The sequence below is a fragment of the Streptomyces sp. NPDC002911 genome, assembly GCF_053591835.1.
The window spans coordinates 56,573-114,243 of record NZ_JBSFUO010000018.1 but is presented as its reverse complement, the minus strand read 5'-3'; the positions used below and the strand labels follow the sequence as shown (position 1 = coordinate 114,243).

The 57,671-nt window shown below is 71.1% G+C and carries 43 protein-coding genes and 4 pseudogenes (2 of these 47 running past the window's edge); 15 read left to right on the top strand and 32 right to left on the bottom strand.

Annotation, left to right across the window (positions count from 1 at the left end; translation table 11 throughout):
* The 7 genes from cobA to ACWD04_RS24500 all read right to left on the bottom strand — a co-directional run.
* Positions 1–462, bottom strand: partial view of a uroporphyrinogen-III C-methyltransferase gene (gene cobA / locus ACWD04_RS24530; protein WP_451135285.1) — the beginning only. Its footprint begins 792 nt before the window's first position; the window shows 462 of its 1,254 coding nt (coding positions 1–462); its start codon is at positions 460–462; its stop codon lies beyond the left edge, outside the window.
* A 266-nt stretch (positions 463–728) separates the two neighbouring features.
* Positions 729–4,205: a nicotinate-nucleotide--dimethylbenzimidazole phosphoribosyltransferase gene (cobT, locus tag ACWD04_RS24525; RefSeq protein WP_451135283.1), complete on the bottom strand. Its 3,477-nt coding sequence runs from the start codon at positions 4,203–4,205 to the stop codon at positions 729–731.
* 332 nt (positions 4,206–4,537) lie between these two features.
* The gene (gene cbiE / locus ACWD04_RS24520) at positions 4,538–5,761 is read right to left on the bottom strand and encodes a precorrin-6y C5,15-methyltransferase (decarboxylating) subunit CbiE (protein ID WP_451135281.1); all 1,224 of its coding nucleotides are present in this window, start codon (positions 5,759–5,761) and stop codon (positions 4,538–4,540) included.
* Between the two features lie 122 nt (positions 5,762–5,883).
* Positions 5,884–6,522: a GNAT family N-acetyltransferase gene (locus tag ACWD04_RS24515; protein WP_451135279.1), complete on the bottom strand. Its 639-nt coding sequence runs from the start codon at positions 6,520–6,522 to the stop codon at positions 5,884–5,886.
* Positions 6,523–6,663: 141 nt separating this feature from the next.
* Positions 6,664–7,530 (bottom strand): MetQ/NlpA family ABC transporter substrate-binding protein, encoded by an 867-nt coding sequence (locus ACWD04_RS24510; protein WP_451135277.1) that lies wholly within the window; start codon positions 7,528–7,530, stop codon positions 6,664–6,666.
* 72 nt (positions 7,531–7,602) lie between these two features.
* Positions 7,603–8,274, bottom strand: coding sequence for a methionine ABC transporter permease (locus ACWD04_RS24505; protein ID WP_451135275.1), 672 nt, complete (start codon positions 8,272–8,274; stop codon positions 7,603–7,605).
* Positions 8,271–9,341, bottom strand: coding sequence for a methionine ABC transporter ATP-binding protein (locus ACWD04_RS24500; protein ID WP_451135273.1), 1,071 nt, complete (start codon positions 9,339–9,341; stop codon positions 8,271–8,273). Before ACWD04_RS24500 ends, ACWD04_RS24505 begins: the two co-directional genes overlap by 4 nt.
* A gap of 563 nt (positions 9,342–9,904) precedes the next feature.
* On the opposite strand from ACWD04_RS24500, the gene ACWD04_RS24495 reads away from it, so the two are divergent.
* Together ACWD04_RS24495 and ACWD04_RS24490 are read left to right on the top strand one after the other, a co-directional pair.
* The gene (locus ACWD04_RS24495; protein ID WP_451135271.1) at positions 9,905–10,264 is read left to right on the top strand and encodes a hypothetical protein; all 360 of its coding nucleotides are present in this window, start codon (positions 9,905–9,907) and stop codon (positions 10,262–10,264) included.
* Between the two features lie 2 nt (positions 10,265–10,266).
* On the top strand, positions 10,267–10,728 hold the full coding sequence (locus ACWD04_RS24490) for a hypothetical protein (RefSeq protein ID WP_451135269.1): 462 nt from the start codon (positions 10,267–10,269) through the stop codon (positions 10,726–10,728).
* Positions 10,729–10,750: 22 nt separating this feature from the next.
* On the opposite strand, the gene ACWD04_RS24485 is transcribed toward ACWD04_RS24490, so the two are convergent.
* The 3 genes from ACWD04_RS24485 to ACWD04_RS24475 form a co-directional block, all read right to left on the bottom strand.
* On the bottom strand, positions 10,751–11,254 hold the full coding sequence (locus tag ACWD04_RS24485; protein WP_451135267.1) for a GNAT family N-acetyltransferase: 504 nt from the start codon (positions 11,252–11,254) through the stop codon (positions 10,751–10,753).
* 37 nt (positions 11,255–11,291) lie between these two features.
* On the bottom strand, positions 11,292–11,861 hold the full coding sequence (locus ACWD04_RS24480) for a sigma-70 family RNA polymerase sigma factor (protein ID WP_451135265.1): 570 nt from the start codon (positions 11,859–11,861) through the stop codon (positions 11,292–11,294).
* Between the two features lie 105 nt (positions 11,862–11,966).
* Positions 11,967–13,127, bottom strand: coding sequence for a glycerophosphodiester phosphodiesterase (locus ACWD04_RS24475; RefSeq protein ID WP_451135263.1), 1,161 nt, complete (start codon positions 13,125–13,127; stop codon positions 11,967–11,969).
* Positions 13,128–13,358: 231 nt separating this feature from the next.
* Between ACWD04_RS24475 and ACWD04_RS24470 the strand changes: the two genes are divergently transcribed.
* A complete protein-coding gene (locus ACWD04_RS24470) occupies positions 13,359–14,030 on the top strand; it encodes a lysophospholipid acyltransferase family protein (protein ID WP_099176793.1) in 672 nt (223 codons plus the stop codon).
* A 47-nt stretch (positions 14,031–14,077) separates the two neighbouring features.
* Here ACWD04_RS24470 and ACWD04_RS24465 read toward each other — a convergent pair whose 3' ends face one another.
* Positions 14,078–15,625, bottom strand: coding sequence for an MFS transporter (locus ACWD04_RS24465; RefSeq protein WP_451135261.1), 1,548 nt, complete (start codon positions 15,623–15,625; stop codon positions 14,078–14,080).
* A pseudogene (locus ACWD04_RS24460) lies at positions 15,622–16,171 on the bottom strand (TetR/AcrR family transcriptional regulator). The gene ACWD04_RS24465 and the pseudogene ACWD04_RS24460 overlap by 4 nt, the downstream one beginning before the upstream one ends.
* Before the next feature lie 72 nt (positions 16,172–16,243).
* Here ACWD04_RS24460 and ACWD04_RS24455 point away from each other — a divergent pair.
* Positions 16,244–16,768, top strand: a complete 525-nt coding sequence (locus tag ACWD04_RS24455) for a hypothetical protein (RefSeq protein WP_451135259.1) — start codon at positions 16,244–16,246, stop codon at positions 16,766–16,768.
* Here ACWD04_RS24455 and ACWD04_RS24450 read toward each other — a convergent pair.
* Positions 16,751–17,722 carry an aldo/keto reductase gene (locus ACWD04_RS24450; protein ID WP_451135257.1) on the bottom strand — a complete coding sequence of 324 codons (972 nt, stop codon included), beginning with the start codon at positions 17,720–17,722 and terminating at the stop codon, positions 16,751–16,753. The two genes, ACWD04_RS24455 and ACWD04_RS24450, sit on opposite strands and share 18 nt — an antisense overlap.
* 63 nt (positions 17,723–17,785) lie before the next feature.
* Positions 17,786–19,219 (bottom strand): argininosuccinate lyase, encoded by a 1,434-nt coding sequence (gene argH / locus ACWD04_RS24445; RefSeq protein ID WP_451135255.1) that lies wholly within the window; start codon positions 19,217–19,219, stop codon positions 17,786–17,788.
* Between the two features lie 167 nt (positions 19,220–19,386).
* Here argH and ACWD04_RS24440 point away from each other — a divergent pair, with 167 nt between their 5' ends.
* Together ACWD04_RS24440 and ACWD04_RS24435 are read left to right on the top strand one after the other, a co-directional pair.
* The gene (locus tag ACWD04_RS24440) at positions 19,387–19,986 is read left to right on the top strand and encodes a pyridoxamine 5'-phosphate oxidase family protein (protein WP_451135253.1); all 600 of its coding nucleotides are present in this window, start codon (positions 19,387–19,389) and stop codon (positions 19,984–19,986) included.
* A 64-nt stretch (positions 19,987–20,050) separates the two neighbouring features.
* Positions 20,051–20,752 carry a L,D-transpeptidase family protein gene (locus ACWD04_RS24435; protein ID WP_451135251.1) on the top strand — a complete coding sequence of 234 codons (702 nt, stop codon included), beginning with the start codon at positions 20,051–20,053 and terminating at the stop codon, positions 20,750–20,752.
* An 8-nt stretch (positions 20,753–20,760) separates the two neighbouring features.
* On the opposite strand, the gene ACWD04_RS24430 is transcribed toward ACWD04_RS24435, so the two are convergent.
* From ACWD04_RS24430 to ACWD04_RS24405, 6 genes are all read right to left on the bottom strand, one after another.
* Positions 20,761–21,297, bottom strand: a complete 537-nt coding sequence (locus ACWD04_RS24430) for an arginine repressor (RefSeq protein ID WP_451135249.1) — start codon at positions 21,295–21,297, stop codon at positions 20,761–20,763.
* Positions 21,298–21,322: 25 nt separating this feature from the next.
* Positions 21,323–22,519: an acetylornithine transaminase gene (locus ACWD04_RS24425; RefSeq protein ID WP_451135247.1), complete on the bottom strand. Its 1,197-nt coding sequence runs from the start codon at positions 22,517–22,519 to the stop codon at positions 21,323–21,325.
* A complete protein-coding gene (gene argB / locus ACWD04_RS24420; RefSeq protein ID WP_451135245.1) occupies positions 22,516–23,442 on the bottom strand; it encodes an acetylglutamate kinase in 927 nt (308 codons plus the stop codon). The genes ACWD04_RS24425 and argB overlap by 4 nt, the downstream gene beginning before the upstream one ends.
* Positions 23,439–24,593 carry a bifunctional glutamate N-acetyltransferase/amino-acid acetyltransferase ArgJ gene (gene argJ, locus ACWD04_RS24415; RefSeq protein WP_451135243.1) on the bottom strand — a complete coding sequence of 385 codons (1,155 nt, stop codon included), beginning with the start codon at positions 24,591–24,593 and terminating at the stop codon, positions 23,439–23,441. Before argJ ends, argB begins: the two co-directional genes overlap by 4 nt.
* Positions 24,594–24,687: 94 nt before the next feature.
* Positions 24,688–25,716, bottom strand: coding sequence for an N-acetyl-gamma-glutamyl-phosphate reductase (argC, locus tag ACWD04_RS24410; protein ID WP_451135241.1), 1,029 nt, complete (start codon positions 25,714–25,716; stop codon positions 24,688–24,690).
* A 110-nt stretch (positions 25,717–25,826) separates the two neighbouring features.
* A complete protein-coding gene (locus ACWD04_RS24405; RefSeq protein WP_451135239.1) occupies positions 25,827–28,610 on the bottom strand; it encodes an AAA family ATPase in 2,784 nt (927 codons plus the stop codon).
* Positions 28,611–28,798: 188 nt separating this feature from the next.
* On the opposite strand from ACWD04_RS24405, the gene ACWD04_RS24400 reads away from it, so the two are divergent.
* From ACWD04_RS24400 to ACWD04_RS24390, 3 genes are all read left to right on the top strand, one after another.
* Entirely contained in the window at positions 28,799–29,713 is a 915-nt protein-coding gene (locus ACWD04_RS24400; protein WP_451135237.1) for an MBL fold metallo-hydrolase, read from the top strand.
* Positions 29,714–29,756: 43 nt separating this feature from the next.
* Positions 29,757–31,247 (top strand): carboxylesterase/lipase family protein, encoded by a 1,491-nt coding sequence (locus tag ACWD04_RS24395; protein ID WP_451135235.1) that lies wholly within the window; start codon positions 29,757–29,759, stop codon positions 31,245–31,247.
* 200 nt (positions 31,248–31,447) lie between these two features.
* Positions 31,448–32,080, top strand: coding sequence for an SRPBCC family protein (locus tag ACWD04_RS24390; protein ID WP_451135233.1), 633 nt, complete (start codon positions 31,448–31,450; stop codon positions 32,078–32,080).
* 29 nt (positions 32,081–32,109) lie between these two features.
* On the opposite strand, the gene ACWD04_RS24385 is transcribed toward ACWD04_RS24390, so the two are convergent.
* The gene (locus ACWD04_RS24385; RefSeq protein ID WP_451135231.1) at positions 32,110–32,529 is read right to left on the bottom strand and encodes a DUF5997 family protein; all 420 of its coding nucleotides are present in this window, start codon (positions 32,527–32,529) and stop codon (positions 32,110–32,112) included.
* A gap of 37 nt (positions 32,530–32,566) precedes the next feature.
* Between ACWD04_RS24385 and ACWD04_RS24380 the strand changes: the two genes are divergently transcribed.
* Both ACWD04_RS24380 and ACWD04_RS24375 read left to right on the top strand, forming a co-directional pair.
* Complete coding sequence (locus ACWD04_RS24380; RefSeq protein WP_451135229.1) at positions 32,567–33,331, top strand: LysR family substrate-binding domain-containing protein; 765 nt, start codon at positions 32,567–32,569, stop codon at positions 33,329–33,331.
* 3 nt (positions 33,332–33,334) lie between these two features.
* A pseudogene (locus ACWD04_RS24375) lies at positions 33,335–33,796 on the top strand (LuxR C-terminal-related transcriptional regulator); the annotation flags it as partial.
* Between the two features lie 7 nt (positions 33,797–33,803).
* Here ACWD04_RS24375 and ACWD04_RS24370 read toward each other — a convergent pair.
* From ACWD04_RS24370 to ACWD04_RS24355, 4 genes and pseudogenes are all read right to left on the bottom strand, one after another.
* On the bottom strand, positions 33,804–34,955 hold the full coding sequence (locus ACWD04_RS24370; protein WP_451135227.1) for a serine hydrolase domain-containing protein: 1,152 nt from the start codon (positions 34,953–34,955) through the stop codon (positions 33,804–33,806).
* 96 nt (positions 34,956–35,051) lie between these two features.
* Positions 35,052–35,516: pseudogene (locus ACWD04_RS24365) on the bottom strand (histidine phosphatase family protein).
* A gap of 69 nt (positions 35,517–35,585) precedes the next feature.
* Positions 35,586–35,954: pseudogene (locus tag ACWD04_RS24360) on the bottom strand (GNAT family N-acetyltransferase); the annotation flags it as partial.
* Entirely contained in the window at positions 35,882–37,408 is a 1,527-nt protein-coding gene (locus ACWD04_RS24355) for an aminotransferase-like domain-containing protein (protein WP_451135225.1), read from the bottom strand. The gene ACWD04_RS24355 and the pseudogene ACWD04_RS24360, both read right to left, overlap by 73 nt.
* Here ACWD04_RS24355 and ACWD04_RS24350 point away from each other — a divergent pair.
* Positions 37,407–38,381 carry a DMT family transporter gene (locus ACWD04_RS24350; protein WP_451135223.1) on the top strand — a complete coding sequence of 325 codons (975 nt, stop codon included), beginning with the start codon at positions 37,407–37,409 and terminating at the stop codon, positions 38,379–38,381. The two genes, ACWD04_RS24355 and ACWD04_RS24350, sit on opposite strands and share 2 nt — an antisense overlap.
* Before the next feature lie 42 nt (positions 38,382–38,423).
* Positions 38,424–38,633, top strand: a complete 210-nt coding sequence (locus ACWD04_RS24345; RefSeq protein ID WP_451135221.1) for a DUF1918 domain-containing protein — start codon at positions 38,424–38,426, stop codon at positions 38,631–38,633.
* A gap of 72 nt (positions 38,634–38,705) precedes the next feature.
* Here ACWD04_RS24345 and ACWD04_RS24340 read toward each other — a convergent pair whose 3' ends face one another.
* On the bottom strand, positions 38,706–39,968 hold the full coding sequence (locus ACWD04_RS24340; RefSeq protein ID WP_451135219.1) for a glycoside hydrolase family 10 protein: 1,263 nt from the start codon (positions 39,966–39,968) through the stop codon (positions 38,706–38,708).
* Between the two features lie 195 nt (positions 39,969–40,163).
* Between ACWD04_RS24340 and ACWD04_RS24335 the strand changes: the two genes are divergently transcribed.
* Positions 40,164–41,024, top strand: coding sequence for a 3-hydroxybutyryl-CoA dehydrogenase (locus ACWD04_RS24335; protein WP_451135217.1), 861 nt, complete (start codon positions 40,164–40,166; stop codon positions 41,022–41,024).
* Between the two features lie 528 nt (positions 41,025–41,552).
* Positions 41,553–41,882 carry a hypothetical protein gene (locus ACWD04_RS24330; protein WP_451135215.1) on the top strand — a complete coding sequence of 110 codons (330 nt, stop codon included), beginning with the start codon at positions 41,553–41,555 and terminating at the stop codon, positions 41,880–41,882.
* A 259-nt stretch (positions 41,883–42,141) separates the two neighbouring features.
* Here the strand turns inward: ACWD04_RS24330 and ACWD04_RS24325 are convergent, their stop codons facing one another.
* The 6 genes from ACWD04_RS24325 to ACWD04_RS24300 all read right to left on the bottom strand — a co-directional run.
* Complete coding sequence (locus ACWD04_RS24325) at positions 42,142–43,296, bottom strand: cytochrome P450 (RefSeq protein WP_451135303.1); 1,155 nt, start codon at positions 43,294–43,296, stop codon at positions 42,142–42,144.
* 120 nt (positions 43,297–43,416) lie between these two features.
* Positions 43,417–44,472, bottom strand: coding sequence for an MDR family NADP-dependent oxidoreductase (locus ACWD04_RS24320; RefSeq protein ID WP_451135213.1), 1,056 nt, complete (start codon positions 44,470–44,472; stop codon positions 43,417–43,419).
* The gene (locus ACWD04_RS24315) at positions 44,469–46,247 is read right to left on the bottom strand and encodes a phytoene desaturase family protein (RefSeq protein ID WP_451135211.1); all 1,779 of its coding nucleotides are present in this window, start codon (positions 46,245–46,247) and stop codon (positions 44,469–44,471) included. Before ACWD04_RS24315 ends, ACWD04_RS24320 begins: the two co-directional genes overlap by 4 nt.
* Positions 46,244–47,959: a phytoene desaturase family protein gene (locus ACWD04_RS24310; protein WP_451135209.1), complete on the bottom strand. Its 1,716-nt coding sequence runs from the start codon at positions 47,957–47,959 to the stop codon at positions 46,244–46,246. Before ACWD04_RS24310 ends, ACWD04_RS24315 begins: the two co-directional genes overlap by 4 nt.
* Positions 47,949–57,461 (bottom strand): amino acid adenylation domain-containing protein, encoded by a 9,513-nt coding sequence (locus ACWD04_RS24305; protein ID WP_451135207.1) that lies wholly within the window; start codon positions 57,459–57,461, stop codon positions 47,949–47,951. The genes ACWD04_RS24310 and ACWD04_RS24305 overlap by 11 nt, the downstream gene beginning before the upstream one ends.
* A 207-nt stretch (positions 57,462–57,668) precedes the next feature.
* Positions 57,669–57,671, bottom strand: partial view of a sterol desaturase family protein gene (locus ACWD04_RS24300; protein ID WP_451135205.1) — the 3' end only. 984 nt of this gene lie beyond the right edge of the window; 3 of the gene's 987 nt are visible here — the last part of the coding sequence; its start codon lies beyond the right edge, outside the window; its stop codon occupies positions 57,669–57,671.

The following is a 57,671-nucleotide window of genomic DNA, read 5'->3' as shown; positions in this document are numbered from 1 at the left end:
TTCCACGATCGCGTCGCGGACCGCGGCGGAGTGCCGGGGGTCGCGGCCCTGCGAGGTGGTGGTGAGGACGGCGACCGTGATGCCTTCGCTGCGGCCGGTGGCCGGTGTCCAGGCGGTGGCCGCCTCGGCGTCGTCGCTCCGGACGCACCAGGTGCGGCTGCGCTCGGCCTCGGCGGACGCGGCGTCGTTGGCAGCGGCGTCGGACGACGCGACGAGGGCGTACCAGGTGTCGGCGAGGTCGCCGTCCTGGTACCTGCGGCGCTCCCAGCGGATCTCACCGGTGTCGGCCATCGCCTCGACGGACGCGGTCGCCGACGGGGAGACCAGGGTGATGTCGGCCCCGGCCGCGATGAGGGCGGGCAGTCGGCGCTGCGCGACCTGGCCGCCGCCGACGACGACGACGCGGCGCCCGTTCAGGCGCAGTCCGACGGGGTAGGCAGGGTGATCGTCATGCTCGGCCATGGTCGTGCGGGCTCCTCGTGCAGGGTGCGGTGTGCTGCGGGCCGCTGCGGCGGTGGAGCGGCGGTGACGTGGGCGGGGTGAGGCGGTGACGCCGGGGACCACGATACGGGGTGGCGGGTTCCGGGCCCTGGGCGGTGCGGCGGGCTCGCGGCCGTCCGCGGCGTTCCTCGCCGCCCCGTCCCGCCCCCGTTCCCCGGCCGCCCCGTCCCAGGCACACCGGGTGGTGCCCGGACGGGCCGGCCTGGCTCGTCCGGGCACAGCGCCGGCTACTTCTCCGTGACACCTGCGGAGTCGAACGTCGCCACCTCGTGCATCGCGCGGGCGGCGCTCTGCACGATGGGGAGCGCGAGCAGCGCGCCCGTGCCCTCGCCGAGGCGGAGGTCCAGGTCGACCAGCGGGCGCAGGCCCAGCTTGTTGAGGGCGGCGACGTGGCCGGGTTCCGCGCTGCGGTGGCCCGCGATGCAGGCGGCGAGCGCCTCGGGGGCGATCGCCCTGGCAACCAGTGCGGCCGCGCCGGCACTCACGCCGTCCAGGATGACCGGCGTACGCAGTGAGGCGCCGCCCAGCAGGAACCCCGCCATGGCGGCGTGCTCCAGGCCGCCGACCGCTGCCAGGACCCCGATCGGGTCGGCCGGGTCGGGCTGGTGCAGGTCCAGGGCGCGGCGGACCACATCGACCTTACGGGCGTGCATCTCGTCGTTGATCCCTGTACCGCGGCCGGTTACCTCCGCCGGGTCCTTGCCCGTGTAGACACAGATCAGCGCCGCCGAAGCGGTGGTGTTGGCGATGCCCATCTCACCGGTGAGCAGGCCCTTGTTGCCGGCCGCCACCAGGTCGCGGGCGGTCTCGATGCCGACCTCGATCGCTGCGAGCACCTCTTCGCGGGTGAGGGCGGGACCGGTGGTGAAGTCAGCCGTTCCGGGGCGGACCTTCCTGGGCAGCAGGCCGGGCGTCGCGGGGAGTTCCGCCGCGACCCCGACGTCGACGACGCAGACCTCGGCGCCGACCTGGGCGGCGAAGGCGTTGCAGACGGCGCCGCCACCGAGGAAGTTGGCGACCATCTGGCCGGTGACCTCCTGCGGCCACGCCGTGACGCCCTGGGCGTGCACCCCATGGTCGCCGGCGAAGATCGCGACGGCTGCGGGCTCCGGGATCGGCGGCGGGCAGAGCCGCGAGAGCCCGGACAGCTGCGCGGAGATGATCTCCAGCATGCCGAGCGCGCCGGCGGGCTTCGTCATCCGCTTCTGGCGTTCCCAGGCCTCGCCGAGCGCCTTGGCGTCCAGGGGGCGGATGCCGGAGATGGTCTCCTGGAGGAGGTTGTGCGGCTCCTCACCGGGCAGGGCGCGGCGGCCGTACGTCTCCTCGTGGACGACCCAGGACAGCGGGCGGCGCTTGGACCAGCCCGCCTGCATGAGCTCGGGTTCCTGGGGGAACTCGTCCACGTAACCGACGCAGAGGTAGGCGACGACTTCGAGGTGCTCGGGCAGGCCGAGCGCACGGACCATCTCCCGCTCGTCGAAGAAACTGACCCAGCCGACGCCCAGGCCCTCGGCGCGGGCGGCGAGCCACAGGTTCTCCACGGCGAGTGCCGAGGAGTACGGGGCCATCTGCGGCTGGGTGTGCCGGCCGAGGGTGTGGCGGCCGCCACGGGTGGGGTCGGCGGTGACGACGATGTTCACCGGAGTGTCGAGGATGGCCTCGATCTTCAGTTCCTTGAACTGCTTGGCCCGCGCCTTGGGCAGCGACTGGGCGTACGCCTCGCGCTGGCGCTGTGCCAGTTCGTGCATGGAGCGGCGTGTCTCCGCGGAACGGATGACGACGAAATCCCAGGGCTGCGAATGGCCGACGCTCGGTGCGGTGTGCGCGGCCTCCAGGACACGGAGGAGGACCTCGTGCGGGATGGGGTCGCTGCGGAAGCCGTTGCGGATGTCGCGCCGTTCACGCATCACGCGCAGGACGGCCTCGCGCTCGGCGTCGTCGTAACCGGGGGCGGGAGGGGAGACATGGGCTGCCTCGGACTCCGTTTCGGTTTCGGCGGGGGCCATCGCCTCAGCGGCTTCGGTCTCCTGCGTCGCCTCCACGAACGGGGCTTCCCCGGGAATGTTCCCGACAGGGGCCGGGGCCTCGGCTTCTGGGGCTTCCTCAGCCGGGACCTCGGCTGCTGGGGCTTCCTCAGCTGCTGGGGCTTCCTCAGCTTCTGGGGCTTCCTCAGCCGGGACCTCGGCTGCAGGGGCTTCCTCGGCTGCTGGGGCTTCCTCAGCTGCTGAGGCTTCCTCAGCTGCTGAGGCTTCCTCAGCTGCTGAGGCTTCCTCAGCTGCTGAGGCTTCCTCAGCCGGGACCTCGGCTGCAGGGGCTTCCTCAGCTGCTGAGGCTTCCTCAGCCGGGACCTCGGCTGCAGGGGCTTCCTCAGCTGCTGGGGCTTCCGCTACCAGGGGCTGAACCTCCGGAACCACGGCCCCCGGGACCGCTGCTTCCGCGGTCCCGGCTTCCGGAGTCTCGAGGATCTCAGGTCCGGCGCCGGGTTCCGGATCGGGAAGGGTCTGGGGCCCGGCCGACGGCACGGCAACGGCCTCGGAAGCCGATTCGGATTCCGCGGCGCGCTCGGACTGGGCAACGGGCTGCGGAACGACGACCGGCTCCAGTACCTCCGGGCCCTCGGGCTCCGCCGGCGCGGCCTCAGCCGCCACGGGTGGCTCGGGCTGCGGAACGGCGACCGGCTCCGGTACCTCCGGGCCCTCGGGCTCAACGGCCTGCCCAGGCTCGGCTGCGGGGGCAGCCGCCTCGTCCACGGGAGTCGGGGCGAGGTGCGGAGCCGTCGGTACGGAGCCCGCCACGGGCACGAACTGTCCCGCCGGCTCAGCCGGGGCGGCGGGCTCGACGACGGCAGCCTCGGCGGGCACCTCGGCGGGAGCCTCGACCGGTACGGCCTCCGGGACCTCGGCCAGAGGCTCCACGGGACGCTCCTCGACCCCCACCGCGAGCTCCGCCGGAGCCTCCGGCAGGACGGCGGCCTCCGGCTCCGGCTCCGGCTCCGGCTCCGGCTCCGGGGCGACCGTTTCTGCGGACGCGGCGGGCGTAACCGGCGTGACTTCCGCGGGTACGGCAGGCACGGAGGGCTCGACCGGTTCAGCCGGTTCGGCAGGCGCGGCGTCCTCCACGGGCGCGGCGGGTGCGACGGCTGCCTCAGCCGCCCCCGGCTCGGGCGTCACGGCCGGCTCCGCGACCGGTTCGGGCGGGCCCCACGCGGGAACGCCCTGGGGGGGAATCTCGCCCGGCTGCGGGCCCGGCGGCACGGCCGCGTCGTCAGTGGGGACGTCGAAGTACTCAGGAACCGTCGGCGGTCCGGCGTGCCGTACGGGCATCGGGTTCTGCGGACCGGCGGGCCCCCGGTCCGCGAGCGAGCGGACCACTCCTCCGGTCGGCGTCCCGCCGTAGGAAGGGGCCTCGGTGGACGCGGGGCCGCGGTGCAGCGGGCGCCGAGCCGGTGCGGCGGCGGCCGGGACCTGCACGGGCGAGTGCGCCGGGAACTGCACGGACGAGTGCGCCGGGAACTGCTCGGACGTGGCGGGAGCGTCGCTCCACGCGCCCTGTGAGGCGGGCATCAGAAGGAGATCGTCGTCCTCTGCTGTGTGCTCGGAGGGTTCGAGGTAGGTGTAGGCGTCCGGGGCGGGGACGCCCGGCTGCTCCACCATGCCTGCGTTCTCCGGCAGTCCCTCGCCCGGGATCTGGCCGGTGTCAGTCATGCGTACCCCTCGCCCATCGTCAGTGCTCCTTCGCCCTTCGCCCGGGATGCACGAACCACGGCACGCCGGTGCTCGTCAACAAGAACGAGCGGGCTCCCCGCGCGGCACGAAACGCGCGCGAAGGTGTACATTCTCGCGGCCGTTCGCCGCCGCGACAGACACTTCTGCCTCGGCTCGCTGTGGACTGCGCCACTTTGCGCGTCCCCCGGTGGTGCCGTACCACATCGCGGATCAATACGGTCCACTTTTCCGGACATTGACGAACGAACCGTCGAACAGCCGGGCGCGGTACAACAATCGGTCAGCCTACCTCGCGCCTCGGTGCGGGCGGCTCAGGGGGCGAGGTCCGAACGCACGGCGGAGAGCAGGAAAACGACGGAACGTTCGCGCTCCGCCCAGGCGGAGGTGTCCAGTTCCACGAACTGGAGCAGCGCGCACTCGACCGTGTATCCGTTCTCCGAGAGGGCCGCGCCCAGCGCCTCCGCCTCGTCCCGGTTCGAGGCATGGGTGACGATGCGTTCCGGCCGCCGGTCGGCCACCGCTGTGACCACGGGTACCCCGCCGCCGCCGATCCGTACGACATCGGGTTCGGGCAGGCGTTCCAGAACGTGCGGGGCGGTCCCCCGGACGACCTGGACTCCCACCCGGAAGGTGCGGGCAGCCGCCGCCGCACGCGTGCAGGCGTCGGGGTCGCTGTCGACGGCGAGCACCGCGGCGCCGAAGCGGGCCGCCTCCACTGCGAAGGCACCACCGCCCGAGCCGATGTCCCAGACCAGATCACCGGCTCGCGGCCCGAGGCGGGCCAGCTGCGCGGCGCGCAGGCCGGGCGATTCCCCTTCGCCGCTCTCCCCTGCGCCGCCGTACGACGTGGCGGGCAGGGCCCAGCCGCGGACGCCCTCGGGGTGGTCGGGGCGGCGGCCGGCTATCCATGCGCCGCTCGCGGTGGTCTCGGGTCCGCCGCCGATGACGATGACGACGTTGGGGTCGCGCCAGGTGTGATCGGCCGTCTTGTCGGAGGTGAGGACGGTGACGCGTTCGCGTGCGGTGCCGAGCTCCTCACAGATCACGAAGGTGCGGTGGACGCCTTCGAGCAGGAGTGCGAGCTCGGCGGGGCCCGCGCCGGGGGACGTGAGTACGGCCACCTTGTGGTGGGCGCGGATGATGTTGACGGCGCGGCGCAGGGTGCGTGGGTGGGCGACGACGATCTGCGCGTCGTCCCACGGCATTCCGGCACGGGCGAAGGCGGTGGCGACGGATGAGACGGCGGGGACGACCTCGACCTCGAGGCCGTGTTCGGGCTTGCGCAGGGTGCGTACGACGCCGAAGAAGCCGGGGTCGCCGTCGGCGAGGACCACGGCGCTCCCACGGTGGCCGGCGATCCTGCGGGCGGCCAGGTCGACGCTGCCGAGACGGATGCGCTCGGCGGACCCGGGGACTTCGGGGAGTGCCAGATGGTGCGCTGCACCGGCGACGAGCGTGGCGGCCGAGAGCGCGGCGGTGGCCGCCCTGGTCAGAGGCGAGCCGTCCCAGCCGATCACCGTGACCCGGTCGGCCATCGTCGTCAGCCTCCTGGGGTGCGAGCAGGTGGGGACGCCCCGCCGGGATGGGCGGCGCAAGGGTGAGCGTATCCGGTCCGTACCAACGCCCTGCCGGGGGCTCCCCAGGTGCGGGAGGGAGGTCAGTTCCAGTCGTTGTACGTGCCGTAGCCGCCCGCGTCGGCCAGCTGCTCGGCGACGCCCTCCAGGTCCTCGGGCAGGAGCCCCCACACGATGAGGTCGGTCCTGATGTCGGTCCAGCCCCCGTCCTCCGTCGCGGTCCTGGCTATGCGTGCGTTGCGCAGGACGCCTTCGCTGATGCAGCCCAGTTTCTGGGCGACCTGCTGGGACGCGGTGTTCCCGGCGGGGGTGCGCAGCTCGATCCGCTCGAAGCTCTGGTCGCGGAAGAGCCACTCGGCGAGGGCCAGCACGGACTCGGTGGCGTATCCCTCGCCGCGTGCCCAGGGGGCGGTGATGTAGCGGACCTCGGTGGCCAGGGTGCGCCGGTCGGTGTTCAGGAGCCGCACGGAGCCGACGAGGCGCTGGGTGAGGAATTCGGTGACGGCGAAGACGATGCCGTTGCCGTTGGAGCGTTCGGCGGGCGCGATCCTGCGGACCCACCGTTCGGCGTCGACCTGGGTGTAGGGGTGCGGTGCGTCGGTCCAGGTGGTGACCAGCTCGTCGTTCATCATCTCGATGTACGCCGGGACGTCCGCCATGTCGAAGGGGCGCAGCACCAACCTGTCCGTGCTGATGGAGATGGACGGGAAGGTGGTAGTCATGCGCAGCTCCATGCCGAAGACCCTGTAAAGGCACCAGCATGCAGCATCGGACCGTGAATGCGCATGGCCGGGTCCGCACGGCGGAGCCCCGCACACCCTGGTGCGGGTGTGCGGGGTTCGTGGGCAAGTGGCGCCTGGGGGTCAGGACTTGGCGGGCTCGCCGAAGGCGGGGACGATGGAGCCCTTGTAGGTGTCCTCGATGAACTTCTTGACCTCGTCGGAGTTCAGGAGCTTCGCGAGCTTCTGGACCCGGGGGTCGTCCTCGTTGCCGTCCTTGACCGCCAGGAAGTTGGCGTACGGGTTACCGTCGGCCTTCTCCAGCACCAGCGAGTCCTGGCCCGGCTCGAGGCCGGCCTCGATCGCGTAGTTGCCGTTGATGACGGCGGCGTCGACATCGTCGAGGGCGCGCGGCACGGTCGCGGCCTCGATCTCCTTGAACTCCAGGCCCTTCTTGTCCGTGATGTCGCTGAGCTTGGCGTTGGTGCCGACGCCGTCCTTGATGGTGATCAGGCCGTTCTCGGCGAGGAGCTGGAGCGCGCGGCCCTCGTTGGTGGTGTCGTTCGGGACGGCGATGGTCTGGCCGGCCTTGATGTCCTTGAGGTCCTCGGCCTTCTTGGAGTAGAGACCGAGGGGCTCGAGGTGGACGTCGACGACCGGGACGATGTGGGTCTTGTTCTTCTTGTTGAAGTCGTCCAGGTAGGGCTTGTGCTGGAAGAAGTTGGCGTCGACCTGGCCGTTCTCGGTGGCGGTGTTCGGCAGGACGTAGTCCGTGAACTCCTTGACCTCCAGCTTGAGGCCGGCCTCGTCCGCCAGGTTCTTCTTGACGTAGTTCAGGATGTCGGCGTGCGGCGTCGGCGACGCGGCGACGACGAGGGCCTTGGAGGTGTCCGCACCGGCGCCGGTCTCGCCCTTGGCGGCCGGGTCGGAGTCCGTGCCGCAGGCGCTGAGCCCGAAGGCCAGGGCGGCGGTGGCGGCTGCGGCAGCGGTGATCTTGATGTTCTTACGCACGAAGAGTGCCTCTTTCCGGTGGTGACGGTGATGCGCCCGGACAAGGAGTCCGGGCTTCGGAGGAGATGAGGTTCAGGAGGTGGTGCGGCCCCGGCGTGCCAGCAGGCGCCCGGCTCCGTCGCCGATCAGCTGGACCACGGTCACGATGACGATGAGCAGCGCGACGGTGATGAGCATGAACTGGTCGTCGAAGCGCTGGAATCCGTACGTGATGGCCTTGGAGCCGAGCCCTTCGCCGCCGACCGCACCGGCCATGGCGGAATAGCCGATGAGCACGATGACGGTGGTGGTGACGCCGGAGACGAGCGAGGGCAGCGCCTGTGGCAGCAGGACCTTGCGGACGATCGTCGGGATGGATCCCCCCATCGACTGGACGGCCTCGACGAGCCCGTGGTCGACCTCGCGCACCGCTGTCTCGACGAGCCGCGCGAAGAACGGAACGGCGCCGACGGCAAGCGGCACGATCATCGCGGACGGGCCGATGAAGGTGCCGACGACCCAGGTGGTGAAGGGGATCAGCGCGATCAGCAGAATGATGAAAGGCAGGGAGCGGCCGATGTTCACGATCACGCCGATGACCTTGTTCACCACGGTGTTCTGCAGGAGCCCGCCCTTGTCGGTGAGGACGAGCAGAATGCCGAGCGGCAGCCCGCCGACGACGGTGACGAGCGTGGACCAGAGCACCATGTAGAGGGTGTCGATGGTTCCCTGCGTGAGCAGTGGCTGCATTTCGGACCAGGTCACTTCGCCACCTCCTTGGTGAGCGCTACGGGGGTCTGGGCGGGGATGTCCGTGCTGTCGGAGGGTCCGTCGTCCACGACCTCGGCCTGGAGGCCCTGCTCGCGCAGGAAGCCGATGGGTACGACGTTTTCCTCGAAGCGGCCGGGCAGCTCGATGCGCATGCGGCCGATCTGCTTGCCACCGACGGTGTCCATCGCGGCACCCAGGATCGAGATGTCGATGTTGTACGTACGGGAGAGCTGCGAGATCACCGGCTGGGCCGCGGCCTCGCCGTGGAAGGTGACGTCGACGACGGTGGAGCCGGGGCCGGAGGCGGTGCCGCCTACGGGGAACAGCTCGTGGGCCAGCTCGGAGCCGGGGGTGGCCAGCAGGGAGCCGACGGTGCCCGACTCGACGATACGGCCCTTCTTCATCAGCGCGGCGGAGTCACAGACCGTCTTGACGACGTCCATCTCGTGCGTGATGAGCAGGACGGTGAGGCCGAGCTCCTGGTTGAGGTCGCGCAGCAGCTGCAGGATGGAGCGGGTGGTCTCGGGGTCCAGCGCGGACGTCGCCTCGTCGGAGAGGAGCACCTCCGGGTCGCCCGCGAGGGCGCGGGCGATGCCGACGCGCTGCTTCTGGCCTCCGGACAGCTGACCGGGGTAGGCCTTCGCCTTGTCGGCGAGACCGACGAGGTCGAGGAGTTCGAGCGCCTTGCGGGTGCGTGCCTGTCCGGAGAGCCCGAGGATCTCCAGGGGGAGCTCGACGTTGTCCCGGACGGTGCGCGAGTCCAGCAGGTTGAAGTGCTGGAAGACCATGCCGATGCGGCTGCGCGCCCGGCGGAGCTCCTTGCCGGCGCGGCGGCCGCGGCCCGCGAGGGCCGTGAGGTCCTGTCCGGCGACCGTCACGGTGCCCGAGGTGGGGCGTTCGAGGAGGTTGACGCAGCGGATGAGGGAGGACTTGCCGGCGCCGCTCTGTCCGATGACGCCGTAGACCTCACCCTCGCGGACATGCAGGTCCACGCCGTCCAGGGCGGTGACCTCACGGCCGCGTGACTGGTAGACCTTCGTGAGGCCCGAAGTGGTGATCACAGGGTTTCCGTCACTGTCGAGTGCACGGCGCGGTGTCCGCCGGGCACGGGGCATTCGTCTGGTGAGACCGTTCTCGGTGGTCGACCGGTGGGAGTCCCGGCACGGCCGGCCTCGGCGGGCGCCGTGCGGCTCGGGCATGCCCGGGCCGCTGGGTACGAACGGCGCGGTCCCGGTCTCGCTTCGGGGCGCGAGGCTCAGGCGGGGGCCCTCAGAGGGCGCGCATTCGACACGTACAACGAGCACCGGGCGTCGGGATCGCCTCGGTCGCAGGGCTGCGGTAGCTCGTCGTGGTCATGCGGCAAGTAAAACAGACGTAACGTTCCGGCTACCCACCGCGTCCGCATAGCGGACGGCCATGGGTGCGCGTCCCCCGCACCGGGATCGCCGATCACACCGCTTTGACCTGCGAAAACGTGAGCAGCTCCGACCATCGCGCCGGCAGCGGCGCGATCATGCTGCGGGCGCCCTGTGGCCAAGACCACGATTCCTGGAACACCGACGGCACCCACCCGTCGCCCGGGGCCGCACGCGGCGGCCGCCCCGGCCCGTAATACCCTCGCCTCATGCTTGACGCCCTGACGGTCGCGGTCGCCGTGACCGCGCTCGCCCTCGCCGCCTGGTGCGGATTCGCCGCCTACCGGGACCAGCCCACGAAGGACTGGCACTTCATCGGCATGGCGGTCGTCTCCGTGCTGGCGCTGGCGCAGCTGGTCGTGGGAATCGTGCAGCTGGCGCGCGGCGAGCGGCCCGGTCAGGGAATGACGATCTTCATCGCCTATCTGATCGGCGCCTTCGCGTCCGTGCCCGCCGCGGGTTTCCTGTCGCTGTCGGAGCGGACCCGCTGGGGTTCGGTGACGGTGGCGGCCGGCGCGGTCGTGCTCGCCGTCCTCGAAGTGCGGCTCTACGACATCTGGGGAAACTGACCATGCGCGACACCGACCGCACGGGGGCCTCCGCCTCCATCGCCCCGCAGCCGGACGCCCCGCGGGAGAAGCAGCGGTTCGAGCTCGGCACCGGGCCCGGGCGGGTCCTGGTCTGGTTCTACGGGGTGTTCACCGTGGCCGCCGCGTCCCGCTCGATCGTCGAGATGATCCTGGACTTCGGCAAGGCGCCACTCGCGTACGTCCTCTCGGCCGTCGCCGCCGTGGTGTACGGCTTCATCACGTACTCGCTGGTGCGGGGCGGGGAGAAGGCGCGCAGGGCGGCGCTGGTGTGCTGCGCCGCCGAGCTCGCGGGCGTACTGATCGTCGGGACCTGGACGCAGTTGGAGCCGTCCGCCTTCCCGGACAGCACGGTGTGGTCGGAATTCGGCATGGGCTACCTGTTCATCCCGGTGATCCTTCCGGTCACCGGGATGATCTGGCTGCGCCGCGCACGGAACGCCTGACACCGGGCGTCGCGGGAGTCGATCAGGCGCTGGTCACATAGGCCGGTGCGGTGGCGTCCTTCTCGAGCAGGACCATCCGGACGCCGTCACCTCCGGTGGCGTTGCCCACCAGGGCGTAACCCGCCTTGCGGTAGAGCCGCAGATTGCCTTCGCCGCGCTCCCCCGTGTGCAGGCGGAAGCGGGTGGCCGAACGCCCATCCGCCAGGCCGGATTCCGCGGCCCGCAGGAGACGGGTGCCGAGGCCGTGGTTACGGAGCCTGGGGTGGACGCAGAGCTTGCCGATCCGGCCGGTGCCGTCCGCGTCGGTGAAGCCGCGTACCGAACCGACGACTTCGTCTCCGAGCCGGGCCACGAACACCAGGTCCGCGGCGACTTCGTCCCGGACGGAGTCGAAGGTCTGGACGAGTGGTTCGATCCGGTAGTTGCCGTGGAGCTCCGCCTCGCTCTGGAAACAGAGGTACTGGAGTCTGAAGATCTGCTCGACGTCCTGTGCCGTCGCCGCCGAGATGGTCACACTCATGCCCATGTGTGCATGCCTCCCGCTCACCTGCTCCACCGGTTGTCTACCGCTCCTTTCCCCGCAGTTCAGGAGCTACAACCTCCGCCGCGAGCATTCTGCGCAGACATCCGAGGCATCGGGAACGCATAGGGCCCAAACTGCCCTGTGACATACCCAACTCCCCTGCGATCTCCCGGTACGTCGGATCGTGGGGAGCCAGCATCGCCTCGAGCAACCGCGGGCACCTTCCGGGCAGCCGGCGCACCGCGGTGCGCAGCGCGCGGCGTTCGTCGGCTCCCACCGCGATCCGTTCGGGGCAACCGGCCCAGTCGTCCGGGGGGTCACCGGCGGTGTAGGCGCGCTCGCGCCGGGTTCTGCGGCGGGCGACCCGTGCCTCCGCCCGCACGGCGGTGCGGACCCAGCGGGCGGGGTCGGCGGGCGCCCCTGGACCTGGCCACCGCTCCAGCAGCCGCAGCCACACCGCCTGTTCCAGGTCAGCGGCCTCGGTCCCGGCGGCCTGCGCCTCCGCTCCCGCCTCCGCGCGCACCAGCGCGTGCAGGGCGCGCACGACCGCTCGCCCGCGGTCGCCCGCCGCTTCGGACGAGGCCGCTGGAACATGATCAGGAAGAGTCATGCCCCCTCAACGGTCCCCGTGTGCGGCGAGTTGCAGCGCACGGGGAGCTCCACCCGACCGGGGCATGCGTGCCGGGCGGCTGACGCGCGGCCCGGTCTCCCGGCATCAGTCCTGGGCGAAGTCGGCGGCCGCGAGCAGTGCGGTGTCGGGGTTGTCGGAGAAGATCCCGTCGATGCCTGCCTCGAAGTACGCGCGCAGAGCGCCGAACACGTCACCGTACGCGTTCGGGTCGGTGCCGCGCCGGAAGTCCGCGGGCAGGAAGGTGTTCTCGCTGCGCATCGTGTATGGGTGCAGGATCAGGCCCCGCGCGTGCGCGTCCTGGACCAGGGCGGTGGGGGTGGTGAGCCGTCCGGCGCCGTCCCTGGGAATGACCAGGTCAAGTGTGGGGCCGATGCCCTGGGCGAAGGACGAGATCCACTTCAGCCCGGCGGGCTTCACCAGATCGGCCACGGTGCGGGGGTCACCGGCCTCCACGAAGTCCCAGGGACGCTCCTTCGGCCCTGACAGCAGGACGACACGCGGGGTGGCGACGAGCTTCGACAGCCGCTGCATCGAGCTCGGCTCGAAGGACTGGAGGATCAGTGCGGAGTTCGCCTTGTTCCGGCCGTGGCGGCGCAGCAGCCCGGCGAGCGGCTCCTCCAGGCCGAGCCCGAGGCCCCTGAAGTAGGAGGGGTGCTTGGTCTCCACGTAGAGCCAGACGGGCCTGCCGCGCCGTCGGCCCTCCTCGTCCGCCCAGCGCAGGACTTCTTCGAAGGCCGGGATCTCCCAGCGTCCGTCGTAGAGCGTGTTCTCCTGGCGGTTGCCGGGGATGCGCTCCTTGGCCCGGAGGGTCTTCAGCTCGGCGAGGGTGAAGTCCTCGGTGAACCAGCCGGTGAGCGACACCCCGTCGACCTGCTTGGTGGCCTTGCGGCTCGCGAACTCGGGGTGCTCGTCGACGTCCGTGGTGCCGGTGATGTCGTTCTCGTGGCGGCAGACCAGGTGGCCGTCCCTGGTGGGCACGAGGTCCTGCTCGACGATGTGCGCGCCCATGTCCAGGGCCAGCTGGTAGGAGCCGAGGGTGTGCTCGGGCCGGTAGCCGCTGGCGCCGCGGTGGCCGATGACGGTGGGCACGGGAAGGTCCCGGTAGGAGTTGTTGCCGTGGTCTCGTCCGTCCGGGCCCCGGCCGGCGGCGTACGCCGTACCGGACAGGCCGAGGGCCGCCGTGCCGAGAAAGGCGGCCCCCAGAAGGCTCCGCCGACCGGGTGCTGCCTGCGCGCGCTCTGTCATGAATGCTCCTCGCATGTGATGTCCGGCACCTTTGGGGAAGGCTTGATCGTAGGCAGCTACGCCATCGGCGGGGCAGCCCGTGGACGTACATGGCGGAAACACACGTCAACGCTGCGTATCGGCTCGGTGAACCCGATGTGCGGAGAGGCGGGACCCGCGAGTATCGTCCTCACCTGCACAGACCCTGCGAATTCCCGCCCGGCCGGCCCGGCCACGTCACCGGAGGATGCGTTGTCCCGACTCACGGTCATCAAGGCAGTGCTCGGACCGATCCTGCGCCTGCTCTTCCGGCCTCAGGTGGAAGGCGTCGAGAACATCCCGGGTGACGGGCCGGTGATCCTCGCGGGAAACCATCTGACGTTCATCGACTCGATGATCATGCCGATCTGTTGCGACCGGCCGGTGTTCTACATCGGCAAGGACGAGTACGTCACCGGCAAGGGCCTCAAGGGCCGGCTGATGGCCTGGTTCTTCACGGGCTGCGGCATGATCCCGGTGGACCGGGACGGCGGCCGCGGGGGTGTCGCGGCGCTGATGACGGGCCGCCGGGTGCTGGAGGAGGGCCATGCCTTCGCCATCTACCCCGAGGGCACCCGCTCTCCCGACGGCCGGCTCTACCGCGGCCGTACGGGTATCGCGCGGCTGACCCTGATGACCGGTGCGCCGGTCGTGCCGTTCGCGATGATCGGCACGGACAAGCTGCAGCCGGGCGGCGCCGGCCTGCCCCGCCCGGGCAAGGTCACGGTGCGCTTCGGCGAGCCGATGGAGTTCTCCCGCTACGAGGGCATGGACCGCGACCGCTACGTCCTGCGGGCGGTGACGGACTCGGTGATGGCCGAGGTGATGCGGCTGTCGGGCCAGGAGTACGTCGACATGTACGCCACGAAGGCCAAGGCCGCCTGAGCCGGACGGGTGCACTCCGGTGCCCGGCGCGAACCGCGCCGGGCCGCTCACTCGTCGGGGATGATCCCCTCCTCCAGCTTCTGATCGCGCAGCAGGAACCAGGCGGCGACAGCGGTCGCGAGCAGCACGACGGCACCGACCGCGGCTGACACCCGCAGCCCGTTGACGAAGGCCTCCTGGGCCGCGACGACGAGTTCGCTCCCCTGGTGCGCCGGGAGGCGCCCCGCCGTCTCCACGGCTCCGCCCAGCGACTCGTGGGCCGCCTTCGCTGCGGCGGCCGGGATGCCCTCGGGGGTTCCGAAGCCCTTGTAGACGCCCGTGACGATCGACCCGAGCAGCGCGATGCCGAGCGCGGCGCCCAGCTCGTACGCCGTCTCGGACACCGCTGACGCCGAGCCGGCCTGCTCCTTCGGGACACTGGAGAGGATGACGTCGGAGGTGACGGTGAAGGCGAATCCCGCGCCGACGCCCACCACCAGGAGCAGGACCCCGATCAGCGGATAGCCGGTCTCCTTGTGGATCACCGTGACCACGGCGAGCGACACGCCGATGGCCCCGAGCCCCACGGCGACGACGGAGCGCACGGAACAGCGGCGCGCGACCCTCCCCGCCAGCAGTCCGGCGGTCACCGCACCGACGGCCGCGGGCAGTTCGGCCAGCCCGGCCTCGAGCGGGCCACGCCCCTGGACCAGTTGCAGGAACTGGGAGAGGAAGAAGACGATCCCGGACAGTCCGAGGATGGTCAGCAGGTCGGCGAGGACCGCGCCGGAGAACCCTCTGTGGTGGAAGAGCCGCATGTCCAGCAGAGGGGCGGGGAGCTTCAGCTGGCGGCGTACGAACCAGGTGAGCGCCAGCGCGCCGCCGACGGCGGCCACACCGGCCTCCCAGCTCAGGCCGCGTGCGGCGGCATCCTTGATCGCGTACACGATGCCGATCATGCCGACCAGCGAGAGCCCCACACTGAGCAGGTCCCAGGGGCCCGGCGCGGGGTTCTTCGACTCGGGGATCATCTTGATGCCCACGGCGACGAGGACCGCCATCACGGGCAGGTTGATCAGGAAGACCGATCCCCACCAGAAGTGCTCCAGCAGGAGCCCGCCCACGACCGGCCCGACGGCGGCACCCGCCGCTGCCATCGCGCCCCAGATGCCGACGGCGAGACTGCGTTCGCGCGGGTCGTGGAAGAGATTGCGGATCAGGGCGAGCGTGGACGGCATCAGAGTGGCGCCCGCGGCACCGAGCACAGCCCTGGCCAGGATCATCATCTCGGGAGTCGACGCGTAGGCGTTGAGCACGGAGACCGCGCCGAAGGCTGTGGCACCTGTCAGCAGGAGCTTCTTCCGGCCGATGCGGTCACCGAGGCTGCCCATGGAGACCAGGAGTCCTGCGATGACGAAGGAGTAGACGTCGCCGATCCAGAGCAGCTGGGTGCCGGTCGGTTCGAGATCCTCGCTGAGGAACGGGGTGGCCAGGCCGAGGACGGTGGCGTCGACGGCGACCAGCAGCACGGCCAGGACGAGGACGGTGAGGGCGATCCACCGGCCCGGATGGTGCGGGTCGCCCGTGACTCCTGCCCTTGCGTAGGTGCTGCTCATTTCTCCACGCTCCGGCGTGCCCCGCCCAGGAGCAACTCGACGATCATGTGGGGGAGGTCCTGCGCGGCGACCGGGCCCACCGCACGGACCATGCGCAGCACCCGATCAGGCCGTACAGGGCCTCGGTCAGCCAGGCCGGGATCAGGTCGATCCGGAACTCGCCGCGCTCCCGGCCCCACCGGAGGAAGACCGAGACCCGGGCGTCGGGACGGCTCCATCCCTCGCAGACGTCGTCGCCCTCGACGAGCTGGTTCTCGCCGACGAGGAAGGGCAGCAGTCCCGCGCCGGGCTGAACGGCCACGATCAGCCGCCGCAGCCCGACCTCGGCGCTGCCCTCGTCCAGCCCGGCCGCGTCCGGAGCCGCCTCGGATTCATGGATACCGAGGTTTTCCAGCGCCCCGGCCAGGGCGTCCCGCCCGGCGAAGTGCCGGTGCGGGGTGGCGCGGCCGATCCGGCGGCCCGGGCGACCTCGTCCATGGTCGCCGTGGGCTTACGGGTCGGGAGGGCGGCGGCACTCCGCAGCACCTGCTCACGCTCAGAAGTCATGAGACGCGAGCAAGCAACATGAGACGCAGGTCACGTTCTGACATCGCGTCGTCCGCCGGGCACCATGACGCCATGAAGCCGCTGCTGCTGATCGACATCGACGGTCCGCTCAACCCCTACGCGGCTCTGTCCCGCCGCCAGGTCCCCCACGGCTACCGGCGGCACCTGATGCGGCCGACCGGGTGGACGGTGGGGTCGCCGCTGCCCGTCCTGCTCAGCCCGGACCACGGCGACGAGCTGCTGTCACTCACGGACCGGTACGAACTCGTCTGGGCCACCACCTGGAAGGACGAGGCGAACGAGTGGATCGCCCCGCATCTCGGGTTGCCGCCCCTGCCGTACATCGACTGGCCGGATATGCACGGCGTCACCGGGAACGGCACGTACTGGAAGACGCGCTACGTCGTCGACTACGCCGACGGCCGGCCGTTCGCCTGGGTCGACGACGAGATCTCCGAGCTCGACACGGCCTGGGTCGCCGCGCACCACCCAGGGCGAGCCCTGCTGCGGCGGATCGACCCCTGGGTGGGGCTGGTGCGGGCGGACTTCGACGCGCTCGCCCAGTGGCCGCGTGTCGGCTCAGCTCCAGCGCAGTGAGGCCCGGTGGCGCCAGTAGGCCTCAGGCTCCTCCACCAGGGCGGCCAGCCGGTCCAGCCGGTCCGGGTCCAGGTCGAGCAGCGGCGCGTGCAGATTGGCCGCGAGCTGGGTGGCGGTGACCGCGCCGGACAGGACGACTCCGGCCCACGGCTGGTGGAGCACGAGTGCCATGGCGACGGCGTCCGCGTCCAGTCCGGCTTCGGCACCGATCTCCTGGAGGACGGCGGGCGCTTCGGTCCCGGCGAGCCGGCCGTTGGCCATGGCCTCCTTGACGATCACGGTGAGCCCAGCGTCGTGCGCCTCGGCGAGTGCCGCGCCGGCGGAGTTCTCCAAGGCGTTGTAGGTGGCCTGGACGGTCCGGAAGAGGGGTTCGCCCTCCACGGTCACGGCGAGGGCGGCCCGGATGGCGTCGGCCTGGCCGGGGCCGCTCGCGGAGAAGCCGACCGTGGTACCTCCGGCGGCCAGGTCCGCGAGACGCGCGTGCAGGTCCTTGTCGCTCAGCGCCGGACTGTCGGCGGTCACCGAGTGGATCTGGTAGAGGTCGAGCCGGTCGCCGAGCAGTGCGGCCGACTCCGCGTGCTGGCGTTCGAAAGCGGCGAGTCCGTGGTCCTTCACCTCGTGCGCCTCGGCGTCCACGCGCCAGTCGGCGGTGTAGGTGTAGCCCCATTTGCTGCCGATGACCACGTCGGTCACATCGGGCCGGGCGGTCAGCCACTCGGCGAGGAACTCCTCGGCGCGACCGTAGGAGCGGGCGGCGTCGAAATAGCGCACGCCCTGGGCGTAGGCCGCGTCCAGGAGGTCATGGGTGCGGACGCGCAGTGCGTCCACGCCCCGGTCGCCGGGCAGATCACGGTCACGGTGGGGGGTGATGTAGCCGGGCCTGCCCACGGCGGCCAGGCCGAGCCCGATGTGGGAGGTCGGGGTAGTCGCTCGGTTCAGGCGGGCGAAGGGCATCGCGGGCTCCTCTGGGTCGGTTCCGAACGCCTTCCCGTCAACGTATCCCGCGATGCCTGTGAATCATCCGCGCGCGGTCGCCCAGGCGTGCTGCGTCACCAGGTCGGCCTTCACCTCGGCCAGCTGTGCGGCGACGGCCGAGGGGGCCGTCCCGCCGCGCCCGTCGCGGGAGGCGAGCGCGCCGGGCACGTTCAGGACGGTGCGCACCTCCGGGGTGAGGTGCTCGGAGATCTTCGCGAACTGCTCGTCCGTCAGTTCGTCGAGCTCGACGCCCTCGTGTTCGCACACCTTCACGCACTCGCCCGCGACCTCGTGCGCCACCCGGAAGGGGACGCCCTGCTTGACCAGCCATTCGGCGATGTCCGTGGCGAGCGAGAAGCCGGCCGGGGCCAGCTCCTCCATGCGCTCCCGGTGGACGGTGAGCGTCGCCATCATGCCGGTGAAGGCGGGGAGCAGGACCTCGAGCTGGTCGCAGGAGTCGAAGACCGGCTCCTTGTCCTCCTGGAGGTCGCGGTTGTACGCGAGCGGGAGGGCCTTCAGGGTCGCCATCAGTCCGGTCAGGTTGCCGATGAGGCGGCCGGACTTGCCGCGGGCCAGCTCGGCGATGTCCGGGTTCTTCTTCTGCGGCATGATCGAGGAGCCGGTGGAGAAGGCGTCGTGGAGGGTGACGAAGGAGAACTCCTTCGTGTTCCAGATGATGATCTCTTCAGCGACGCGGGAGAGATTGACGCCGATCATCGCGGTGATGAAGGCGAACTCGGCGACGAAGTCACGGGACGCGGTGCCGTCGATGGAGTTGCCGACGGAGCCGCGCTCGAAGCCGAGGTCCGCGGCGACCGCCTCCGGGTCCAGCCCGAGGGACGACCCCGCCAGTGCGCCGGAGCCGTACGGCGACACGGCGGTCCGCTCGTCCCACTGGCGCAGCCGTTCGGCGTCGCGGGACAGGGGCTGCACATGGGCCAGGACGTGGTGGGCGAAGAGGACGGGCTGGGCGTGCTGGAGGTGCGTACGACCGGGCATGGCCACGTCGGGGTGCGCCTCCGCCAGTCCGACCAGGGCGTCCTGGAGCTCGGCGATCAGCCCGCCGATGATCCGCGCGTGGTCACGCAGGTACATCCGGAAGAGCGTGGCGACCTGGTCGTTGCGGGACCGGCCGGCCCGCAGCTTGCCGCCGAGGTCCGGGCCGAGGCGCTCCAGGAGGCCGCGCTCCAGCGCGGTGTGGACGTCCTCGTCGGCGATGGTGCCGGTGAACGACCCGTCGGCGACGGCGGCTTCGAGCGAGTCCAGGCCCTCGATCATGCGGGCCAGCTCCTCGCCGCTCAGCAGCCCCGCCTTGTTGAGCACGCGCGCGTGGGCACGGGAACCCGCGATGTCGTACGGCGCGAGCCGCCAGTCGAAGTGGACGGAGGCGGACAGCTTGGCCAGCGCCTCGGCCGGGCCGTCGGCGAAACGGCCGCCCCAGAGGCGTACGTCACTGGTGCCGGTGCCGTTGCTCACTGCGTGCTCCTCGGGAGTACAAGGGGCGGAACACGCGTATGCCTGTCCACCATTCTTGATCCATTCACTGATGGGTATAACTATGCAGTCCTCCGTATGGTTTGTCAAAGCGCCGGTGAACGTTCGCCCTCTGCCCCGAAGCCCCCTAATAGTTCGATAATCACCCCATGGGAAAAACTCATGAACGCATCGACGGGCGACTCAGGGCTTTCATTGAGGCGCAGCACCTCTTCTTCACCGCGACGGCGCCCCTGGACGGCGACGGCACGGTCAACCTGTCCCCGAAGGGAATCAACGGCTCGTTCGCCGTCATCGACGAACAGACCGTGGCCTACCTCGACTTCGCCGGCAGCAATGCCGAGACCGTCGCCCATCTCCAGGAGAACGGGCGCATCACGCTGATGTGGTGCGCCTTCCAGGGCCCTCCGAACATCGTCCGCGTGCACGGCCGCGGTGAGCCGGTCTTCCGTGACGACGCTCGCTTCCCCGGGCTGCTCGGCCACTTCCCGGACATCGACCCCACCCCGCACGGGCTGCGCGCGATCATCGTGGTGACGGCCGAACTGATCCGGGACACCTGCGGTTACGGGGTGCCCTTCATGTCGTACGACGAGGACCGCTCCCTGCACTCCGACCGCTTCCGGCGCGAGGACGACGAAAGCCTGAGCAGGTATTTCGAGAAGAAGCCCGACATCGCCACCAGCATCGACGGTCTTCCGGGGCTCCCCCTGCCCCTGCCTGTGATGCCCACGCCGGCCGAGGGGTGAGCCACTGAGCCGTACGGAGCAGGCGCGGTGGGGGCGGGCCGCCGCGCCCCGTACGGTCCGGGGCATGCACAGATTTCTGGTGACCGGGTCGGTTCTGCTGGCACTGGCCGGCTCGCTCGCGGCACGGCCCGCCGGACCGCCGCCCCTTCCGGAACGGCTGGCCGACACGGGCGGCGGCACGCAGCTGATCACCGCCGAGGCCCCCGGAACGGACTCCACCACGGGCACGGTCACCTGGTGGGACCGGCGCGGCGGCGGCTGGGTGGCGGCGGGCTCGGCACCCGCCCGCTTCGGGGCGAACGGCCTGGCGGAGGGTGCCACCCGTACGCAGGGCACGAACACCACTCCCACCGGGCTGTACGACGTGCCGTACGCCTTCGGCATCGAGAAGGAGGCGCCCGGTACCCGCTATCCGTACCGCCGGGTCGTCGAGGCCTCGTGGTGGTGCCAGGACACCACGTCCCGTGCGTACAACCGCTGGGTGGAACCGCGGCCCGCCGACTGCCGCGCGGAGGAGGCCGAACACCTGGTCAGCTATTCCACCCAGTACGCCCGTGCGCTCGTCATCGGCTTCAACTACCACCGGCCGGTACGGGGCAGGGGCGCCGGGATCTTCCTCCACGTCGACGGGAAGGGCGCGACCGCCGGCTGTGTGTCCGTGCCGGCGGCCGCCATGGACCGGATCCTGGCCTGGGCCGATCCGGTCCGCCGTCCGCACATCGCGGTCGGGACGGCGTCCGGCCCGACCGCGATCACGCGCTACTGAGGACCGGGTCAGCGGTCGTTCTGGGCCAGCCGCAGCAGATGGTCGGCCAGCGCTTGGCCGCCGTTGGGGTCACGGCTGATCAGCATCAGCGTGTCGTCCCCGGCGATCGTGCCGAGGATCGCCTGGAGTTCGGCCTGGTCGATGGCCGAGGCGAGGAACTGGGCGGCGCCCGGAGGCGTACGCAGCACCACGAGGTTGGCCGAGGCCTCCGCGGAGATGAGCAGCTCGGCCGAGAGCCTGCGCATCCGCTCCTCCTTGGCCGACCCTCCGAGCGGCGCCTGCGGGGTACGGAAACCGCCCTCGCTCGGCACCGCGTAGATCAGCTCGCCGCCGGTGTTGCGGATCTTCACCGCGCCCAGCTCGTCCAGGTCGCGGGAGAGCGTCGCCTGGGTGACGCTCAGCCCGTCGTCGGACAGAAGTCTGGCCAGCTGGCTCTGCGAGCGCACCGGCTGTCGGTTCAGGATGTCCACGATCCTGCGGTGACGTGCCGTGCGGGTCTGCGGCACCGACGGCCCGCCGTGGTCGGTTTCCTGCGCCTCGGTCATCGTCGTCGCCTCATTCTCCGGATCGTCACTCGCCGGATCGTCCGTCCCCGTAAGCCGCGTCGAGAGCTCCTGGCAGGATCCGCAGGAACGCGTCCACCTCGGCGTCAGAGATGATCAGCGGCGGCATGAGCCGTACGACGTCGGGGGCGGGTACGTTCACCAGGAGTCCGGCTCCCTGAGCCGCCTGCTGCACCTTCGGTGCGAGGGGGCCGGTGAGCACGATACCCAGCAGCAGTCCGGAGCCACGGACGTGGGAGACCAACGGGTGGCCGAGGCCCTCGACGCCGTCCCTGATCCGCTCGCCGAGCCGCTTCACGTTGTCCAGGATGCCGTCGGCGGCCAAGGTGTCCAGCACGGCGAGTCCGGCGGCGCAGGCGACGGGGTTACCGCCGAACGTCGTGCCGTGCTGACCGGGCTTCAGCAGGTCGGCCGCGGCACCGAACGCGACGGCGGCGCCGATCGGCAGTCCGCCGCCGAGCCCCTTGGCCAGGGTGACCACGTCGGGCTCGACGCCCTGGTGGGCCTGGTACTCGAACCAGTGCCCGCAGCGGCCGATCCCGGTCTGCACCTCGTCCAGGACGAGCAGCGTGCCGGTGGCCCGCGTGATCTCCCTGGCCGCCTCCAGATAGCCCTTGGGCGGTACGACGACTCCGTTCTCGCCCTGCACGGGCTCGATGACGAGCAGCGCGGTGTCGGTCGTCACCGCGGCCCGGAGCGCCTCGACATCGCCGTACGGCACGTGGGTGACGTCGCCGGGCAGCGGCAGGAACGGGTCGCGCTTGCCGGGCTGGCCGGTCAGGGCGAGGCTGCCCATGGTCCGGCCGTGGAAGCCGCCGTCGGTGGCGACCATGTGCGTCCGCCCGGTGAGCCGGCCGATCTTGAAGGCCGCCTCGTTGGCCTCGGCACCGGAGTTGCAGAAGTAGACCCTGCCCGTACGCCCGAAGAGCTGCAGCAGCCGCTCGGCGAGCGCGACGGGCGGCTCGGCGGTGTAGAGGTTGGAGACATGGCCGAGACGAGCGATCTGCGTGGAGACGGCCTCGACCACCGCGGGGTGGGCGTGGCCCAGCGCGTTCACCGCGATACCGCCGACGAAGTCGAGGTACTCGCTTCCGTCCGCGTCCCACACACGGGCGCCCGCGCCGCGCACCAGGGGCAGCTGCGGGGTGCCGTAGTTGTCCATCAGCGCACCCTGCCAGCGCTGGGTGATGTCCTCGTTGCTCATGACTCCCCCTCTGCGCCGTGCGGTGTGGCGGTTGTCGCGTCGGGCACGACCATCGTGCCGATCCCCTCGTCGGTGAAGATCTCCAGCAGGATCGCGTGCTGGACCCGGCCGTCGATGACACGGGCGGTCTCGACACCGTTGCGTACGGCGTGGAGGCAGCCCTGCATCTTGGGCACCATGCCGCTGGAGAGGTCGGGCAGCAGCTTCTCCAGCTCCGTGGCGGTGAGGCGGCTGATGACGTCGTCGCTGTTCGGCCAGTCCTCGTAGAGGCCCTCGACGTCGGTGAGGACCATCAGCGTCTCGGCGTCCAGCGCTGCGGCGAGTGCGGCGGCCGCGGTGTCGGCGTTGACGTTGTAGACGTGGTTGTCCTCGGCGGAGCGCGCGATGGAGGAGACGACCGGGATCCGGCCGTCGTCCAGCAGCGCCTGGATCGCTCCGGTGTCGATGGCGGTGATCTCGCCGACCCGGCCGATGTCGACCGCCTCGCCGTCGATCACGGGGCGGTGCTGGACGGCCGTGATCGTGTGAGCGTCCTCGCCCGTCATGCCGACGGCGAGCGGGCCGTGCTGGTTGAGCAGCCCGACCAGTTCACGCTGGACCTGTCCGGCCAGAACCATGCGTACGACGTCCATGGCCTCGGGCGTCGTGACGCGCAGCCCCGCCTTGAATTCACTGACCAGGCCCTGCTTGTCGAGCTGCGCGCTGATCTGCGGGCCGCCGCCGTGCACGACGACGGGCTTGAGGCCGGCGTGCCGCAGGAAGACGACGTCCTGGGCGAAGGCCGCCTTCAGGTCCTCGTCGATCATGGCGTTGCCGCCGAACTTGATGACGACGGTCCTGCCGTTGTGACGGGTGAGCCAGGGCAGCGCCTCGATGAGGATCTGCGCCTTGGGCAGCGCGGTGTGCTTCCTCGCGGCACTCATGAGCTGTACGCGCTGTTCTCGTGGACGTACTCGGCGGTCAGGTCGTTGGCCCAGATGACGGCGGACTCGTCTCCCGCCGCGAGGTCCGCGGTGATCCCGACCTCCCGGTAGCGCATGTCGACCAGGTCTCGGTCCTCGCCGACGCTGCCGTTCCTGCACACCCAGACGTCGTTGATGGCGACGTTCAGCCGGTCGGGCTCGAAGGCGGCCTTCGTCGTGCCGATCGCGGAGAGGACCCGGCCCCAGTTGGGGTCCTCTCCGTGGATGGCGCACTTGAGGAGGTTGTTACGGGCGATGCTCCGGCCGACCTCGACGGCGTCGTCCTCGGTGGCCGCGTTGATCACCTCGATCCGGATGTCCTTGGAGGCGCCCTCGGCATCGCCGATCAGCTGCCGGGCGAGATCGGCGCAGACCCTCTGCACGGCCCGGTCGAACTCGGCCTGCGCGGGGGTGATTCCGCTCGCTCCCGAAGCGAGCAGCAGCACGGTGTCGTTGGTGGACATGCAGCCGTCGGAGTCGACCCGGTCGAAGGTGGTGCGGGTGGCGGCGCGCAGCGCGGCGTCGAGAGCGGGTGCTTCGACGTCGGCGTCGGTGGTGAGGACGACCAGCATGGTGGCGAGGCCGGGGGCGAGCATGCCCGCGCCCTTGGCCATACCACCGACGGTCCAGCCCTCGCCTCCCGCGACCGCGGTCTTGTGGACGGTGTCCGTGGTCTTGATCGCGATGGCGGCCTTCTCGCCGCCGTGCTCACTGAGGGCCTGGGCCGCCTGCTCGATACCGGGCAGGAGCTTGTCCATGGGGAGGAGCAGGCCGATCAGTCCGGTGGAGGCGACCGCGATCTCCCCCGCGCTGTGACCGCTGAGGACCTCGGCGGCCTTCTCGGCTGTGGCATGGGTGTCCTGGAAACCCTGGGGCCCCGTACAGGCGTTGGCACCACCGGAGTTGAGGACGACGGCGGTCACTTCGCCGCCCTTGAGGACCTGTTCCGACCAGAGGACGGGGGCGGCCTTGACGCGGTTGGAGGTGAAGACGCCCGCGGCGGCGCGGCGGGGTCCGTTGTTGACCACGAGGGCCAGATCCGGATTACCGCTCTCCTTGATTCCGGCGGCGATGCCCGCCGCCGTGAATCCCTTGGCTGCCGTGACGCTCACTGCTTCTCCTCGTTCGCTTCTCCGCCCACGCAGCGCGGCGGCGGCGCGGCATCATTCGTCCCTGCCCGCAGCCCGGCGGCTGCGCGTGAGTCGCTCAAGGTGCGACTCCGATCGTGGAAAGACCTGTCTCCTCGGGGAGCCCGAGGGCGATGTTCATGCTCTGCAGGGCGCCTCCGGCGGTGCCCTTCGCGAGGTTGTCGATGGCGCTGATCACGATGATCCGGCCGGCCGCCTCGTCGTGGGCGACCTGGATCTGCACGGCGTTGGATCCGTACACGGCCGCGGTGGCGGGCCACTGCCCCTCGGGCAGCAGGTCGACGAACGGCTCGTCGGCGAAGGCCTTCTCGTACGCCGCACGGAGCGACTCGGCGCTCACCCCGGGCTTCGCCTTCGCGCTGCATGTGGCGAGGATGCCGCGGGGCATGGGCGCGAGGGTCGGCGTGAAGGACACGGATACGGGCTCACCGGCCGCGGCGCCGAGGTTCTGGATCATCTCGGGGGTGTGCCGGTGGACCCCGCCGACGCCGTACGGGGACATGTTGCCCATGACCTCGGAGCCGAGCAGGTGCGGCTTGGCCGCCCTGCCAGCGCCGGAGGTGCCGGACGCGGCGACGACGACGGCCTCGGGTTCGGCGAGACCGGCCGCGTACGCCGGGAAGAGCGCGAGGGAGACGGCCGTCGGGTAGCAGCCGGGGACGGCGATGCGCTTGGTTCCCTCCAGAGCCGTGCGGGCCCCGGGCAGCTCGGGCAGTCCGTAGGGCCAGGTGCCGGCGTGCGGGGAGCCGTAGAATTTCTCCCAGTCGGCCGGGTTCTCGAGCCGGAAGTCGGCACCCATGTCGACGACGAGCACCTCGTCACCGAGCTGTTCGGCCACGCCTGCGGACTGTCCGTGCGGGAGGGCCAGAAAGACGACGTCGTGCCCGCTGAGCACCTCCGCCGTGGTCGGCTGCAGAACGCGGTCCGCGAGCGGCCTCAGGTGCGGCTGCAGCGCGCCGAGCCGCTCTCCGGCGTTGGAGTGGCCGGTGAGGGCCCCGATCTCGATCTGGGGGTGGGTGAGGAGCAGGCGGAGCAGTTCCCCGCCGGCGTAACCGCTCGCTCCTGCCACTGCCGCACGTACCACCATCGGAAATCCTCCTCATCGATGGCATGACTATACGCAGTAATGCAGGTTTATGCAAAGCTCTTCCGCTCCCTGGACCGCTGGGGTGACCGAGGATTCCGGCGTGAGGGCGGTCACTCCTGGTTGCGCCCGGTCGCCACGAGCGTTCCCTCGATGAGGTCGCGCAGCTGCGAGCGGGCGGTGACGCCCAGTCTGGGGAAGCTGCGGTAAAGGTGCGAGCTGACCGTGCGCGGCGAGAGGAAGAGCTTCTCGCCGATCTCCCTGTTGGTCAGGCCGCGGGCGGCGAGCCTGATGATCTGCTGTTGCTGCGGGGAGAGTTCGGCCAGCGTGTCGGGGGTGGAGACTGCGACGTCGATGCCCGCGGCGCGCGATTCAGCCTGGGCGCGCTCCACCCACGGACGGGCCCCGAGGCGCTGGAAGGCTTCGAGGGCCGCGGTGAGCAGCGGCCGCGCCTCGGCGATACGCCGGCGGCGCCGCAGCCATTCAGCACAGTCGAGGAGAGTCTGGGCGCGCTCGAAGGGCCAGTGCTTGAGCGCCGGATCGGCGAGGGCCTCCCGGAAGTACGGTTCGGCGTCCTCCGGGTCCGCGAGCAGCGCGCGGGCCCGGCTGATCAGCGCGCGCAGCCGGGGTGAGGCGCCGTCGCCGAGCCGGCGGGCGGAGCGCTCCACGATCGAGGACGCCTCGTCACGGTGCCCGGTGCGGACCGCGGCGGCGGCCAGCTCCGCAAGGGCAGGGTAGGACGCGTGATAGTGCACTGGGCCCCCCTCCGCCGTGAAGGCCAGGCGGAGTTGGCCGTACGCGGTCTCGTACGCGCCTTCCGCACCGGCCGCGGCGCCGAGTGCGCGGCGGACGTACACGGCGATCGAGCGGCTCCCCAGCGGATCGATCAGGGCGAGCGCGTCAGCGGCCCGGGAACGGGCTTCGGCCACTTCACCCTGGAGCGCCAGAACCATGGCGTCCACCGCGGCCGCGCACGCCACGGCATGGTCGAGGCCGATCATCGAGGCGCTCGCGGTGGTCTGCGCGCAGGCCTCGCGCGCCTGCTCCCACCGCCCGTGCTCCACATACGCCCAGGCTGCGGCGCCGCCAAGACCCTCCGGCAGCCGTCCGTGGACCTGCCAGCGGTCGAAGGCCGTGTCGAAGGCGCTGACCGCGCGCGGAGTCTCGTCCAGGAGCCAGGCCATGATCGCGAGGGTGGTGAGCCGCTCGGGCCTGTGCTCCGCGTCGGCGAGCAACTGTGGGAGAAGGGTGATGAGTTCGGGCCTGCCGTCGGCCGGGTCGGACACCGTCCGCACCCAGGCGCGTCGCCAGTCACCCTGCTCGTCCTGCGGAAGCTGCGCCAGCACACGGTCGATCGCCTTCCGCTGGGCGTCCTCTCCGGAGTAGAAGCGGACGACCGCCGCACTGGCGAGCATGTCGAGGGCCGCGTCCGGGTCCGTGGCCGCCCACTGCCGCGCGGTGCGCGTCAGACGGGAGAACACCAGGGTGTGGCGGGTGGTCAGCGTCGCGAGACGGCCGGCGTGCAGGGCGGCGGTGACCAGCAGCGTTGCGTCGTCGGTGCGTTCGCGTACCGCGGTGACCAGCTCGTCGACCCAGGTGAGTTCGCCGGTGAACACGGCCGCCCCGGCGGCCGCGACGAGCAGCCTGGCGCTTTCCGCGCGGTGCGGAGCGAGGTCGGCGGCTCGCTGTAGTGCCTGCGCCGCTGCCGCGTAGCCGCCGCGTCGGCGGGCTCGGTCCGCGGTCCGCTCCAGCGCGGCCGCGACGCCCGCGTCCGGGCCGGGAGCTGCGGCCGCGAGATGCCAGGCGCGCCGGTCCGGAGCGTCGCCGAGCAGGTCGGCCAGTGCGCGGTGGGCGGCGCGCCGGGCGTCGAGGGAGGCGGCGTGGTAGACGGCGGACCGCATGAGGGGGTGGCCGAAGCGGATGGCCCGGCCGGTGCGGCGAACCAGTCCGGACCGCTCGGCAGGCAGCCACGCGGTGTCCTCGGCGCCGGGCAGCCCGCCCGCTGCGAGCCCTGCCGTGTCGGCCGTGTCCATGGCCGCCAGGAGCAGCAGCAACCGCCGGGTGGATTCGGGAAGTTCGGTGAGGCGGGCGGCGAAGATCCGCTCCAGTCGCCCGGTGAGCGGCAGTGGCCCGGTGGGGTCACTGCCGGGTGAGGCGGCGGCCCGGGCCAGTTCGACGAGGGCCAGGGGGTTGCCGCCCGCCTGGTCGAGGACCTGGTCCCTGGCTCGTCCGGTGGGGCTCTGCGGCTGATGATCGAGGAGCCGTCCTGCGGCGGCGGTGTCGAGCGGGGCCAGGGTGAGGGTCTGCCCGTGCCGGTCGAGGGCGGGGAGCGGGTCGCCGGTGCGTACACCGATGAGCAGCGTGACCGGGTCGGCGTCCAGACGTTTGACGGCGAAGGCCAGGGCATCCAGGGAAGCCCGGTCGATCCACTGGGCGTCGTCGAGCACCAGGAGCAGCGGCCGCCGGTCGGCCAGATCCGACAGGAGGCCCAGGAGGGCGACGCCGATGAGCATGAGGTCGGGCGCTCCCTCGGCGGGACTTGCACCGAGGGCAGCGGAGAGTGCCGCGCGCTGCCGCTCGGGCAACTGGTCCACGGCGCCGACGACCGGCCGCAGCAGCTGATGCAGCCCGGAGAACACGAGGCTCGCCTCCGACTCGCTCCCCTCCGTGCGCAGCACCCGGACGCCGCTCACCCCTGCCCATCGCATCGCGGATTCAAGGAGCACGCTTTTTCCCATGCCGGCGTCGCCGGAAAGCACCAGGACCCGTTCGGTCGCCGACGCGTGATTCACCATACGAAACACACGCTCGAGATCCGCTTTGCGGCCGACGATCATCTCGCTGTTTTCCGTCGCCGGTCCGCCGGCCGTGCCGGGGTCCGCCACGTGATCGTCCACGAGGCCTCCAGGAATCGCTGGTCTTTCCATGGGAGCCTTCGGCTCGCCTTGTCGCGCCCAGAATACAAGCGCCGGAGACGGCTCCGGCACGTGTGCGTTCCACTGCAGTCATGTGACTGATACCGCCGGGGCGGGGCTCCTCGTACGGTTTCGTCAAGCCCCCGGTCGACCAAGGAAGTCTCAGCCTCATGGACCAGATCGAGCTCGGCAATGTCACGGTCACCCGCGTATGGGAGTACTACGGCCCCGTCGAAATGACCCCTGAATCCTTCTTCCCGGAAAGCCCCGAACACGCCTGGGAAACTGGCCAGGAATGGCTCACGCCGCATTTTCTGGATCCTGATACCAATATCGTGAATTCTGCGATCCAGACCTGGCTGCTGCGCAGTGAGGGCAAGACGATCCTCGTCGACACCGGCGTCGGCAACCACAAGGAGCGTCCGTACGCGCCGGTCTGGAGCCACCTCAGGACTGACTTCCTCGCCAACCTCGCCCGCGCCGGTGTCGAGCCGGAGGACGTCGACGTCGTGATCAACACGCATCTGCACATCGACCACGTCGGCTGGAACACCTACCTGGACGACCGCAGCTGGGTGCCCACGTTCCCGAACGCCACGTACCTGATGCCGAAGGACGACTTCGACTTCTGGAATCCCGAGAACGGCCGGAAGCCGCTGCTCGGCCGCGGCAACCAGAACGTGTTCGAGGACAGCGTCGCCCCGGTGCACGCCGCCGGCCAGACGTTGCTGTGGGAGAACAGCCACCGGATCGACGTCAACCTGCGTCTGGACCTGGCCCCCGGACACACCCCCGGCTCCTCCGTCCTGACGCTCGGCTCCGGCTCGGACCACGCCGTCTTCGTCGGCGACATGCTCCACAGCCCGGTGCAGATCCTCCACCCGGACTCCAACAGCTGCTTCTGCGAGAACCCGGCCGAGGCCATCGCCACCCGCCGCAAGGTGCTGGGCTGGGCGGCCGACAACAACGCGCTGGTCATCCCCGCCCACCTGGGCGGCCACGGCGCGGCCGAGGTGACGCGCCGGGGAGACGCCTTCGGCATCAAGGGCTGGGCTCCCTTCGCCCCGTACTCCGAGCAGCGCTGACTCCTGCTGCGAGCAGGACGACACCCGCAGAAAGGCCAAGACCGTGAACCACCACCCCGCTCCCGTCATCACCACCGCTCAGGGCGCGGTGCGCGGCCTCCGCCAGGACGGCACCACCGCGTTCCTGAACATCCCCTACAGCGCCGCGCCCACCGGCGCCGCCCGGTTCCAGCCGCCGCGGCCGCATGCCGCCTGGGCCGGCGTGCGCGACGCCACCGCGCCGGGACCGAACGCGCCGCAGTCCGAGCGCACGCTCGGCAGCGTCGACATGACTCCCTACTTCGGCACCGGCTGGAGCCGCGGCGAGGACTTCCTCACCGTGAACGTCTGGACGCCCGAGACCCGGCGCGGCGGCCTGCCCGTCATGGTGTTCGTGCACGGCGGCGGATTCGTCGCCGGGTCGACACGCTCGACGATGTACGACGGCAGTGCCTTCGCCCGCGACGGCGTGGTGCTGGTGACCCTCAACTACCGCCTGGGCATCACGGGTTTCCTCGACCTCCCGGGCGCGCCCGCCAACCGTGGTCTGCTCGACGTCGTCGCGGCGCTGCGCTGGGTGCGCGAGAACATCGCCGCGTTCGGCGGAGACGCGGGCAACGTCACCCTCTTCGGTCAGTCGGCCGGAGCTACCATCGTCGGCGGCGTCCTCGCCACGCCCGACGCGTCGGGCCTGTTCCGCCGGGCGATCGTCCAGAGCGGCAACGGTCTGGGCGCCTTCACCACCGAACAGGGCGCGCGCGTCACCCGCGCCGCAGCCGACGTGCTCGGCATCGAGCCCTGCCTCGACGCCTTCGCGGAGATCTCCGACGAGCGCCTTGTCGAGGCCGCCTCCAAGCTCGCGGGCATCGACCTCAAGACCGAGACGCACCGCGACCCGCTGATCGGGCTCAGCCCCTTCAGCCTGGTCCTGGACACCCAGCCCGCTCACGCGGTCGCCGCCGGACTGAGCGCCGACGTCGACCTGCTCATCGGAACCAACTCCGAAGAGGGCAACCTCTATCTGGCCCCGGTGGGCACGTACTCCACCTCGACCGACGCCGACGTCGAGGCCGCCGCGGCCGCCTCGCACCCCGACCCGGCGAAGCTCGTCGAGGCGTACCGGGCGGCACGTCCAAAGGCGTCCCCCGGCGCGCTTCGCTCCGCGATCATGGGCGACGCACTGTTCGGCGCGGGCAGCTGGGCCATGGCCTCCGCGCACGCCACGCACCCCTCGTCGGGCACCTACGGCTACGAGTTCACGTGGCGCTCCGAGGCCCTGGGCGGGGAGCTCGGCGCCACTCACGGGGTGGAGCTCCCCTTCGTCTTCGACCTCGCGGGCCTCCCCCGGCTGCACGGCCCGAAAGCACTGCTCGGCCCCGGGAAGCCGCCCGCCGACCTGGCCTCCGGGGCCCACGATGCCTGGATCCGCTTCGCCAGGACCGGCGAGCCGGGCTGGGCAGCGTACGACAACGACCGCAGGACCACGATGCGCATCGGCGCCAGGTGGGCCGAGATCGACGACCCGAACAGCCAGGAACGCGAGACCTGGAGCTGACGCGGTGGCCCGGCCACCAACCCTCGACATCGGCCGGTTGCCGCCCTGACGCCTGACCACCTCACCACGGCCCTCACACAAGTGAACGTCCACCACCATGTGCAGCGTGGAGGGGCGAGCACGGCGGATCTTCGGTTACATGGCCTGGGACCGGCCGGACGCGGCGCGAGCGAGGACACGTGGATGGGAAGTGAGCGGCCATGAACGAGATCGTCGACGAGGTCAGCCGTGTGCACCGGGAGGTCGGCACACGCCGTGTGGGGTCGGAGGAGGCGGGCACGGTGCTGTTGCGGCGCACCTTCGACGCCGGCCCCGCCGATGTCTGGGGGGCGGTGACCTCGCCGGAGCGGATCGCCCGGTGGTTCCTTCCGGTGACCGGTGATTTCCGGGTCGGCGGGGGCTACCAGCTGGAGGGAAACGCCGGCGGGAAGATCCTCGAGTGCGTGCCCCCGGAGCGGCTGCGGGTGTCCTGGCTGTTCGGCCCCGACCCCGGCTTCAGCGAGGTCGAGGTGCGGCTGGCGCCGGAGCGCGGCAACCGGACGGTGTTCGAGCTGGAGCACGTGTCCGTCATTCCGGAGGAGTTCCGGAGCCAGTACGGGCCGGGGGCCGTCGGCATCGGCTGGGACCTGGCTCTTCTGGGGCTCGGGTGGCACCTGACGGGCGACGGGATCAGCCCGGAGGACGCCGTGGAGTGGCAGACCTCACCCGAGGCGAAGGCCTTCGTGGCGCGCTCGGGCGAGGAGTGGGGACGCGCGTTCGCCGCTGCCGGCGCGGACCCGGAGACCGTGACCGCGACGACGGTGGCGACCGTCGCCTTCTACACGGGCGAATAGCCCGGCCGCGTCCCCCGGCGGCGGGCACGTCAGTCCCGGTCGGTCTTCTCCCCGCGGGCCGCGTCGCGCTCCTTGATGCGCACCGCTTCCTTACGGACCTCCGCCTGGGTGGCCCGCTCCTTCTGCAGCCACTCCGGGCTGTCCTGCTTCAGGGCGTCGATCTGCTCGGTGGTGAGGGGCTCCGTGACACCGCCGCGCGCGAGACCGGCGATGGAGACGCCCAGCTTCGAGGCGACGACCGGCCGGGGGTGGGGGCCGTTGCGGCGCAGCTCCTGCAGCCACTGGGGCGGGTCGGACTGCAGCGCGTTCAGCTCGGCGCGCGAGACGACGCCCTCCTGGAACTCGGCGGGGGTGGATTCGAGGTACACACCCAGCTTCTTCGCCGCGGTGGCGGGCTTCATTGTCTGGGTGGTCTGGTGCGACGTCATGGTGTCCAGGGTATCGAGCATGTGCACCGCCTCCGACCACGGCCGGTAACCTGGCGGGGTGACAGGCTCGGAAGTACCCCCTGCGTTCCGGCTCGCCTACGTCCCGGGCGTGACCCCGACCAAGTGGGTTCGGATCTGGAACGAGCGGCTGCCCGGTACCCCGCTGACCCTCGTCGGCGTACCCGCCGCCGAGGCCGCCGGTCTGCTGCGCGACGGCGGCGCGGACGCCGGTTTCGTGCGGCTGCCCGTCGACCGTACGGACCTCAGCGCGATCCCCCTCTACGCCGAGACGACCGTGGTCGTCGTTCCCAAGGACCATGCCGCGACCGCCGTCGACGAGATGTCGGCCGAGGACCTCGCGGAGGAGATCGTGCTGCATCCCCTCGACGACACCCTCGACTGGGAGCGTCCGCCGGGCCGGCCCGCGTTCGAGCGGCCCGCCACGACGGCGGACGCCGTCGAGCTGGTTGCGGCGGGGGTCGGGCTGCTCGTCGTCCCGCAGTCGCTGGCCCGTCTGCATCACCGCAAGGACCTCACCTACCGGCCGCTGTCCGGCGCCCCCGAGTCACGGATCGCCCTGTCGTGGCCCGAGGAGAAGACCACCGACCTGGTCGAGGAATTCATCGGGATCGTCCGTGGGCGGACCGTCAACAGCACCCGCGGCCGTACCCCGACGCCGCCGCAGCCGAAGGCCAAGCGCGCTGACAAGAAGTCCGGCGCCCCGCGCAAACCTGCGGCGGGCAAGACGTCCCGGGATGGTGCCGGCGGCGCCAAGCAGTCCAAGGGCGCCGCCAAGCGCGGGAAGCCCCGCCGTCGGCCGTAGCGCCCCGACGTCGTCCTGCTGGACATACGGATGCCCCGTCTCGGCGGCATCGATGCCACGCGCCGCATCACCGAGGCGCCCGGCGCAACCGTGCGGGCCCTCGTCCTGACCACCTTCGGCCTCGACGAGTACGTGTACGAGGCGGTGCGGGTGGTGGCGGCCGGTGACGCGTTGCTCGCCCCGAACATCACCAAGCGTCTGATCGCGGAGTTCTCCCGGGTGAGCGCCGGACCCCGCGCTCCCAGCAGGGAGCGTGTCGGCGCTCTCACGGAGCGCGAGACGGAGGTGCTGTCCCTCGTCGCCCAGGGCCTGTCGCACGCCGAGATCGCGGTTCGGCTGGTGGTGGCGGAGCAGACCGTGAAGACCCACGTGAGCCGGATCCTGGTGAAACTGGGCCTGCGCGAGCGGACCCAGGCCGCGGTGTACGCGTACGAGTCGGGGCTGGTGCGTCCGGCGCGCTACTGACCGCGGCTCACAGGGACCCGTACACCGCGTCGACCAGTGCCATCTTGCGCGGGTCGTCGGAGATGTTCGGGCCCATGCGGTTCATCACGTAACCGAGCGCGATCCCGGCCTCGGGGTCGGCGAGACCGCAGGAGCCGCCTGCCCCGTCATGGCCGACGGCACGCGGGTTGGGGCCGTACGAGGCGTTCGCGCCGCTCAGCCAGAGGCCGAGACCCAGCTCGGTCTCGTGGGCGAAACCCGCCCCCAGCACCAGGTCCCGGCAGCTGCCCTGGCCTTCGCGGACCCGCTCGGTCGCCTCCTCCGACAGGATCCGCCGGCCGTCGAGGCTGCCCCGCCCGGCAAGGATGCCGTAGAGGGAGGCGACGGCACGGGCGGTGCCGTGGCCGTTGGCTGCGGGGATCTCGGCGGCACGCCACTCCGGGGTGTTGGCGGCGGCGGTGCCCGTGCCGGGGTTGAGCAGGGAGGCGATGGCCATCGGCTCCATGGTGGCAAAGAGCGCGGCCTGTGCGCGGGCGACGGCCTTCGGCTGGACGAGCTCGGCGACCCGGCCGGCGTCCGCCTCCGGGAATCCCACGCTGAAGTCGATGCCGAGCGGCCCGGTGATCTCCTGCCGCAGGAACTCCCCGGGCAGCAGGCCGGTGATCCTGCGGACGACCTCGCCGACGAGGAAGCCGTACGAGATCGCGTGGTAGCCGGAGCGGGTGCCCGGCTCCCACCAGGGCTCTGTGGCAGCGAGGCGGGCCGTGGTCAGCTCCCAGTCGTAGAGCTCGGCCAGGGTGTGCGGGTCGCGCAGGCCCGCGACCCCGGAGCGGTGCGAGAGGAGGTGGCGCACACGGACGGATTCCTTGCCCGCGGCGGCGAATTCAGGCCAGTACGCCGCCACCGGGGCGTCCAGGTCCAGGAGACCGCGGTCGATCAGGACGTGGGCGCAGAGGGCGGTCGGGCCCTTCGTCGTGGACCAGACGTTCACCACGGTGTCCCGCTCCCACGGGCGGGTCCGCTCCCCGTCGGCCCAGCCGCCCCAGAGATCCACCACGGGTTGGCCGTCGAGCAGGACGGTGACGGCCGCGCCCAGCTCGTCGCGCTCGGCGAAGTTCGCCGCGAACGCGTCGCGTACCGCGGCGAACCGGTCGTCACAGTGGCCTTGGATCTGCGGCACAGGTCTCTCTCCTCGTCTCGGTGCCACGCACCATACCGACTGGTCGGACTGCCGGGAAGGCGCCGTACGAGCCGTTCCGTCGACCGGGTGAACCGATCAGCCCGGAAACGCTTCGTGGCCGAGACTCCGGCGGCCGGGCAGTCCGGTGATCGTCACGGTGGAGAGCGGACGGACGTCGACGTCGAGCCGGCCCCTACCCGGGATGAAGGCGAGCAGGGATGCGCCGCTGTACGGGGCGGAGCGCGGACCGGCGAGACAGGCGTCGGCAGCGGCCGGCTCGTGGGCCGCCACGCCGGACAGGGTCAGGCCCCGTCGGCGGCCCTGTCGCAGTCGCGCGGCGCGGGCCGGAGAAGGGGGGCGAAGCCGAGGCGTCGCCGGTGGCGCGACTGCGGGGTGCGGGCGAGCAGTAGCGCAGCTCGGCCGCACCGAGCGGCACCAGCGCGTGGGCGGCGAGCTGGACCTCGCGCCGACCGGCGTGGTCGCGCGGCCGGTGTCGTCGAAACGCTCGGCGAGGAGGGTGGAGCTGCGCGCTGCGGCGACCAGGTGCATCCGAACACTCATGAGCGCGATCGTGGAGCCAGGCACCCTGCCGGACAAGAGGGCCGACAGGGCGCACACTGACACCCTCCCTCAGCCCGCCTGGAGGCACATCCACATGTCCGGTTCGGCGAGCGGGGCGAATCCGAGCTTGGCGTACACCCCGTGGGCGTCCCTGGTGGCGAGCAGGAACCTGCGCACACCCAGCGGAGCCAGCTCGTCCCGGACGGTGGTGACGAGCCGGGTACCGAGACCGTGGCCGCGGGCCGCGCGGTCGACGTACACATCGCATATCCACGCGAAGGACGCGTGGTCGGTGACCACGCGCGCGTAGGCGGCCTGTTCACCCGAAGCCGGTTCGTAGGCACCGAAGTTGAGCGAGCCCGCGATCATCCGGTCCTGCTGCTCACGGGTGCGCCCCAGGGCCCAGTAGGCGTCCGTGGAGAGCCAGTGGTGGATGCGGGGAGGTTGGCGCCCGGCGTCCTCAGCTCGTCAACAGCCGCGCGCAGCCTGCGAACCCCCTCGGCGATCTCCGCCGGGCCCGAGACGGCTGCGAAGCTCAGCCTGACGTGTCCGGCAGGCGGTTCGGCGCAGTGGTAAGGACGGCCGGGCGCGACCGCGACGCCGGCCCGCAGGGCGGCGGAGACCAGAGTGGGCTCACCGGCTCCCGGCCCCGGGAGCCGGAGCCAGATACTGCCGCCGCCCGACGGCACATGCGGCAGGGCGAGTTCGGGCAGCCGACTGCGCACGGCGGCCGTCAACGCAGTGCGGCGGCTGCCGAGTTCGGCGGCCACGGTACGCAGATGGCGCTCCCAGGCCGGGGAGCCCACGAGTTCGAGCGCTGCCTCCTGGAGCGGGCGCGGTACGAAGAAGCTGTCGACGACCTGGATGGCGCGCAGCCGCTCCAGGACCGGGCCACGGGCGGCCAGCGCGCCGACGCGGAGGCTGGGCGACGTGATCTTGGTGAGGGAGCGCACGTGTACGACGACACCGTCCGGGTCGTGGGCCGCGAGGGGCTCGGGCAACGGACCGGCGTCCGCGTGCACGAGGCGGCGGGCGAAGTCGTCCTCGACGACGAAGGCTCCCGCCGTCCGGGCGGCCCGGACTATCAGATCGCGCCGCCCAGGCGCGAGGATCACGCCCGTCGGGTTCTGGAAGAGCGGCTGGCAGACGAAGACTCTCGCCCCGGTGGCGCGGATCGCGGCTTCCAGCAGATCGGGGCGCACCCCCTCGGCGTCCATCGGTACGGGGACCGGTCGCAGGCCGGTGGCGCGGGCGGCGGCCAGCATGCCCGGGTAGGTCGGGGATTCGACGAGGACGGGAGCTCCCGGCGGGGCGAGCGCCCGCAGGGCGGTGGCCAGGGCGCTCTGCCCTCCCGCCGTGATCAGGACGTCGGATTCCGTGAGCGTGCCGCCGATCTCGCGGGCGAACCAGGCGCGCAGCTCGGCCAGCCCGTCGGTGGGCGGCCTGCCCCATGCCCCCGGCCGACGTCCGGCCCGGGCCAGGGCGGCGGCCAGCGCCCGCTCGGGCTGGAGGCCGGGATGGAGGTAGCCGCCGTTGAATTCGATCACCCCCGCCGGCGGTGCGGCGAGGGTGACGAGGACGCCCGAGGCGTCGACGGTACGCGGCACGACCTCGGGTCCGGCGTCCCCGCTGAGCGAGACTTCCTGCCAGGAGGTGTCTCCCGGCGCGGGCACGGTGGCGCGGGTCTCGGCCCGGAAGGCACCGGAGCCGGGGCGGGTGACGACCAGGCCTTCGGCGGCGAGTTGTGCGACGGCGCGGGAGACGGTGACCGGACTGACCTTGAAGCGCTCGACGAGCGCCCGGCTGGACGGCAGCTTTCCACCAGGCGAGTAGCGGTTCAGCTCGCCCCTCAGGCAGGTCACCAGGTCGGACACACTGCTACGCTCATGCATGACAGCACAGAATAGCGCTACCGGACGGGCAGCGATAGCGGTTGATGCCGATCACCACTCGACGGCGCGCCGCAGCCCCGGAGGCGGCCTCCTGCTCGCGGGGCTCGGCGTACTCGCCTTCTCGCTGACGTTCCCCTCGACGGTGTGGGGTCTGGAGAGTTTCGGCCCCTGGTCCCTCGTCGCGCTGCGCAGTGTGCTTGCGGCACTGATCGCGGGATGCGCATTGCTCGCCGGCCGGGTCCCCTTGCCCGCGCGCCGCCACTGGCCCGGTATCGCGGTCGTCGCGGGCGGCGTGGTGGTCGGGTTCCCGCTGCTGACCTCGCTGGCCCTGGAGACCTCCACGAGTGCGCACGCGGCGGTGGTGGTGGGGCTGCTGCCGCTGACGACCGCGCTCTTCTCGGCCCTGCGCACCGGCTCACGTCCACCGCGGGCCTTCTGGGCCGCGGCGCTGGCCGGGGCAGCCGTGGTGATCGCGTTCACGGTTCAGCAGAGCGGCGGAAAGCTGTCCGGCGGCGATCTGTATCTGTTCGGGGCGCTGCTGGTCTGTGCGGCGGGATACACCGAGGGCGGCAGGCTGGCCAAGGTGATGCCGGGCTGGCAGGTGATCGGCTGGGCCCTCATCCTCTCCCTGCCGCTCGCGGTGGCCGGCGCGGCCGTGGCACTGCCCTTCGAACCCGTGCACCTCACGGCCCGCGGGGTCGTCGGGCTTGTCTGGGTTGCTGTCGTGTCGACCTTCCTCGGGCTGTACGTCTGGTACCGGGGCATGGCGGAGATCGGGGTCCCCCGGGCCAGCCAGCTCCAGCTGGCGCAGCCGTTGCTCACCCTGGTCTGGTCGTTCCTCGCCCTCGGCGAGGAGGTGTCCGCCGCCGCCCCGGTGGCGGCGGTGGCCGTCCTGGCGTGCATCACCGTGACTCAGAAAGCAGGGGGCCGCGAGGCCCGCCGCGCGAGAGCCGACGCGCCCGTCCGGTCATAGACTTGTCGACATGGACCGCCACCCGTGAGGAGGTCAGCCCCGATGGAGGCACACACGGGCGACCGGCTGCTGACGCACGGCAGGACCGTGGGCCAGCACGACCGGATCGCAGAGATCATCGAGGTGCTCGGCGACGGGGGCAGCCCCCCGTACCGCCTGCGCTTCGAGGACGGGCACGAGTCGATCAGGTCCCCGGGCCCCGACAGCGTCGTCCAGCACACCGCCCCGGAGGAACGGGACCAGGACCGTTAGAGCGCGCGTGCGCCGGGGGTACGAGTGGTCCTCGGCGCACGCGTCCTGGCTTGTCTCGCCCTTCGGCCCGGATCAGCGGGGCGTTCGGGCCGGGACCTGGTAGTGGTCGGCCACCACCCGGCCCATCGCCCCGAAGGGGTCGGCCTTCACGTGCTTCGCGGAGAAGTAGACGTGGCCTCCCACCTCCGGATATCCGGCGGCGAAGTCGAGGTGCCGGGAGAGTTCGGCCGGGTCCTGCCAGGCCGCGGGCTGGGCGGGATCGCCGGCCTTGTAGAGCGCCTCCCCGACGTACAGTCCGACGTCGGTGCCCCGGACCGTCTCGGCCCACCAGGGCAGCAGCTTCGCGTAGTCGGCGGCGGAGAAGCCGATGTTCCAGTAGATCTGCGGACAGATGTAGTCGATCCAGCCCTCCTTCACCCACTTCCGGGTGTCGGCGTGCAGGTCGTCGTAGGTCTGTACGCCGGCCCTGGTGTCGGACCCCAGAGCGTCGGTCGCCTTGTTGCGCCACACCGCGAAAGGACTGATCCCGAACCGGACGCCACTCCTGACCTCCTTGATCCGCGCGGCCGTCTCGCGCACCAGCCGGTCGGTGTTGTCGCGGCGCCAGGCCGCCTTGTCCGCGAAGTCCGCGCCGTACCGCTCGTACGCCGCGTCGTCGTCGAAGACCTGGCCCGCCACGGGGTAGGGGTAGAAGTAGTCGTCCCAGTGCACCGCGTCGACGGCGTAGCGGCTGACCGCGTCGAGCATCGCGTCCTGGACGAATTTCCTGACCTCGGGCAGCCCCGGGTTGTAGTAGAGCTTCCCTCCGTAGGGCAGGACCCAGTCCGGGTGCACCCGGGCAGGGTGGGAGGCGATGAGACGTGAGGGGTCCGTGTGGTTCGCGACCCGGTAGGGGTTGAACCAGGCGTGCAGCTCCAGACCACGCGCGTGCGCCTCGCGGACCGCCGTGCCCAGCGGGTCCCAGCCAGGATCCTTACCCTGGACACCGGTGAGGCACTGGGCCCACGGCTCGTACGACGAGGACCACAGCGCGTCGGCACTCGGCCGGACCTGGAGAACCACGGCGTTCAGCCGCAGGGCGGCCGCGCGGTCCAGGTGCGCGATCAGCTCGGCCTCCTGGGCTGCGGCACTCAGGCCCGGCTTCGATGGCCAGTCCAGGTTGCCGACCGTGGCGACCCACACACCGCGCAGCTCGCCCTGGGCAGCCCTGCGGCCCCTGCTCCCGTGCCGTGGGGAATCCGGTCCACGCGCGGCGACGGCATCACCCGCCATCAGCAGAGCGGCCACCGTGCTCGCCGCGCCCATCACCCATGACCTCCGACCCATACGATACATCTGTACACCTTTCATCCATCTGTTCCCGTATGTCACGTCGGCATGCGTGACGCAGATCATGCCCGCCTCCGGGCCGCCCGACCCGCAGCTTTCCGGTGCCGGATCGCGGAGTAACGTCGTGGGGCCGAGGCGGGCACCGAAATCAAACGGGAACTGCCGCACGAGATCAGCGAAAGGCACGAGGTGACGGACTCTATGGCCGACATTGCACGCGTCGGAGTGGTGGGCTGTGGCCAAATGGGCGCAGGCATCGCGGAGGTCTGCGCACGCAGCGGCCTCGAGGTCAAGGTGGCCGAGACCACCGGCGAGGCCCTGGAGATAGGGCGCACCCGGCTCCACAACTCCCTCTCCAAGGCCGCCGAACGCGGCAAGATCACTGTGGAGGAGCGCGACGAGACCCTCGGCCGCCTCAGCTTCACCACCGACCTCGGTGAGTTCGCCGACCGCGATCTCGTGATCGAGGCCGTCGTGGAGAACGAGCAGGTCAAGACCGAGATCTTCCAGGTGCTCGATCAGGTGGTGACACGGCCGGACGCGATCCTCGCCTCGAACACCTCCTCCATCCCGCTGGTGAAGCTCGCCGTGGCGACCTCCCGGCCGGACCAGGTCATCGGCATCCACTTCTTCAACCCGGCCCCGGTGCAGCGGCTCGTCGAGCTGATCCCCGCGCTGACGACGTCCGACGAGACCATAAAGCGTGCCGAAGCCGTCGTGCAGAGCGTGCTCGACAAGCACGCGATCCGCGCCCAGGACCGGTCGGGCTTCGTCGTCAACGCCCTGCTGATCCCGTATCTGCTCTCGGCGATCCGGATGTTCGAGTCGGGCATCGCCAGCCGCGAGGACATCGACAACGGCATGGAGATGGGCTGCGCCCACCCGATGGGTCCGCTTAAGCTCGCCGACCTGATCGGCCTGGACACCGTGGCCTCGGTCGCCGACTCGATGTACGCAGAGTACAAGGAGCCCCTGTACGCCGCTCCCCCGCTGCTCCAGCGGATGGTCGACGCGGGCCGGCTCGGCCGCAAGACAGGGTCGGGCTTCTACCCGTACGACTGACCTACCGACAGGCCCGGCGCTGAGCCGCCGGGTCTGTCGGGGGACGCATTGCCCCAGGTCGGACCCAGTGCGGCCCGCAGCGCCTTGTCTCCTGCTGCCTACCCGGGTGCCGCCTCGAAGCGCTACGGAGCAGTGGCGTGGGTGGCCATGCCCGAGGTCGTGAGCGCTTCAGCACTGTCGCAACCTTCCGTGGCTGTACCGCGGAAAGCCCATCGGATGTCCCTCCGGCAGAGCTGAAAGCCCCTGGCAACCCCGACTCGAGACCCACGCATTACGAGACCATGAGCGATCGTGTTGCGTGCTGCCGCGCCGTGCCGCCCAATGACCTCTTTTCTGATCAGAGCACGTGCGGCAGGTTGGGCCGCACCGCTGCGTGCTGTGCCGTCCAAAGGCGTCCGGCCATCGACCGGCCACCGAGACCCACTCCGGTTGGGCCGTGCGGCCGATATGGAAGCGTCGTCCCCACACGACGAGCGGGGCTCTCTCCCCCCACGACTGCCGCACGGGTGCCGCACGGGTGCCGCACGGGTGCCGGAGTCTGCAACCGAGATCCCGTCCGGCGGCGCTCGCCCACTGCTCGACCAGTACACCGCGTACGGGACCCCGGAACTTGGCCGGGACGGCCCGGCCGTCCTGGGCGGACACCGCGCCGTCGGCCATCTCTTGGTCATGGACCCGCGCCTCGACGTCCCACGGAATCCCGTATCGCTCGGCGAAGGCACCAAGGACAGGTGCGCTGTCGTGGCACCGCTGGCAGGCGGTCCGGCACTGCTCGCCACCGCCGCCGCACCCACCACTGCGACGCTGCGGGACCTACTCGACGAGGCACAGACGCACGCGCGAGCCCTCGCCCGCTGACGCGAACGGGCCGCCGCCCGCTCGGGGCAGCGGCCCACGGGCCCCGGACGTAGTCAGCCAGGTACTCGTCCAGGGACCGTCCGCACATCTGGCGCTCCACCGCGGTCGCAGGGAACGCTGAGAACTCACGCTTGCCGACCCGTTCACAAAGACAGCGCCCCGGTATCCGAACCCGGCGGGTGGCGGCGGGGCCGGTGCCGACCCGGGACCGCCGCGGGCCAAGGCCGGTGGGCTGCTACCCGGCCGCCGTGGCGACGCGCTACCAGGTCATGGAGAGGCTGCGCGGACTCCGCGAGGTACTGCCCGTCCGCCAGCTGACGAGATCCGGGGGTTCGGCCAGGCGCAAGCCGGGGAAACGGGCCGCGAGGCGGTTCAGGGCGATCCTCAGTTCCGTGCGGGCCAGCCAGGCGCCGAGGCAGTAGTGGGCGCCTGCCCCGAAGGCCAGGGTCGGCGCCTCCAGCGGCGCGAAGAGGTCGTCGAAGGGGCTGCGGGTGAAGACCGCCGGGTCGCGGTTGGCCATGCCGCAGTCCGCGATCACGACGGCGCCGCCTGGAATTGTCACGCCGCCGACCTCCGTGTCCTCGGAGGCGTGGCGTGCGGTCCCCCGGTCGTCGCCCAGTGGGACGAGATGGATGAGCCGGTCCGCGACCGTCCCGGCCGCCTCCTCGTCCGCACCAAGCCGCGCCCACACCTCTGGGCGTTCACCGAGGAGGTAGAGCAGGGCGTTACCGAGCATGGTCATCGTGCTGTCGTGGCCGCCGACGACCAGGCCGCAGACCAGACCGACCAGCTGGGCCTCGGGGATGCCGCCCTCCTCCGCTGCGGCACCCCGGACGAGACTGCTGATCAGGTCGTTGCCGGGGGCGCGCCGCCGTTCGGCGAGGAGCGCCGCCCCGAAGGCCCTGAACTCCCTTAGCGCCGCCTCAACTTGGTCGTCGGCGTGCGAGCCGTCGGAGAAGGCGTGTTCGCTCCAGTGACGCATCCGGTCGCGGGCCTGCTCGTCCAGACCCATCAGTCGGCTGATGACCGCCACCGGCAGCGGGAGAGTGAACTCCGCCACTCCGTCCGCGGGTTGCGGTCCGGCCGCCAGCTCGTCGAGCAGCTGCTCCACGATCGTGGCGATCCACGGCACCCAGCGGGCGACGGCTCTCGGGGTGAAGGCACGACGCAGGGTGCGGCGCAGTCGCAGGTGGTCCGGACCGTCCTGGTTGAACATCAGATCAGGGTCGTTCACGATCTCGGGTACGCCTGGGAGGGACCGCGCGTCGCCGCCGTACAGCTGGGCGCGGCCGAAGCGGGGGTCGGAGAGCACCTGGCGGACGTCGGCGTACCGGCTGATCAGCCAGGCCCTGGAGCCGTCCGGCTGCTCGATGACGCGAGGCGGTTCCGGTTCCTCGAAGTGCAGCCGGTGCATGGGCAGCCGGGTGTGCGGAGCGAGGTCGGGCGAGGTTTTGCCGGTGGTGGTCACTGTGCCTCCTGGTCCGTGGGCGGGCCGGCGCGCGTACGCGGAGTGGGGCTGGGTGTGCAGGGGCGGTCACAATTCGACGAGCACCTTGCCTCGGCTGGTGTCCCGGTCGCGGTACAGGGCGGCGTAGGCGTCGGGGACACTGTCGAAACCGCGGTGGATCGTGTGGTCGTAGACGATCTCGCCGCGTCGGATCCTGCCGCCCAACTCGGTGTGCAGTGATGCCCAGTTGTCTTCGGTGAACCACTCGGGTGAGAAGATCCCGCGGACGGTGGCCCGCGGGAACATCAGGTACGGCAGGAGCCTCGGGCCTCTGTCCTCGTTGCCGACCTGGGTCGCCCACTGCCAGCACACCGCTACGTGGGCACCGACGTTGAGCATGGAGAAGACAGCGTCGGTGACCGCGCCGCCCAGGTTGTCGAAGTAGCGGTCGACGCCGTCGGGGGCTGCTTCGGTGAGGGCCTTCCGCACGGTGTCGGCGCGGTCTCCGTGCCGGTAGGTGACGACAGCGTCGAAGCCGAGCCCGGTCAGATAGGCCTCCTTTGCCGGGGAGGAGGTGGTGCCGACGACCCTGCCTCCGGCGAGGGAGGCCAGCTGGCCCACGAGCGCGCCCACCGGACCCGAGGCACCGCTGATCACGACGGTGTCCCCGGGGCCGATCGTCAGGTACTTGGTGAAGGTCCCCCAAGCGGTCATCCCTGGGCCGCCCATCACACTGAGCGCGGTCGCCAGCGGCAGCGCGTCGTCGTAGTGGTCCGGGTCCAGACGGCGGTAGGCCGGGAAGACCATGGGAAAGGTCCCGGTCTGCCAGAGCTCGGCCGCTCCGTTGCTGACGAGATGGGTACGCCAGCCGCCGAACCCCTGGACCAGGTCGCCCGGCCGGTGGGCGGCGCGCCGTCCGGCCGCCATCACCTCCATGATCGAGTCGGCACCCATGTGCGCGCCGATCGGAGTGTCCAGGGCGATGCCCTGGAGGTAGGGGTCGACCGAGATGTAGAGGGTACGCAGCAGCATCTCGTCGGGGGCCAGGTCCACATCGAGGTCCTCGACGACCTTCTCGTAGATCCGGTGGACATCGGGTACGCCGCCGGCGTGTTCACGGACCACCCACTTCTCCGTCCTCATGGCCTGTCGCCGGTCCTCTCTGTCCTGTTCGGTACCCTTGCGCCGGTTCCGCGGAGGGCGGCGGCCGGCAGGAGCGGACCGGGTCGGGTCGGTACGGGGATGACGCGGTGAGTCGGCGGGGGCGCGGTGCGGTCCACCGACGCGGTGAAGGGCCTGCCGTCGTCGCGGCAGACGAACTGCATGGCGTGGCGCCCGGCTGCCGCTGCCCGGATCAGTCCACCGGTGGTGGCCCACACCCCGGACTGATAGAAGTTCCGCAGGCCGGGCAGTCCCGGGCCGTGCTTCTTGACGAGGTCCTCCAGCGTCTCCCCGCTCTCCACGAACGGCTGCCAGCCGAGGACCGTCCCGTCGTAGTTGCCGGTGTAGCGGACCTGGGTGAGCGGACTGGAGACGTCCCGGACCACGATCGCGTCCCGGATACCAGGGAAACGGCGTTCCAGGTAGTCCACCAGAGCCTCGCGCGCCCGTCGTTTCGCCGCGTAGTAGCCGCGCCCGTGACGAACGGGGAGGGTGTGCAGTTCCTCCCCGCCGCGGACCCGGGTCACCTGCTCCGGGCCCTCGTCCAGGGCTCGCCACGGAGCGATGTCGCAGAAGTACGTGACGTAGACGACGGTGGTGCCGTCCGGGGAGAGCTCGGGGTAGTGACGGCTGCGGAACTGGACGTTGATACTCGGGTGGCGCAGACCGGTGAGCTCGGCGGCCGTGGCCTCGTCCAGCAGATACGTCGTGCACGGGTCTCCCTCGGGAAAAGGGCGGGAGAGACCGAGGAAGAGGGTGAAGTAGCCAGGAAAGACCATGCCGGGTTCGTCGATGGTCCGGGTGTACAGACGGCGGTAGGTGTCGTCGAGGTAGCGGCCCTGGAGGAATTTCGTCGTGGTGGTGTACCCGTCGCAGGCCGAGACGACGATGTCGGCACGCACTTCGCGCCCGTCACTGAGCCGCACTCCGACCGCGCGGTCGTCCTCGACGAGGATCGTGTCGACCTTGGTGTTGTACGAGACCTCGCCGCCGAGCCGCAGATAGCGGCTTTCGATGGAGCGGGACAGTCCGAGCGAGCCGCCCTCGGGGACGCCCGCGGAGAGGTTGGCGTGCGAGGCGAGCTGGAAGTGGAAGGGCAGCACGGGGAAGGCCGGGTGCTTTTCGTAGAGGATGAAGTTGAAGGCCTCGCGCAGCAGCGGGTCTTCGTAGCGGGCCGAGTAGTCGGCCATCAGGACACCGATCGTGCCGCGCACGGTGTTGAGGTACGGCAGGAACGAGGCGAGCATCCGCCAGCGTTCCGTGCGGCTCATCAGGCCGACCGGTTTGAGGAAGGGGTAGGCCGCGAGGGCCTTGCGGAAGGAGCGCAACTGGGCGCAGAACCTGCGCACCAGTCGTGCGTCGGCCGGCGAGATCTGGATCAGGTGCTCCTCCAGCCGGTCCGGGTCGGAGTAGAAGTGGACGGCCCTCCCGTCCCGGTCCCGGACGATGTTGAACACGTCGAAGTGGCGCACCTCCTTTCCCTGGAGCGCGCCGAGTTCGAGCCAGATCTGGTGCATCTCGTTGCCGGGACCGCTGCCGAGGAGCCAGCTCACACAGGGGTCCAGGGTGAAGTCGCCGCGGTCCCAGGCGGTGCAGCAGCCGCCGGGCAGCTCGTGCATCTCCAGGATCCGGGTCCGGTAGCCGTTCATCTGCGCGTAGCAGCCGGTGGAGAGGCCTCCGAGACCGGCTCCGATGATGATCATCGTCTCTCTGCGGCGTTCCGCCGAGGGTGCGGTCCTGCGCTTGAGATGGTTCATGAACCGGATTCCTCCCGTGCGGACCATCGGTCGAGCTGGGGCAGGTCTCCGAGCTTCCCGGGATGCCAGGGCTCGGCACCGTCGCTCTCCCACGCCCGGAAGGTCAGGCCGAGTTCCTGGCAGAGGTACTGGGTGGCGAAGCGGCCGGTGGACGCGGCGCGGATCAGACCGCCCATGCCGACCCACTGTCCGGCCATGGAGAATCCGCTGAGTCCGGGGAGCCGCATCCGGTCCCTGCCGACCAGGCGGGAGGCGACGTCGTCGGCGTCGGAGAACGCCTTCCACGCCAGGATCGACCCGTCGCGGTTGCCCGTGTACCGGTGCGTCGTCGCAGGCGTCGCGACCTCGACCACCTCGGTGCGTTCGGCGAGTCCCGGCGTACGGCGTTCCAGGAAGGCACTCACGAAGTCGGCGGCCTGCCGCTTTCGCGCGCGGTACTCCTTGCGGTCGCGGGTGCGCAGCTCCTTCCAGTACGCGAAGTCGCTGAAGTAGGTGCAGTGCACGACGGAGTGGCCGGGGGGTGCGAATCCATCGGAGTACCGGGAACGCACCTGCACGACCAGGCTGTTCTGGAGCGCGCCTGGGAGCCGGGCGGCGTCCTCGCCGGACAGCAGGTGGGTGGTGCTGTGTGCCTCCCCGGGGCCGAAGGAGCCGCGGAGGCCCACGAAGACGGAGACGACCGCGGGGAACAGGGTCCCGGGGCGGTGCAGCAGCTCGGAGTAGAGCTTGTCGATGCGGGGGCTGCTGTAGCGGCCGTCAAGCAGACCCTGGAGCGTGGTGAGTCCGTCGCAGGCCGAGACGATGTGCTCGGCGAAGTACCGCTTCCCGTTGCGGAGTTCGACGCCGACCGCGCGGTCGTCCTCAACGAGGATCTTCTCGGCACGCGCCCGGTAGGTGACTGTGCCGCCCAGCTTCTCGTAGCGCTCTTCGAGGGAGCGGGCGAGAGCGAGCGATCCGCCCTGCGGGAAGCCGGCGTTGTGGTGGTGGGCGGCGGCCATGTTGAAGAGGTACGGCAGGAGCGGGAACCCTTCCGGGTCCTGGAAGAAGATGTTGCGGAAGGCCCGCCGTAGCAGGGGGTCCTGGAAGGTGTCCGCGAAGGTGTGCATCGGGGTCGCGGCGGTACGCCAGAACAGTCGGAAGGCAGGCAGCACTGTCCGCAGCATCTCCGCCCTCTCCCGCAGGGTACGGAGCGGGGGCGCGGTCAGGAACGGGTACAGATCGATGCGGGTGAACCTCCGCAGGTCCTGGGTGAACGCCCGGATGGGCGCCGCGTCGAGCGGTGAGATCTCCAGCAGGTGGGCTTCCAGCCGGTCCGGATCGTTGTAGAACAGCACCGCCCTCCCGTCCTCGTCCTCGACCTTGTTGAACACGTCGAAGTTGGTCACCGTCTTGCCGTCGAGCGCGCCGAGTTCGCGCCAGACCTGGTGGGCGTTGTTGCCGGGGGCGGTACCGATCAGCCACTCGATGCAGTAGTCGAAGAGGTAGCCGTCCCGCGACCAGGCGGTGCAGCAGCCGCCGGGCAGTACGTGTTTCTCGAAGACCCTGGTCCTGGCTCCGCTCATCTGGGCGTAGCAGCCGGTGGAGAGGCCGGCCACGCCCGCGCCGATGACGATGACGCGGGGCGGGGTGCCGGGCGGGCGGCGGGGGCTGGTCCAGTCGGGGCCGGGGTCTGGGGCCGCACCGGCGCTGCTGGAGGTGGTGTCAGGCTTCATGGGTCGCGTCTCCGGTCAGGATGGCGCGCACCAGGCCGGCGTTGCTGACGAGGTGCTTGGGGTCGAGCATGTCGGCGTGTCGGCCGGAGCCACGCAGTACGAGCGTGTTGGCGACGGAACTGCCGTGCCAGGTGCCCTGCTCGCCGGGGGCGTACAGGGCCGCCTTCTCCTCGTCGGTGATGACGTTGACGGCCGCCTCGACCCTCCCGGTGTTGGGAGTGCGTCCGCAGAAGGTCAGGTACTCCGCGGCGTGGGCGAGCGTCTCACGGGCTACGGCCTCGGACCCGGTGTGTTTGCGCAGGTGTTCCGAGAGCTCCGCCTCGAAGGCCTGGATACCCTCCTCCCCGGGTTCGTAGGTGTCGAGGATGCGGCGGGAGTCCAGGATGATGACGTGGGCGACCTGCCGACCTCGGCGTTCGAGTTCCTTGGCTGTCTCGAAGGCGAGGTTGCCGCCGAGGGAGTATCCGAGGAGCAGGCAAGCGCCGGCGGTCTGGACAGACTCGACGAGGTCGGCGTACCGGGCCACCTTGTCGTCGCCGGGGAGGTAGTTGAAGCCGATGACGGTGTACTCGGGGAGGTGTTCGGCGAGACCGCGGTAGACGAGTCCGTGGCCACCGGCCGGCGGAAACGCGAAGAGGAGCTGCGCCTGTCCGTCGTTGAAGGCGAGGAAGGGGAGCTCCTCGGCCTCCGCGCCGTGCAGGACGTCTTCCACTGCCGCGGCCATTCCGTGCAGGGTGGTGGTGCGGTACAGCCGGCTGACAGGTACGGTGACGCCGAATTCGGTGCGCAGGTGGTGGAGGAGCTCGATCAACTTGATAGAGCTGCCACCGAGTTCGAAGAAGTCGTCCTCCAAACCCACCTGTCCGATGCCGAGCAGGGTCTGCCAGTGCCGGGCGACACTCGACTCGTAGGGCGTCACCGGCGCTTCGTGGGGCCGCTGCCCCGTCTTGGCCTGCGGCGCGGGGAGCGCGGCGAGGTCGACCTTGCCGTTGGCTGTCAACGGCAGTGCGGGCACGGGGACGAAGTGCGCCGGGATCATGTATGAGGGCAGGGAGCCGACGAGGTGGCGACGCAGGGCGCGCGGGTCCAGGGTGGCTCCCGCCGCCGGCACGCAGTAGGCGCAGAGCGCGGCCTCGCCCCGGCTGTCGGTGCGGACTGTGACCACGGCCCGGTCGAGCGCGGGCCAACGCTCCAGCTGCGCTTCGACTTCGCCGGTCTCGACCCGGTGACCGCGCAGCTTCACCTGGCCGTCGGTGCGGCCCAGCAGGTGCACCCGGCCCTGGGCGTCCCAGCGCGCGAGGTCGCCGGTCCGGTAGAGCCGCTCCGGCCTGGCCCCGGGCTCGCGGCTCAGGGTCCTGGTGACGAAGCGGTGCCGGGTCCGTTCCGGGTCTCCGGCGTACCCGAGCGCCACACCGTCACCGCCGATCCACAGTTCGCCGGGGACTCCCGGCGGGACGGGTTCGCCATGAGTGTCCAGGATGTGCAGGGTGCTGTTGGGCATCGGGCGGCCGATCGGGACCATCCGGCCGGGTTCCAGGTCATCGGTGGGCCCCTCGAAGTACGCGCTGTCGACGGTCGCCTCGGTCAGACCGTAGGAGTTGACGAGCCGGGTGGCGGGTCCGACCAGCTCGCCCAGTCGCCGGTACTCCCCCACGTTCCAGGCGTCGGACCCGACGACCAGTAGGCGCAGGAAGTCCAGCCGCAGCCCTTCCCGGGTGCAGTGGTCCATCAGGCCACGCACCACCGCCGGGACGAATTCGGCACAGTCGACACGCTCCTGACGCATCGTCCGGTAGAGCCTCGGCGTGTCGAAGAGGAGGTCACGGTCGGCCAGCACGAGATTGCCGCCGGAGCACAGGGCACGGACCAGATCACCGGTGAACACGTCGAACGCCGGTTGGGCCATCTGGAGGTGGACCCGGATGTCCTGTTCCAGGCGGTAGACCTCCTGCCAGGAGGCGTAGGCCGATGCCAGGTTGGCGTGGGACACCCGGACCGCCTTGGGGCGTCCGGTGGATCCCGAGGTGGTGATGACGTAGGCGGGAGCGTCTGGGTCCACCGCTTCCTTGTCCATCAGGGGGGTGCCCACCGGAAGGCCGTCCGTGTGGGAGCCCGTCACGCCAAGCTCCTCCGGTGTGACCGTCCGGACGGCAGGTGCGGCGGTGCTTCCCGGCAGGCCGGTGCCGGAGACGAGGAGTGCGGCGCCGGCGGCTTGAAGGAGTTGCGCGAGCCGGTCGGCGGGCTGCTCGGGCTGGACGGGCAGGTAGGCGCCGCCCGCCTTGAGCACGGCGAGCAGGGTGACGACCAAGTCCGGAGTCTTCTCCATGCGCACGGCCACGACGGTGCCTGTGGTGAGCCCCAGAGCCCTCAGCCGTCGGGCGCACTCGGTGGCCCGGCGTTCCAGCTCGGCATAGGTCATCCTGCGTGCGCCGCCGCTCGGGTACGGCGCCGTGACGGCCACCGCGTCGGGCCGTGCGGCGGCGACCCGGCTGATCCGCACATGGACCGGCAGGAGTGCCGACCCCACGGCGCCTGCGCGCCGGTCGGTACCGGGCCCGTCCGGGAAGCCTGCGGCGGCGACCGGGGCGCAGGTGAGCGCGGAGGCGGGGCGGCTCCACTCACTGAGCAGCCGCGCGCGTTCGTCGTCGCCGAGCATGCCCAGCCGGGACGCCGCCGTTCCTCCAGGGGCCCGGGTCATCCCGTCGAGCAGCCCGGTGTAGTGGGAGGCCATACGCCGGACGGTCTCCGGCAGGAAGAGGTCGGTGTTGTACTTGAACACACAGTGGAACCGGTGCTCGGCCTCGTCCTCGTAGGCAGACAGCGTCAGGTCGAACTGTCCTTCCTCCTCGGGAAGTTCGATGTATTTCAGACGGTAGCCGTACTGCTCGGTGGCGACCTTGTGGGTGAGCAGGATGAACATCGCCTGGAACACCGCTGAGCGGCTGGGGTCGTGCTGGAGGCCGAGCTCCTCGACCAGGAGGACGAAGGGGTACTCCTGGTTGTCCAGGCCGCCGAGCACGGTCGTACGGACCTGTTGCAGCAGTTCGGCGACGGTCGGCTCCGTGGTGAGGTCGGCGTGCAGCGGCAGCGGGTTGACGAAGTACCCGTAGACGGATCCGAAGTCCTGCCGGGTGCGCCCGGTCACCGGACTGCCCACGACAATGTGGTCCTGACCGGAGTAGCGGTGCAGCAGGAGGTAGTAGGCACTCAGCAGCACCACGAACGGGGTGACCTGGTGGACCTGGGCCAGTGCGTGGACCCGCGCGCTGAGTGCAGTGTCGAGCTCGAAGAACGCGGAGGCGCCGTTGTGGGTCTGGACGGCCGGGCGGGGCTTGTCGGTGGGCAGGTCCAGGAGCGGCACCTGGGCCGGCAGGTGGCCTCGCCAGTAGTCCAGCATCCGCGCCGCGTCAGCTCCGGCGAGGAATTCGTTCTGCTGGTTGAGGAAGTCCAGGTAGCGCGCCGCCACCGGCGGGAGCTGCGATTCGCGCCCCTGCCGCAGCGCCTCGTACACCTCGAAGAGTTCCTCGATGAAGGTGAACGTGGATATCGCGTCCGAGACGATGTGGTGGACGGCCTTCATGATGATCCAACGGTCCGGCCCACGCTTGAAGAGGCGGAAGCGCACCAGCGGGTCGTGGGCGAGGTCGTAGGGCTTGCGGTACTCGGCGACGATCGTTTGGTGGATGCTCCGCCAGTCCTGGTCCTGGACGTCGAAGAGGGCGAGGTCGGCTTCCACGTCCGGGGAGACGCGCTGGACGGCGTGGCCGTCCGCCAGGAAGAAGTTGGTACGCAGGGCCGGGTGCCTGTCGATGAGTCTGCGTACGGCCTCGAACATCAGGTCCGGTTCGAGGGGGACCTCCACCTCGACGGCTCCGCCGATGTTGTAGGCGTAGCCGTCCGGGTTGAGGTGCTTCAGGAACCACAGCGCCTTCTGGTTCTGGGTCAGCGGGTACTGCCGCTCGTCGTGGTGCACCTCGACGGCCCGGGCCGTGCCGCCCGTCCCGCCGCCGGCGGCGGCCAGAGCGACCAGGCCGTCGTGAAGCTGTGCGGCCAGTTCCCCCGCGGGGGTGCCGCTCAACAGGGCGACCACGGGCATGGCCACGCCGAGTTCCGCGTGGATCCGCGCGCGCAGTTCCATCGCGAGGAGCGAGTCGAGCCCGAGGCCACCGAGGCCGGTGGCCGGGTCGATGCGGTCCGTGCCGGTCCGGAGTACGGCGGCGGACAGCGCGGCAAACCGCTCGGTCGCCAGGGCGCGGCGGCCGGCGTCGTCCGAGCCTGCGAAGACTTCGAGGAAGGCGTTGCCCGATCCGCCGGCCGCCGAGGACTCGGTCCCGGCGGCCAGTTCGAGGACCAAGGACGGCGGGGCCGGGTACCAGGCCAGGAAGACGGGCCAGTCCACGACGGTGGCCACGACGAGTTGCGCGTGGTTCTGCCCGATGACGCGCTCCAGGACGTTCATCCCCGCTTCGGGGGCCATGGAGCTCATGCCTCGGCTGTGCAGATAGTGGTCGACGAGTCCGAGTTCCTCGATCATTCCGGTGGCCCAGGGACCCCAGTCCAGGCTCAGCGCGGGCAGCCCCCGGGCACGGCGGTGGTGGGCGAGCGCGTCCAGGAACGCGTTACCCGCCGCATAGTTCGTCTGGCCGGCCGTGGTGAGCAGGGAGGCGATCGAGGCGAACAGGACGAAGTGGTCGAGGGGTTCGTCCCGCAGATGCCGGTGCAGGAGGTAGGCGCCGATCGTCTTGGGGTCATGGACGGCGTCGAAGGTGGCCCGGTCCAGATCGGTGACCAGGGTGTCACGGACCTGGCCGGCCAGGTGGAACACTCCGCGCAGGGGCGGCGGTCCGGTGCGGCGGTAGGCGTCGAGCCAGCCGGTCAGGGCGTCCTCGTCGGTGATGTCGAGCGGCGCCAGGACGACGTGGACCCCCAGCGTCTCCAGTTCCCTGACCAGGGATACGGCCCGGCCCTCGGCGGCGGCCGGGTCGGTGACGGTCCACTTCTCGCGGGCCGGGACGGGGGTACGTCCCACCAGGACGAGTCTGCGGGCGCCGCGCCGGACGAGGGTGCGGCACAGCAGACGGCCGAGCGCGCCGAAGGCGCCGGTCACCAGATAGCTTCCGTCGGTCCGGAGCCGCAGCGGCAGGGGGCGGGTCAGGCCCTGGGCGGGGCGCAGTCGGCTGGTGCGCCGGTCGGCGCCCCGCAGGGCGATCTCCTCCTCGTCGTCGGTCAGTGCCTCGAACAGGAGGGTCTCGGCGTCGGCGCGGGCGCCGTCCGGCCCCGGCGCCTGTCGTGGGTCGAGGTCGATCAGTTTGCCCGGGTGCCCCAGAAGTTCCTGGTGACGCAGCACGCGGCCGACGCCCCAGGCGGGTGCTCCGAGGGGTTCGACGTCCTCCCCGGGCAGGACGGCCTGGGCGCCGCGGGTCACGATGTGCAGGGCGCCGCCGGTCTCCCGGGAGAGCAGGATCCGGGCGAGGACGGTAAGGGCGTAACTGCCCGGCCCGGTGTGAGCGGTGAGGGCGTCCGGGCCGCAGCGCGCGAGGAGTGGCCGGTCAAGGTTCCACAGGTGCATGACCACCCCTCGGAAGGGTCGGCCCGCTGCGCGGTCGAGGTCGGTCAGGACGCGCCGCAGGTCGGCCTCGGAGCCTGGGTCCACGGTGTGGGTGTCCCCGGCCCTGGCGTACGCGCCGCCGGGATGTACCAGATGGCAGCGTTCGCCGCGGGCCGCCGCGAGGGCGGCGAAGGCGTCGGCGACGCCCTGGCCGTCCGCGAGGACCAGCCAGCCGTGCTCCCGGGCGGCTGCGGCCGTGTCGCCGCCGTCCATGGCGGCCGGGGCGGGGCTGTCGGTCCACACCGTCTCGGCCAGCCAGGAGTCGATGGTGGTCCGGGTCACCGCGGTCGCGGCCTTCTCCACGTCGGTGGCCCGGAATCCAAGGATGCCGCCCAGTGGGGTGCCGTCGTCGGCGTACAGGGCGATGTCCCCGAGCGTGGTGTCCTCGGTGACCGTGTTGTGGGGCGTGGTGCCCCCGTCGCCTCGCAAGACGGTGGCATGCGCCCAGAAGGGCTGGTCACCGATCGGTTCCAACGCGACCTCGTCGAGCGAGAGCGGCAGTCTGATGCCGGTACCTGACCCCGCCCGGTCTTCCAGGAGCTGCGGGGTCAGGAGGGACTGGAAGCAGGCGTCGAGCAGGGCCGGGTGCAGATGGTGGCGGGCGGCGTCGTCGCCGATCGCCTGGGGCGGCCTGATCCGCGCGAGTACCTCGGTGGGGCCGACCCACACCTCTTCGATGGCCTGGAACGCGGGGCCGTACTGGTATCCGAGGGCGGCCAGCGCGATGTAGCAGGCAGGTCCGTCCAGGTGCCGGGTGGTGCGCGCGCGGATCGCTTCGGCGTCGAGCGGCCGGGCGAGGGGGCGGTGCTGCCCGATGCGGACCACTCCGCTGACGTGCACGGCGGGCTCGTCTTCGGCCCCCGCCGCGGAGGCGACGGCGAAGGCTGCGTCCTCCAAGGAGAGAGACAGCCGCACCGCCCTGTCCTCCCCCTCGGGCAGGAAGAGGGCCTTACGCAGTTCGATGTCGGCGAGGACGACCCGACTTCCGCCGGTGATCCTCAGCACGGCCTGGGCGGCCATTTCCAGGTATCCGGCGGCGGGGAACACCACGGTGTCCTGGATGCGGTGGTCGGCGAGGTAGGGCAGCCTCTCGGTGTCCAGCCTGGTCTGCCAGGCCGGCTCGGTGTGGTCGGTACGGCGGCCGAGCAGCGGATGGTCGAGCTCACCCAGCCTGACCTGCGCGACGGGAGAGGGCTCCGTCCAGTGACGGTCGCGCCGGAAGGGGTAGCGCGGCAGGGCGACCGGACGGCCTCCGGGCTGGAGCATGGTCCAGTCGACGCCGGTTCCCAGGTTGTGGAGTGAGGCCAACGAGACGGCAAACCGTTCGTTCTCGTCCTCCTGGCGGCGGATCGAGGCGAGGGCCAGGCCGCTCGCGTCCCGTGCGCCGAGGCATTCCCGGATCGAGTGCCCCAGCACCGGGTGGGGGCCGATCTCCAGGAAGACCTGGTGCCCGTCGTCCGCCAGTCGGTCGACCGCCGCCCGGAACCGCACCCGGTCACGTACGTTGCGCCACCAGTACACGGCGTCGAGCTCACGCCCGTCCGCTACTCCCTCCTGGCCCGTCAGGTAGAGCGGAATCTGAGCCTGCCGTGGCGTCAGATCATGGAGGGAGATGAGCAGTTCGTCCTTGATGCGCTCCATCTGCACACTGTGGTAGGGGACCCGCACCGCGAGGAACTTGACGAAGTGCTGCTCGGCCCGCAGCTCTTCGGCCAGCAGGGTCAGCGCCTCCTTCTCACCCGCGAGCGTGATCGAGGTGGGGCTGTTGACGGCGGCGACCGACACCCGGTCCTGGTAAGGGCGTACGCGGCGTTCAGCCTCGTCCTCCGTGAGGCTCACCGCGAGCATGGTGCCCGTCCCGGCCAAGGTGTTCTGGAGCCGACTCCGGTGAGCCACGATCCGGACGGCGTCCTCCATGCTGTAGACGCCCGCCTCGTAGAAGGCGGCGACTTCCCCGGTGCTGTGTCCGACCACGGCGTCGGGGACCACGCCGTACTCCCGCCACATGGCCGACAGACCGATCTGCAGCGCGAAGTTCGCGGGCTGGGCGAGCCAGGTCTCACCCATCCGTGAGGTGGCCTCACCGGCGGACATCTCAGTGAGGAGGGACCAGCCGGTGATGTCCTGGAGAACGCGGTCGCACCGGGTGACGGTCTCGCGGAACGCCTCGTCCTCGTGCAGGAGCTGGCGGCCCATACCCCACCACTGGGGGCCCATCCCGGTGAAGACCCAGACCAGCCGGCGTTCGTCGGCGGCCCGCAGCCGGTCCTGGACGACCCGGGGGTGGGGCTCTCCCCGGCCGTACGCGGCCAGGGCCTCGTCGAGTGAGGAACGCGAGGAGTAGACCACGGAGAGTCGCTCGGGGAGGTGCTGGCGGCGGTGGGCCAGGGTGTGGCCGAGGTCGGGGAGTGCCACCGCGGGGCGGTCCGCAGCGCCTGCGAGCTCGTCCCGGATGCCGTCCGCCCTTTCCAGGAGGGCTTCCGCGTGTCGGGCGCTGAGCGGCAGGATGCTCCAGCGGCGCTCGCCGCCCCGGGCGGCGGCCGGCACGCCGCCGCTGTCCGTGGGTAGTGGGCGAGGTGGTGCTTCCTCCAGCAGGACGTGGGCGTTGGTGCCGCCGAACCCGAAAGAGTTGACCCCCGCGCGGGCGGGCCCGTCGTGGTCGGGCCACGGGGTGAGCCGTGCGGGGATCTCGTACGGCAGCGCGGCCGCGTCGATGGCCGGGTTGAGCTGTTCCAGGTTGATGTGGGGTGGGATGAAACGGTGTTCGATGCTCAGGGCCGTCTTGATCAGCCCGGCGATTCCGGCGGCGGACTCGGTGTGGCCGATGTTGGTCTTCACCGAGCCCACGTAGCAGCGGGCCCCGGGTGACCGTCCGACGGCCAGGGCGCGGGCCAGCGCGTTGGCCTCGATGGGGTCGCCGACCGGCGTCGAGGTGCCGTGGGCCTCCATGTACTGGAGCTGGCCGGGGGTGATCCCCGCCTGGGCGCAGACGCGCCGGATGAGGGAGACCTGCGCATCGGGGTTGGGCACGGTAATACCGTTGGTGCGGCCGTCCTGGTTGACCCCGCTGCCGATGATCACCGCATGGATGGGGTCGCCGTCACTCACGGCGTCCTCCAGCCGCTTCAGCGCGACCAGACCGACACCTTCGGCCCGTACGTAGCCGTCCGCGGAGGCGTCGAAGGTACGGGAGCGGCCCTCGGGCGACAGGAAGCCGCCCTTGGTCTCGGCGACGGTGTACTGCGGGGCCATGTGCAGCAGGGTGCCGCCCGCCAGCGCGAGATGGCTCTCGCCTTTGAGCAGCTCCTGGCACGCGAGGTGCACGGCGACCAGTGAGGAACTGCACGCGGTGTCGATCGAGAGGCTGGGCCCGCGGAAGTCGAAGCAGTGCGAGATGCGGTTCGACACCATGGTCATCATGGTCCCCGTCGCGGTGTGCGCGGCCAGCGAGGTGAAGTCCAGGTCGGCGAACTGGAGGATCTTGTAGTCCAGGGTGAACGCACCCACGTACACGGCGACATCGCTGCCCTCCAGCTCTGCCGGGCGTTGACCGCCGTCCTCGAGCGCCTCCCAGGCGACCTCCAGCAGCTTGCGCTGTTGGGGGTCCATATGGTCGGCCTCGCGTGGGCTGATGCCGAAGAATTCCGGATCGAATTCGTCGAAGCCGTCGATGTATCCGCCCCGGCCTCCGACGAGGCGTCCGGGCTTGTCCCGGAACCGGCTGCCGAGCGTGGTGACGTCGTACCGGTCGGGCGGGGTGGGGGTGATGCAGTCCTTGCCGGCGGCCAGGTTCCGCCAGAACGACCGATGGTCCGACGCCCCGCCCGGCATCCGGCATCCGATGCCGATGATGGCTACCTTGTTCCTTAACGGGTCGTTGAGCGCGTCGGTCATGTCGGACTCCTCATCAGGTATGGGCGAGGCGCCGGTGCGTTGGCGGGGCGCCGGGGGCGTTCGCGGCAGGTGCGGGCCGCGGGAGGCCTCAGGCCGGGATGCTGGGTACGGGCGAGGACGGGCCGCTTCCGGGCGGTGGCCGCCGGACCCGGCGGCAGAAGGCCCGGGTACGACCGGAGCCGGACCGGAGAGCGGCCGGTCCGCCGGTCA

Coding starts and splice junctions, on each gene's coding strand:
- cobT (WP_451135283.1), bottom strand. CDS start 4,205: ATGACTGACACCGGCCAGATCCCGGGCGAGGGACTGCCGGAGAACGCA.
- cbiE (WP_451135281.1), bottom strand. CDS start 5,761: ATGGCCGACCGGGTCACGGTGATCGGCTGGGACGGCTCGCCTCTGACC.
- ACWD04_RS24515 (WP_451135279.1), bottom strand. CDS start 6,522: ATGACTACCACCTTCCCGTCCATCTCCATCAGCACGGACAGGTTGGTG.
- ACWD04_RS24495 (WP_451135271.1), top strand. CDS start 9,905: ATGCTTGACGCCCTGACGGTCGCGGTCGCCGTGACCGCGCTCGCCCTC.
- ACWD04_RS24490 (WP_451135269.1), top strand. CDS start 10,267: ATGCGCGACACCGACCGCACGGGGGCCTCCGCCTCCATCGCCCCGCAG.
- ACWD04_RS24485 (WP_451135267.1), bottom strand. CDS start 11,254: ATGGGCATGAGTGTGACCATCTCGGCGGCGACGGCACAGGACGTCGAG.
- ACWD04_RS24480 (WP_451135265.1), bottom strand. CDS start 11,861: ATGACTCTTCCTGATCATGTTCCAGCGGCCTCGTCCGAAGCGGCGGGC.
- ACWD04_RS24475 (WP_451135263.1), bottom strand. CDS start 13,127: ATGACAGAGCGCGCGCAGGCAGCACCCGGTCGGCGGAGCCTTCTGGGG.
- ACWD04_RS24465 (WP_451135261.1), bottom strand. CDS start 15,625: ATGAGCAGCACCTACGCAAGGGCAGGAGTCACGGGCGACCCGCACCAT.
- ACWD04_RS24455 (WP_451135259.1), top strand. CDS start 16,244: ATGAAGCCGCTGCTGCTGATCGACATCGACGGTCCGCTCAACCCCTAC.
- ACWD04_RS24450 (WP_451135257.1), bottom strand. CDS start 17,722: ATGCCCTTCGCCCGCCTGAACCGAGCGACTACCCCGACCTCCCACATC.
- ACWD04_RS24440 (WP_451135253.1), top strand. CDS start 19,387: ATGGGAAAAACTCATGAACGCATCGACGGGCGACTCAGGGCTTTCATT.
- ACWD04_RS24435 (WP_451135251.1), top strand. CDS start 20,051: ATGCACAGATTTCTGGTGACCGGGTCGGTTCTGCTGGCACTGGCCGGC.
- ACWD04_RS24430 (WP_451135249.1), bottom strand. CDS start 21,297: ATGACCGAGGCGCAGGAAACCGACCACGGCGGGCCGTCGGTGCCGCAG.
- ACWD04_RS24425 (WP_451135247.1), bottom strand. CDS start 22,519: ATGAGCAACGAGGACATCACCCAGCGCTGGCAGGGTGCGCTGATGGAC.
- argB (WP_451135245.1), bottom strand. CDS start 23,442: ATGAGTGCCGCGAGGAAGCACACCGCGCTGCCCAAGGCGCAGATCCTC.
- argC (WP_451135241.1), bottom strand. CDS start 25,716: ATGGTGGTACGTGCGGCAGTGGCAGGAGCGAGCGGTTACGCCGGCGGG.
- ACWD04_RS24400 (WP_451135237.1), top strand. CDS start 28,799: ATGGACCAGATCGAGCTCGGCAATGTCACGGTCACCCGCGTATGGGAG.
- ACWD04_RS24390 (WP_451135233.1), top strand. CDS start 31,448: ATGAACGAGATCGTCGACGAGGTCAGCCGTGTGCACCGGGAGGTCGGC.
- ACWD04_RS24385 (WP_451135231.1), bottom strand. CDS start 32,529: ATGCTCGATACCCTGGACACCATGACGTCGCACCAGACCACCCAGACA.
- ACWD04_RS24350 (WP_451135223.1), top strand. CDS start 37,407: ATGACAGCACAGAATAGCGCTACCGGACGGGCAGCGATAGCGGTTGAT.
- ACWD04_RS24355 (WP_451135225.1), bottom strand. CDS start 37,408: ATGCATGAGCGTAGCAGTGTGTCCGACCTGGTGACCTGCCTGAGGGGC.
- ACWD04_RS24345 (WP_451135221.1), top strand. CDS start 38,424: ATGGAGGCACACACGGGCGACCGGCTGCTGACGCACGGCAGGACCGTG.
- ACWD04_RS24340 (WP_451135219.1), bottom strand. CDS start 39,968: ATGTATCGTATGGGTCGGAGGTCATGGGTGATGGGCGCGGCGAGCACG.
- ACWD04_RS24335 (WP_451135217.1), top strand. CDS start 40,164: ATGGCCGACATTGCACGCGTCGGAGTGGTGGGCTGTGGCCAAATGGGC.
- ACWD04_RS24325 (WP_451135303.1), bottom strand. CDS start 43,296: ATGCACCGGCTGCACTTCGAGGAACCGGAACCGCCTCGCGTCATCGAG.
- ACWD04_RS24320 (WP_451135213.1), bottom strand. CDS start 44,472: ATGAGGACGGAGAAGTGGGTGGTCCGTGAACACGCCGGCGGCGTACCC.
- ACWD04_RS24315 (WP_451135211.1), bottom strand. CDS start 46,247: ATGAACCATCTCAAGCGCAGGACCGCACCCTCGGCGGAACGCCGCAGA.
- ACWD04_RS24310 (WP_451135209.1), bottom strand. CDS start 47,959: ATGAAGCCTGACACCACCTCCAGCAGCGCCGGTGCGGCCCCAGACCCC.
- ACWD04_RS24305 (WP_451135207.1), bottom strand. CDS start 57,461: ATGACCGACGCGCTCAACGACCCGTTAAGGAACAAGGTAGCCATCATC.